Genomic DNA, 56196 nt, shown 5'->3' with positions numbered 1-56196 from the left:
AGCCGCTCGACCATCGCAACGAACGGCTCGAGGAGTTGCTGCGGCATCCCGACTGGCACTTCCACGGTCCAGAGTTCCCACCGCTGGAGCGGCTGATGGACGCATTCGAGGCCGTCGTCGCGGCGCATCCCCAGGTGCGCTTCATCGGCGCCCACGTCGGCTGCCTGGCGGAGAACCTCGACTGGGTGGAGGGAATGCTCGACCGCTACCCGAACTACCGCGTCGACCTCGCCGCGCGGATCGCCGAGCTCGGCCGACAGCCGCGGCGGACTCGAGCACTGATCGAGCGCCATCCGGACCGGGTGCTGCTGGGCACCGACTGCGCGCCCCCAGAAGTCGCCGACTACCGGATGTACCTGCGCTTCCTCGCGAGTACGGACGAAGCCTTCGCCTACTCGTCGGAAGAACCACCGCCGACCGGACGCTGGACGATCTCAGGCCTCGGCCTGCCGGACGACCTGGCGGCTCGAGTCGAGGGAGACAACGCCCGCGCGTTCATCCCGGCCCTCGCTGCCGGGAGCGGCGATGCCGGACTTTGACCTGATCGTCATCGGCGGCGGCATCGTCGGAGCGAGTGCCGCGTTGGCCGGTGTGCGGAAGGGCGCGCGGGTCGCGCTGGTCGATGCCGGCCTGGCCGGTCGGGCCACCGATGCCGGGGCCGGGATCGTGTCGCCCGTCGCGCTCGATCGTGGTGAGCAGCGCCCGGACTGGACGGCGCTGATCACCGAGTGCGTCGGCTACTACCACAGCCTGCTGGCCGAGCTGGATGCGGTCGACCCGGCCGGAGCAGGCTCGGCGACGTTCGAGCAGGTCGGTGAGCTGGTCGTGGCCGGCGACGATCCGCACGAACAGGCGGCGCTCGATGCGGTGGCCGCGCGGCTGTCGAATCCAGAGGGCAGGAGGGCGCACGGGGTCGTCAAACCGGTCGAGGTCGTCGACGGTGCGGACCTTCGCGAATACTGGCCGGAACTGCGCGGCGATCTGCGCGGCCTGTACATCGCCGAGGTCGGGCGGGTCGTCGGCTCCCGGCTGCACGACCGGTTGGTGACGGCGGCACGCCGGCGAGCGCAGGCGGGCCGCGACGATGCCGGACTCGAGGTGATCCCCGGTGCGGGAATCCTCGATCCACAAGGTCCGCGGGTCCGCGTCGGACCTCGGGTCCTCGACGGCGGCGCCGTTCTCCTGGCCAGCGGTGCCTGGGCAGGCGCGGACCTCGCCGGGTTCGGTGTGCAGGTCGGTATCCGGCCGATCCGCGGCCAGTTGGTGCACCTGCGGCTCGACGGTCAGCAGACCGGCATGCGACCGGTGGTCAACACGCCTGGTGGCGGCTACCTGCTCGGCTTCGACGACCGCATCGTCGCCGGTGCGACCCACGAGGACGTTGGCTTCGATGCCCGGGTCACAGCCGGCGGCCAGCAAGCGGTCCTGAAAGCAGCACTCGACCTGGCGCCCGGTCTGTCCGCCGCCACTGTTCTGGAGACCAGAGTCGGCCTGCGCCCCGCGACCAGCGACGGCCTGCCTCTGGTCGGGCCAGTGGCACCGGCGATCCACGTCGCCACTGGTCTGGGTGCCTGGGGCCTGACCCTCGGCCCGCTCCTCGGCGAACTGGCCGCCCGGCACGCCCTGGGCGACAACCTCCCCGAACGCCTCGACTTCCTCAGCCCCGGTCGCTCTGTCCCCAAGGAGTCCGCATGAAATCGGTACGACGTACTCAGCCTGTTGCTCGTAGCACCTTTCCTGGCCGCGGCCGCCTGCTCGGGATCCTCCGATTCCGGTGGCGGCGACGACAAGCAGGTCACGCTCACGTACGCGATCTGGGACCAGGCGCAGGTGGCCGCGATGAAGCAGATCATCAGTGAATTCCACAGCCAGCATCCGAATATCGACGTCCAGGTCCAGGTGACGCCGTGGGAGAGCTACTGGACCAAGCTGCAGACCGCGGTTACCGCGGGCACCGGACCCGACGTCTTCTGGATGACGATGGTGTACGCGAAGTACTACGCCACCGGCGGCGGCATCGCCCCGCTCGACGACCAGATCAAGAGCTCGAAGATGGACATGGGTGCGTACGTGCCCGCCGTCACCAAGGCCTACACGATCGATGGCAAGGTGTTCGGCGTACCGAAGGACGTGAACGGGTTCGGGCTGTGCTACAACAAGCAGCTGTTCGACGCGGCCAAGGTGAAGTACCCGGACGAGTCCTGGACGTGGAGCGACGTGATCGCCGCTGCCCAGAAGCTGACCAATCCGCAGAAAGGCGTGTACGGGTTCGTCGCTCCGGAGGCCGACGAGCTGAGCTGGTACCTGACCGTGCCGCAGGTCGGCGGACAGATCATCTCGCCGGACGGCAAGTCCTCGGGCTACGACCAGCCGGCCACGGTGAAGGGCATCCAGTTCTGGACCGACATGATCACCAAGTACCACGTCTCACCCACACTGCAGCAGACTACCGACACCGACCCGCTGGCGATGCTCACGTCGGGAAAGGTTGCGATGCGGTACTGCGGATCCTGGGAGCCCGAGGAGATCGCCGCTGTCCCGTACGGCAAGGCCCACATCGACATCGCGCCGTTGCCGGCCGGCCCCGACGGGAACCGGAACTACTACAGCAACGGGCTGGCCAACAGCATGTCGGCCAAGACCCAGCACCGCGAGCAGGCGTGGGAGTTCCTGCAGTTCCTCGGATCCGAACGCGCGGCCGAGATCCAGGCCAAGACCGGTACGGTCATCCCGGCGTACGAGGGACACGCCGAGGCCTACGCCAAGGCGATGCCGGAGTTCGATCTGCAGGTCTTCGTCGATCAACTGAAGTACGCGCAGCCGTTCCCGGCGTCGACCGACACCGCCGCCTGGCGCGATGACGCGACCAAGCAGTTCGCCGAGGCCTGGACCGGCAAGGCTTCCGTCGACGAAGTCTCCCGCAGCGTCGCGTCGAAGATGAACGACGCGCTGTCGAAGGAAAAGAAGTGACAGCGACACTCGATTCGGTGACCGGACCGACGCGCGCCGATCCGGTACGCCGGCGCCGACCGCGGCCACCGACCCGCGACAGCGGCTGGTGGGCGGCGATGTTGTTGCTGCCCGCCGCCGCAGGCCTGGTCGTCTTCGAGATCTGGCCGACGTTCCAAACGATCTACTACTCGTTCACCAGCTGGGGAGCGTTCGGCGGTCATACCTGGTCAGGGCTGGAGAACTATCGGACGCTGATCGCCGACTCGGACGTAGTCCACGCGGTGATCAACACGGCGATCATCACTGCGATCACCCTGCTCGCGGTGCCGATCTCGGCGGTCGTGGCGGCGCTCCTCAGCCTGCCGGGAATGCGTGGCGTCACGATCTACAGAACCCTGTACTTCCTGCCGGTGGTCACGCTGCCGGCCGCGGTCGCCCTGACCTGGAAGTGGCTGTTCAACGGCGACTACGGCCTGGTCAACTGGCTGCTGTCCAAGGTCGGGATCGACGGGCCGCACTGGCTCTCCGATCCGGCCACGGCGATCTTCGCGATCAGCATCGTCGGAGTCTGGGGATCGATCGGCTACAACATGGTGATCTTCCTGTCCGGCATCCGCGGCATCCCGGTCGACTACTACGAGGCCGCCGAGCTGGACGGTGCCGGGCGGGTGAAGCAGTTCTTCCACGTCACCGTGCCGTTGCTGACACCATCGATCTTCTTCGTCACGGTGATCACGGTGATCAACGCGTTGCAGGCCTTCGATCTGGTCTATCTGATGGTGGGCCAGCAGAGTCCGGCCATCCAGAGGACCGAGACGCTGGTCTATCTGTTCTACCAGCGCGGGTTCGCCGAGCATGACGGCGGTTACGCGGCTGCGATCGGCGTTCTGCTGCTGCTCGCGACGCTGATCCTGACCGCGGCACAGTTCCGGCTGCAGCGGAGGTGGGTGCACTATGGCTGACCCGATCAGGCGGCGGCGAGTGCGGCATCCGGTCGCGCATCTAGTGCTGTGTATCGGTGCGGTCTTCATGGTCGGGCCGTTCCTGTGGCAGCTCTCGACCTCGCTGCAGACGTTCGGTGAGTCGGTGAGTGTGCCGCCGACGTTCTTGCCGCACTCACCGCAGTGGTCGAACGTGACGACCGTCTTCAGCGCCCTGCCGTTCGGCCATCAACTGCTGAACACGACGGCGATGACGATCGCGCGGACGGTTGGGCAGGTGCTGTTCAGTTCGCTGGCCGGCTTCGCGTTCGCGCGGATGCAGTTCCGCGGTCGCGGCGTACTGTTCGGCGTCTTCCTGTCGGTGACGATGGTTCCGTACCAGGTGTTCCTGCTGCCGCAGTACCAGATCATGCAGAAGCTGGGGTTGCTGAACACCCTGGTGGCGTTGTTCCTGCCCGGGATGTTCAGTGCGTTCGGCACCTTCCTGATGCGGCAGTTCTTCCTGCAACTGCCGCAGGAGATCGAGGAGGCGGCCCGGATCGACGGGGCGAACATCCTGCAGATCTACTGGCGGATCATGCTGCCGATGAGTGCGCCGGGCATGATCGCGCTCGGCGTACTGGTGATCATCTGGTCGTGGAATGACCTGCTGTGGCCGCTGGTGGTGAACTCGGATCCTCGGCAGATGCCGGTGTCCGCGGGCCTGGCCAGCCTGCAGGGTCAGTACACGACGAACTTCCCGGTGCTGATGGCGGGATCGCTGCTGGCGAGTCTTCCGGTGATCATCGTGTTCATCGTCTTCCAGCGGCACCTGATGAGCGGGATCGCGTTCTCCGGCGTGAAGGGTTAGTCGTGGGTCACTAGCGGGTCCGGGCGACGTGCACCGTGACGCCGAGGTCGGTCAGTTGGGACAGCTCGTGCGGGTCCGCCGACGCGTCGGTCACCAGAATGTCGATGGCCGACGCGTCGGCGACCTTGGCCACGGTCGCCTGACCGATCTTGGAGCCGTCGGCAACGACCATCAGCCGGTGCGCGTGCGACACCATGGCGTGATTCGTGCGAGCCTCGGTGTGGTCGTGCGTGGTCACGCCGTGGGCCGCGCTGACGCCGTCGGCGCCGAGGATGGCCAGGTTGACGCTGATCCCGTTGAAGGCGCTCTCGGCCAGGCTGCCGACCAGCTCGAACGAGTTCGCCCGGATCACGCCGCCGGTCATGATCACCTGCAGGTTCGGCCGGGCCGCCACGGCTGCCGCGGTGGTGAGCGCGTTCGTGACGATGGTCAGCCGGCGGCGGGAGCCGAGCTCGCGGGCGACCTCCGCGGTGGTCGATCCGCCGCCGATCGCTATGGCCAGCGGCCGGTCGGACGGCAGGAGCGCGGCCGCTGTGACGGCAATCGCGTGCTTGGCGAGCGGGGATCTCGTGTCCCGGAGCCGAACCGGGAGCTCGGGGCCGGTGTTCGCCCTGGCGCCGCCGCGTGTCCGGGAGACCAGGCCCTGCTCCTCGAGGTGCGTCATGTCCCGCCGCAGCGTCGCCGGCGACACCTGCAGCTCGCGGCACAGCGTGACGACCGACAGTGCGCCACGCTCGGTGAGGAGGTCGAGGATCTCGACCAGCCGCTGCGTCCGCCGTGGCGAAGTCGCCGACGGTTGCCAGGAGCGCACGGGTGGGAGGGCTGCCGTACTCATGACGATCACCTCGTTCCGGCTTGCGCGACGAGTGGATCGCCCAGTCTAAGCACCTCAGATGACCCGTCGAGCTTCCGCGCAATCGACATGAGCGCATGCACCCGAAACCTGGGACGGTCATCGGGGGAGCCGTTCTGATGGACGCAGGAGAAGCGGGGTGAAGAGGGTACGAGCAGGGTCGCTGTTGCTGTCCGGCGATGACAGAGTCCTGCTCCGAGCACGACGTACGGCACGGTGTCACCCTGCGTAGTTGCCGCCAGCAACGATTCTCGCTCGCTGCCGTCTCGGTCGACCTGACGACCTCGTAACCCTCCCGTAGCTGTACATCCCCGACGTACCGCTCGACCTGGAGACCTTTCGGTTCATCGCGCCGTACACCGTCCCGTTCGCTCCAGGCCGATCTGGTCGGGGAGCGCGCTCAGTCTCTCCGGCTTCCGCATGATCGGCATGGAGCGATGTGCGCAGAGTTGCGCATTTGCTCATCTGACTGCCCATGTATTCGTATCCCTTGACCAGAAATGGGCAATACGGCTACGTTCACACCAAATTCGCGCGAAACATGCGCAGCTCTGCGCAGTGTGCTCACTTGATCGGCCCGCGGCCGCAACCCAAGGGAGAAATGGTGCTGAGGACCACACAGTGGGCCGGCGGCGCGCGCCGGTGCGGCGGGCTGACAGCCGCGGGGCTGAGCCTCTGAGGCTGTCCCGCGCGGAGGGGTTTCCGCCGTGCGACACCCCGTTCACATTCACAAAGGAGTCGAACCGATGGGCTTCAACTCATCAGGCACACGTCGTCGGCGGCGTCGGATCGCCGGCCTCGTCACGCTCGGGACCATCGCGATGTCGCTCGCCGCCTGCGGAGATGGGGGATCCGATGACGCAGCCGGGGGCAAGGTCACGATCACTTTCATGAACGACCAGGTCGTGGCAGGCATGCCGCTGGAACAGGCAATTCACAAGTTCGAGCAGGAGAACCCCGACATCAAGGTCGACGTACTCCCGGTTCCCTCGGAATCAGACTACGAGGCAAAGATGCGCACCTCGTTGGCCAGCAGCAAGCCGCCGGACGTCTTCCGGATCAACGACGACTACGTGCAGCTGTTCACACAGAACGGCACGCTCTTCGACCTCGCGCCGTACGTGAAGTCTGCGGGGCTCAAGGATTCCGACTACGCCGCTCAGGTGTTCAACTTCGGTAAGCAGTCGGACGGTCGGATGACCTCATGGCAGCTCGGCTACCAGTCCACGATCGTCTTCTACAACGTCAATGCCTTCAAGAAGGCCGGACTGCCGCTCCCGCCGGGTACGTGGAGCGGCAAGGGGTGGACGACGGCGAACTTCTTGGCAGACGCGCAGAAGATGACCGATGGCACCAAGATGTACGGCGCGACCGTGAGCGCGGCAACGAACTACGAGCAAACCTTCACGCACAACAACGGCAGCCAGGACGGCGTCTACAGTGCCGACGGCAAGAAGTTCACGCTGGCCGATCCGATCGGGGTTCAGACCGTCCAGTGGGTCGCGGATCTGACGTGCAAGTATCACGTCCAGCCGGCGTGGGCGGATCTGCTGCAGGACAACGCAGACATCCAGCTGTTCGCCCAAGGCAAGACTGCGATGTTGTTCGAACAGTCCGGCTCAGTGCCCTATCTGCGGCAGACCATCAAGAGCTTCGACTGGGACATCGCGCCACCGCCCGCCGGGACCGCGGACCAGGCCAACGAGGCCAGCGTGGTGAGCTACGCCGTACCGGCCAAGGCGAAGCACCACGATGCCGCCTTCAAACTGCTCAACTATCTCGCCGGTCCCGAGGCGGGCCAGATCCTCGGCAAGGGCGGCGCATTCACCCCCGTCAACAACCAAGCGGCCGAGGCAATCTCCAAGGCGAGCTCCGGCGCGCCGAAGCACGCCGACCTGTTGGCCGAGGCGGCCCACCATCTCACGGCTGGAAACAAGACCAACAACACGCTTGGCGCTCGTGCGATCTACCGCCCGGCGCTTGACCAGGTCTACAACTGCAAGAGCAGTGCTCAGGACGTGCTGTCGCGAGCCAGGCCGCAGGTCGAGCAGGCTCTTGGCCAGGGCTGAGGCCAGACCCATGGCGATTCACTCTGCGGTGCGGCGCGCTGAGGTTCCGCCGGAGGTCCGCCGCAACCGGCGACGACGCACCCTTGAAGGCTGGCTGTTTGCACTGCCGCTCGTGTTCGGCATCGTGGCCTTCCAGGCTGCGCCGATCGTCGTGTCGATGTACACCTCGTTCACGAGGTGGGACGGGTTCAACTCGCCCCGGCTCGTAGGCGGCCGCAACTACGTCGATCTGATCGTGAACGACCCCATCTTCCTTCAGGTGGTCCGCAACACAATCGTCTTCACGGTTCTGGGTGTGCCGGCGACGGTCGTTCTGGCTCTCGTTCTCGCGCTGCTCGGAAACCTGAAGGTCCCAGGTACGGCGTTCCTGCGGATGGCGTTCTTCACTCCATACGTCATGAATGTCGTCGCGATCGGGTTCGTTTGGTACTACATCTTTGGCCCGACCGACGGATTGATCAATCAGTTCCTACGGAATTTCGACATCCACGGCCCGGCGTGGCTCGCCGACTCCTCCTGGGTGATCCCAGCAGTGGTGGTGGTCAGCGCCTGGCAGGGCGTCGGATATCCGATGATGATCCTGCTCGCCGGCCTGCAGGGTATCCCGGAGGAGATGTATGAGGCTGCGCGGATCGACGGAGCCTCCGCCTGGTCACGGCTGTGGCGCATCACCCTGCCATTGCTGACGCCGCAGATCTTCTTCGTCACCATCTCTCAGTTCATCGCGTCGTTCCAGGTGTTCGGACTGATCTACGTCTTGACCAAAGGCGGGCCTGGCTATTCGAGCAGCGTCTACATCTTCTATCTGTGGCAGGTCGCCTTCCAGCAAGGCAAGTTCGGCTACGCGGCGGCAATGGCATGGCTGATCGTCGCGCTCATCGCGGTACTGACGTGGGTCCAGTGGAAGCTGCAGAAGAAGTGGGTGTTCTATGACTGACCTGGCGATCGACGACAGACCAGTCCTGGCGGGTGGCGGAGACCGCCAACTTCCCGCACCTGGCAAGCGCAAGTTCCAAGGGCGGCGGATCATCTTGATGATCTTCCTGATCTTGCTCGCGTTGTCCTTCCTGACCCCGGCGTTGTGGATGCTCAACGCGTCGCTGCGCCCGGAAGAGCACGTGATGGACTTCCCGCCGGGATTCGCACTGTCTCATCCGCAATGGGGCAACTACGCGACCGTGCTCCGCAACATGCCGGTCTACTTCCTCAACAGTGTGAAGTTGGCGGTCCTCAATGTTGTCGGTGGCTTGATCGTTTCGTCCTTGGCCGGCTATGCGTTTGCCCGGCTGACCTGGAAAGGCCGCGACGCCCTGTTCGGCATCGTGCTGGTGACAGCGATCGTGCCGAACATCATCTATCTGTTGCCGCAATACATCTTGTTCCAGAAAATCGGTTGGATCGACACACTGTTTCCGCTGTGGGTGCCGAGAGTGCTGACTCCGGTCTTCGGGACCTTTCTGATGCGCCAGGCGTTCAAGAGCCTGCCGGCCGGTTTGGAGGAGGCTGCGCAGGTGGATGGTGCTTCGACCTTCCGGACCTTCTTGACGATCATGGTGCCCCAGACCAAGCCGGCGTTGGCCGCGGTCGCGATGTTCACGTTCCTCGACTCATGGAACGACCTGTTCGGACCGCTGATCTTCCTCACCTCGCCCGAGAAGCAGACATTGCCCATCGGACTGGCTCAGTTCCAGAACGAGTTCTACACCCAGGTCGGACCGCTGATGGCGGGCGCGACGGTGACCGTCATACCTGTCTTCGTCGTCTTCCTTCTTGCTCAACGCTATTTCATCCAAGGAGTTACTGGCAGCGGCTTCAAGGGCTGACTGTTCAGGACCCTTTCGATCATCCAATTGCCACCCGACAAGGAGCATGCATCCAGATGTCAGACAAGTTCGTGGCCATCCAGATCGGTGCCGCGTCATTCATTGACGAAGGAACCGACAAGGTGCTGGACATCCTCGCCGAACGGGGCGGGGTGAACCAACTCTTTCTGGCCACACCGACCTGGACGAGAGGCACCGGCGGACGCCAGTTGCCCGGGCACCCGATTCCTGATCACGGCGTCCAGGAGTACGACCTCGACTGGGTCGGTGGAAACTACGCCACGGTTCACCCCGAGTTCTACGGGAACACCGTCCTCGGATCGATCGGCCGGGCGCCGGAGCACCCCGGTTACGACATGCTCGAGGACGTGATCCCCAAGGCGAAGGCGCGCGGGATGGGCTCGTACGCCTGGATCGAGGAGTCGAACTATTCCCAGGCGCTTCGCGACTACCCGAACTTCCCGAAGCTTCTCGAGGTCGATCTGTGGGGTCGGCCGACCCTGCACACCTGTTTCAACAACCCCGACTACAAGAACTGGCACCTGAGCATCGTCGAGGACTACGCGAAGTCCTACGACCTCGACGGCATCGCGTGGTGCTCGGAGCGGCCGGGTCCGCTCAACCTCGCAATCCAGAAGCCGGTCGAGGCGGGCGAACTCGGTTGCTTCTGCGCGCACTGCCAGCAGCTCGGCCGGAATCTGGGGATCAACGTCGAGCGGGCCCGGGAAGGAATGGCGGCGGTCCTCGCCTGGAACAACAAGACGTCATCGGGGGAGAAGGATCCTGACGGTGCGTTCACATCGTTCTGGCGAATTCTCCTGCGCTATCCCGAGGTGCTGGCGTGGCAGAACCTCTGGACGCACAGCCAGCGCCAGATGTACGCCGACATCTACGGCGTCGCCAAGGCGTGCAAGCAGGATCTCCAGGTGGGATGGCACGTTTACCACAACATCTCCTTCAGCCCTTTCTACCGAGCCGATCAGGACTACGGAGAACTCGCCAAGGTCTCCGACTTCCTCAAGATCGTGATCTACAACAACTGCGCCGGACCGAGGTTCTTCACCTGGGTCACCTCGATCTGCCGCACGTTGTTCGCCGACGCCACCCCGGCCGAGGTCTATCCGCTGATGCTGAAACTCCTGAACCTGGACGAAGGCCAGTTCGACGACCTGTCCCAGATCGGCTTCAGCGCCGATTACGTGAAGCGCGAAACGGCCCGGGCGAAGGCCGGAGTCGAGGGGACTACCACCAAGATCTACTCAGGCATCGACATCGACATCCCGGTCGGGATGAAGGAGGACTACGACCTCACCTCAGGCGACAACCTGACCCGGTGCTCTCGCGACGGTGTCCGCGACGCCGTCACCGCCGCCTTCAGCGGCGGCGCCGATGGCGTCGTGCTCAGCCGCAAGTACTCGGAAATGTTCCTGGACAACCTGTCCGGAGCGGGTGACGCGATCCGGAAGGTCTAGTCAACTGGACCGCTAGAGCGCGCCGGCGCGGCGGTCTGACGGCCGCCGCGCTGAGCCTGATCTTCCTGCTCGCCGTCATGGGCGCTCGGGGCGAGGCGGCCGGTGCAGACGTTGCCTTCCGACCGCTGTCGCCGGCCCGAACGCACCGAACTGGCATGGCGACGACAAACACCAGGCGCCGGACGGTCGGCAGCTACTCTCCTGGCCCTCGTCATCGCCTCTTGCGGCCTCCTGGCCTTCTTGGTCGTGACCAACCTGACCTATGCGCTTGCGGAGCATGGCCAGACATCCAGCCAGGCGGCGAGTCGGCGGGTGGGCTGCCCAGCGCATGCAAGTCGTGGAAGCTCATGCCGACGAGTTTGGTGACGTTGTTGATCCGGGGCCGTTCTGCGACGCAGCCCACCTGTTCCGCCGATTGCCTGCATCGTCGGCTCGTACTGTCCTGCTCCACGGCGACTTCCATTGCCGAAGTCTCCTCCTGTCGGGACGAGCCCGGCTCGCCATCGACCTTCCTCGACGGCCGGCGATCCGTCGTACGACGTGCCGATGTTCCTCCAGCACGACATGCACAAGTACGACGCATACAGCTGCGCTGCGTCCAACTGCTGTGATATCGACCCGCTGGAGTGGCCACGGCTGGGAGCTCGCGGCGAGGCCCGCATCGCGTTGCCGGTCATGACGTGCTGGCCCGCGCAGCTGTTCGACGGCCCGGCCAGCTCCAACCCGACCGGCCCGAGGAGATCGGGCGCTAGCTTACCTATCGCTTCAGTGTTGCTCTAGGCAAGCTCCTGGTCCAGCCAGGCGCTTACGGGCAGGCCGTCCCGCTGACGGAACGGACCGACCGGCAACTTCGCGCTGGCCGGGGTGGGCATCAGCCAGTCTCGGAGGGCCAGCCGACTGCCCGGTCAGGGTGTACAGGCTCTACCTGTCGGTTACCAGCACCGTGTTGCCATCGGGATCCTGGACGGTAAAGAACAGACAGATCTCCGGAGCACGTTCGATGGCGCTCGGCGAGCAGCCGTTTCCTTCCAGATCCGATCGAGCCCCGGCGAGGTCGGTCACGGCGAAGTTGCAAGTCGCCCAGTCCAAACCTGGCTTGACCTGGCTGCGTGGGCCTCACCGGCTTCGCTTACCTCACGACGTCGCGGTGAGCGATCGCTACGGCTGCTCGATTTCCGAGAACAGGCCCTGGAACGGGACGCCGGTGCCGATGAGCGTGCCGAACAGTTCGCCGGCTGCCGGTGTCGCGACGGCTGCGGACGCGTCCTCGTAGCTGTCGAAGTACAGGTCGAGCGTTCGGTACGACGGGGTGGCGGTGCCGTCCTCCTTCGGCCAGACCTTGGCCGACTCGAGCCGCTGCAGCTTCGGGAACGTGGCGGCGGCCTGCTTCACGTCGGCGTACACGCGCTCGAAGGCGTCGGGGTCGGTCGGGTTGTCGATGATCAGCGTGATCTTGGTGGGCATAGGTGTTCTCCTCGCTCCGTCGTTCGGACCACCCGGATTGGTAGAACGAACGTTCTGTCACAGTTGACCGTAGTCGGCCGCGGCGGGCGAGTCAAGACCGATCGTTCTACCTGGTCGCTTCGTTCGCCTGGCGTTCGGTGTTCACCCGGAGCAGTCCCTCGATTCCGTGCTGAAAGGTCTCCGACACCAGGACCGGGTCGAACAGGCAGCCGGCTGCCATCGCGCCGTCGCGCAGCATGACGAAATGGCGGGCTGCGGGCTCAGCGGTCCGGGCATGGACCTGCGCCATCAACGTGGTGAGCGTCTCCAGGAACCATTGCCGATGGGCGATGACCTCCTCGTGCGCCGGCTGCCCGGCGGGGTACTCCGCTGCGGCGTTCAGGAAGGCGCAGCCGCGGAACCCGGGGGACTGGATGGCCTGCGAGATCCAGTCGGCGATGGCCAGCAAGGCGTCGACCGGCGACGGGTTGGCGGCGATCGCGGCGTCGACCGCGCCGCGTTCCAGCTCGTGGACCTCGCGCAGGTAGCCGACGACAAGGTCCTCCTTGCTGGGGAAGTGCCGGTAGAAGGTGGCCCGGGTCACCTTCGCCTCCGCGACCAGGCGGTCGACGCCGACCGCGTGGATTCCCTCGGCGTAAAAGATCTGCGTCGCCGTGGCGAGCAGTCGCTGTCGTGCCTCCGAGGTCCGGGTCTCTGGCTGGCTGGTGGTCATGTGACCAGGGTAGCGAATAGAACGTTCCGTCTACAGGTCCAGGAGGTAGAACGTTCTGTCTTGACAACGACGGTGCTGCGCGAGATGGTGAGTGAACGGAACGTTCGGTCTACTTCACAGGGCCGGACATCATCTCGAGAGGATCATCGTGAGCACCGTTGAATCACCAATCGCCACTGCGGGCGTCGCGGGGGCGCTGCGCCGGCTGTACTTCGTCCGGTTCGCGTTCGCCATCGTCTGGGCGATCCTGCTGTTCACCACCAAGGCGGACCTCGGCGCGCTCGGCGTGACGCTGGTCGTCATCTACCCGCTGTTCGACCTCGCCGCGGCGGTCGTCGACGCCCGCTCGTCCCATCCTCACGGCTCGGCCCGCGGCCTGTACGTGAACATGGCGATCAGCGCGATCGCCACCATCGGCTTGGCGATCGCCGCCGCCTCCGGTGTGCCGGCGGTCCTGCGCGTGTGGGGCGCCTGGGCCATCGTTGCCGGGCTCATTCAGCTGATCGTCGCTCTCGGCCGCCGAGGTATGGGTGGTCAGTGGCCGATGATCCTGAGCGGCGGCCTGTCGGTGCTGGCCGGTGCGTCGTTCGTTGCAGGAGCCTCTGCGGACAACCCGAAGCTGACCAACATCGCCGGGTACGCCGTCCTCGGCGGCATCTTCTTCCTGGTCTCGGCGCTCCGCCTCGGCCGCGCCGCGAAGGGGAACTGACATGACCACGCCGTACGACGTCGTCGTGATCGGCGCGGGCCCGGTCGGGGAGAACGTTGCCGACCGCATCGTGCAGGGCGGCCTGACCGTCGCCATCGTCGAGCGTGAACTGGTCGGCGGGGAGTGCTCGTACTGGGCCTGCATGCCGACGAAGGCGTTGCTACGCAGCGGCGCCGCGCTTCGGGCCGCCCGTCAGGTTCCTGGCGCCCGTGAGGCGGTGACGGGTGATCTGGATGTCGCGGCGGTGCTCGCCCGCCGGGACGCGTTCGCCTCCAACTGGCAGGACGACGGGCAGGTGTCGTGGCTCGAGTCGGCCGGCATCCCGCTGTACCGCGGCCACGGCCGCCTCAGTGCCGACCGGGTCGTCGAGGTAACCGCGGAGGACGGTACGACGACCACGTTGACCGCCCGGCACGCGGTTGTCGTCGCGACCGGAAGTGGCGCGCTGGTCCCGGATATCGAGGGGCTTCGGGATGCGGCGCCGTGGACCAGCCGGGAGGCTGTCGCGGCGAAGCAGGTTCCAGGCCGGCTGGCGATCATCGGTGGCGGGGTGGTGGCCTCGGAGATGGCGACCGCGTTCAGCGAGTTCGGGTCCTCGGTCACGATGCTGGCGCGGGACGGCGTACTGCACCTGGCGGAGCCGTTCGTCGGTGAGCGGGTCGCGGAATCGCTGCGTGCCAAGGGTGTTTCGGTCCGGATCGGAGCTGAGGCCGGATCGGTGAAGCGCAACGACGACGGTACCGTCTCGATCACGCTGGCCGACGGTGAACAGGTCGACGCCGACGAACTGCTCGTCGCGATCGGCCGTACGCCGAACACCCGCGACCTCGGACTCGACACGGTCGGACTGACGCCGGGGGAGTGGCTCACGGTCGACGACACCCTGCGTGTCCTTGGCGCGGATGGCGCGCCGCTCGGCGACGGCTGGCTCTACGCGGCGGGTGACGTGAACCGGCGGGTGCTGCTGACCCATCAGGGCAAGTACCAGGCCCGCGCCGTGGGTGACGTCATCGTGGCGCGGGCGAAGGGCGAGGCGGTGGACGACGACCGTTGGGGCCGGCACGTCGCCACGGCGGACGAGCGCGCCGTACCGCAGGTCGTCTTCACCGATCCGGAGGTCGCGTCCGTCGGACTGACCGCGGCCGCTGCCGAAGCCGCCGGGTTGCGGATCCGGGTCGTCGACTACGACCTGGCCGCCACCGCGGGCTCGTCCCTGCACGCCGAGGGCTACCAGGGCCACGCCCGGATGGTGGTCGACGAGGACCGGAAGGTGATCGCCGGTTTCACCCTGGTCGGCCCGGACGTCGCGGAAATGTTGCATGCAGCAACGATCGCGGTGGTCGGCGAAGTCCCACTGGACCGCCTCTGGCATGCAGTACCGGCCTTCCCCACCGTCAGCGAGGTCTGGCTACGCCTCCTGGAAACCTACGGCCGGTAAGAGTTGCTCGGCCGCGGCGCATCAGTCGACAGCTGTCTGTCCCGCGGCCTCGCGGCCTGCCCAGGTGGTGAAGTCGGTGGCGGGCCGGCCGAGGATCCGGGCGACGCCGTCGCTCAGGTAGGCGTCCTCGCCGCGGCGGATGCCGCCCAGCATCGCCAGCCGCCATCGGATGTACTCCTCCGGAGTGCCGGCCGACCGCAGTTGCGCGGCGTGCTCCTCGGCGTTCTGGTCCTGAAACTCGACCGACTGACGAGTGGTCTCGGCGAGGATCCGCGCGGCCGCGTCGAACGTGATCGCCCGCGGACCGGACAGCTCGATCGTCTCGCCCTTGCCCGCGCGGGTCGCGAGCAACCGACCCGCGACCTCGGCGATGTCCTCGACGTCGACGAACGGCTGCGCACCTCCGCCGACCGGTGCGACGATGCGCCCGTCGACCGGTGTGAACATCGCCTCGGTGAAGTTCTGCGCGAAGTGTGTCGGCCGCAGGATCGTCCACGGGACCGGCCCTTCGCGCAGCGCCCGCTCGGCCCGCGCCACGTTGCCGTCGGGCCGGAACTCGACACCCCGGGCGGACAGCAGTACGACGTGGCTGACCGTCGACGCGGTCTCGAGGAGCTTGCTTAGCTGCGGACTCCAGTCCCTCGCGGAGCCGGGCCCGACGACGAAGATGCCGTCGGCACCCGCGGTCGCGGCGTCCCAGGTCGCGGGGGAGTTCCAGTCGAACCGGATCGGGCTCGTCGAGCGGCCGACGGGTCGGGTGGTGTGGCCGTCCTGGTCGAGGACGCGGGTGAGACGGCGGCCGACCTTGCCGGTACCGCCGAGGATGAGAAACGTAGCCATGTCGTCGACGGTATGGCGCGACGCCTGGACGAACAATCGGTGTTTGTCTCTCTTTCCTTCGCGATCGTCTACGCTTCGAGAGTGGACATCCTGGCCGACGAGCTGGCGCAGGCGCGGGCCCGCGGGGCGGTGTTCTCGGTCCTGGGTCGGCAGGCGCCGTGGGGTCTGCAGTTCAGCGGGACGCGGCCGCTCACGGCTCACCTGTTGCTGAAGGGGAATGGCTGGATCGAGTTGCCTGATGCCGACCCGGTGCCGCTGCGCGCCCACGACGTCGTGCTCGTGACCGCGGGTACGCCGTACCGACTGGTGAGTGCTGTCGGTGTCCCGGCCGAGCCGATCGCAGAGGCGCGCTCGGTGGGTTCGGAGACTGACGCGGACGCGGTGATCCTGTGCGGCGCGTACGTCCTGGAGGGCAGCATCGGCGATTCGTTGCTCCGCGCACTGCCGCGGATCGCCGTCGTCGAATCCGATCAGCTCGCGCCGCGCCACGCGGCGGCGATCTCGTTGCTGGCCGCCGAGGCGTCATCCGAGGGCCCTGGCCAGCAAGCGCTTCTGGACCGGCTGCTCGATCTCAACCTCGTCTACACCCTGCGCGCCTGGTGGTCCCGTCCCGACGCCGAACCACCCGGCTGGTACCGCGCCGGCGCCGACTCCAACCTCTCGCGCGTCCTCCAGGCGGTGCACGCCGACCCGGCCAAGCCCTGGAGCGTCACCACGATGGCCGAGCTGGCCGGCATGTCCCGCGCCGCGTTCTCCGCGCATTTCACCGCGGTTGTCGGCCAGCCCCCGGCTCGCTATCTCACCGCGTTACGCATGCGCCGCGCCGAAGACGCACTGACCCGCACGAACGCACCCCTGTCCCGCATCGCCACCGCCGTCGGCTACCGCAACGAATACGCCTTCGCCACCGCGTTCCGCCGGCACCACAACACACCCCCCGCCCGCTGGCGCCGCGAGGCCCTCCGCCGGACCTGACCTCACTCCTTCTGTAGCGGGCCGACGACTTCTCAAGTCCGGCAGCGTCTTGTTGTGGCCGGCTAGGTCAACTGACTGTGCGAATGACCCGGCCGGTGGCAGATCTGCGCACACACCAAACCTGACGAACGACTGTCCGCAGCGACGCGACGGCGCCGGATCTCAGTGGCCATCCGACGGAAGCGCGCGGGCCTTGCCGCACCGAATCCTGGGAGCCTGCGTGCTCCGGTGAACACCGCGTGCTCTTTCAAGGGAAGGTCCGCATGAACAATTCCTCCGCCGACAAGGGCGCCACGATCGTGCTCGTTCACGGCCTCTGGCTGAATCCGCGCAGTTGGGAGGGGTGGAAACACCACTTCGAGGCGCGGGGACACCGCGTACTCACGCCGGCCTGGCCAGGGCTCGACCGCGAGGTGGAGGAGATTCGGCGCGACCCCACGGGGATCGCCGGAGTCGGTCTTCGCGAGGTCGTCGACCACTACGAGAACGTCATCCGCGCGCTGGATCGACCGCCGATCATTATGGGCCACTCGTTCGGCGGCACCGTCGTACAGCTCCTGCTCGACCGCGGGCTGGGCAGCGTCGGCGTCGCGATCGACTCGGCGGCCGTCAAGGGCGTCCTTCCGCTGCCGCTCTCGACGCTCAAGTCGACCTTCCCGATTCTCGGGAACCCGGCCAACAAGAACAAAGCGGTCTCGCTGACGCCGGAGCAGTTCCACTACGCCGTCACCAACACGCTCACCGAGAGCGACTCCGCTGCCCGCTACGAGCGGTATGCCGTCCCCGGCTCGGCCCGTGTCCTCTTCCAGGGCGCGCTCGCCAACTTCAACCCTCGCGCCGCGTCCCGGGTCGACTTCCGCAAGCGCCAGGCCCCGCTCCTGTTCATCGCGGGGGAGGCCGACCACCTCGTGCCGCCGAAGGTCAACCAGGCCAACTGGCGGCTCGCCGCCAAGTCCGCGGCCGTCACCGAGTACCAGGAATTCCCCGGGCGCTCGCACTTCATCATCGGCCAGGACGGCTGGCAGGACGTCGCCGACTACGCGCTGAACTGGGCCGAGGAGCACCTCCCCACCCGCGTGTGACGTCCACGCCGTCACGAACTCCCGCGGGCAGACATGTCCACGGACCACAGTGAAAACCGTTCGAAACAAGGAGAAACCATGCGCAAACGTCGGGTTGTCCAATCCGCCGTCCTCGCCGTGACCGGGATCGCCCTGGTCGCCGGCGTGACCACGCTGGCATCGGCCGCACCGTCCGCCCAGACCGCGCCGGTCGCGCTGTCGAACCAGACCACGGCTCCGAAACCGACGATCGTCCTCGTCAACGGAGCCTGGTCGGACTCGGCCAGCTGGAGCAGGGTGGTCAAGCCCTTGCAGGCCGCCGGCTACCCGGTCGTCGCTCCGCCGACGGCCCTCCGCAGCCTGTCCGGCGACTCCGCCTACCTGGCTGCCTACCTCAAGACCATCCAGGGCCCGATCGTCCTGGTCGGGCAGTCGTACGGCGGATCCGTCATCACCAGTGCCGCCACGGGCAACCCCAACGTCAAGGCCCTGGTCTACGTCTCGGCCTTCGCACCGGACACTGGTGAAAGCGCCGGTGCCCTGACTGCCCGATTCCCGGGCAGCCACATCAGCAACGATCCCAACGCGCCCGTTCCCACTGCCCTCAGCCCCGTCCCCGTTCCCTTCCCGAAGCCCGACGGCACTCCAGAGGTCGTGCTCTACGCCAAGGCCGCGCAGTACCGGGACCTGTTCCTCAGCGACCGCCTCTCCGTGGCCGCCGCCGCGGAGCTCGCCGCGACGCAGAATCCCGTCGCCTCGGCGGCCCTGGGCGAGAACACCGCCGGCGAGCCGGCCTGGAAGAAGATCCCCTCGTGGTACCTCGTGTCCGACGCGGACCACCTGATCCCGCCGGCCGCCGAGCGCTTCATGGCCACCCGCGCCCACTCGCACATCGTGGAGGCAGACACTCCCCACGCAGCACAGGTGACCAACCCGGGGATCGTCGTCAACCTGATCGAACGGGCCGTCGCCGGCACCCGGTGACATGACCCGAGGGCACCGCCGGCCGACCCGGCGGTGCCGTCCGGCGCTCGTTCTATTCCGGCGGTCGTTCGAAGGAGTCGGCACCGGTCCCGCCCCGCCAGACCCGTGGCGGACTGCCGTACGCGCGGGAGAAGGCCCGGCTGAAGGCGGCTTCGGAGATGTAGCCCACACGGGCCGCGATCCGGCCGACCGGGTCGGACGTGCCGCGCAGCAGGTACGCCGCGTGACCCAGCCGGCACCGCAACACGTACGAGCCCGGTGTTTCCCCGACAGACTCGGCGAACCGCGTCGCGAACGCCGAACGCGACAGCGAGGTGAGCCGGGCCAGTTCGTCGACGGACCAGTCGCGACCGGGGTCTCGGTGGATCGCGGTGAGGATCGGTGCGAGCACCGGGTCCATCGCTGCCGTCAGCCAGCCGGCGCGGCGTACGTCGTCGGATGCCGCCCACGATCGCAGCGTCCAGATGAAGAGCAGGTCGAGCGCTCGCGACACCATGACGCGGGCGCCGGGTGCCCCGCGAGTCACCTCCCACATGAGCAGTTCCTTGATCGGCCGGAGCCATGCCTCGGATCCCGCGTCGCCGCGGACCACGATCGCCGGTGGCAACACACCGAGCAGCGGCGCCGCGACCACCGTCTCGACGAGGAACTCCCCGGTCACCCAGCTGGCCGGCGACGTCGCCCTGACGCTGTGGGCATCACCTCGCGCCAGCAGCACCAGGTCCCCGGCGTCCAGTTTCACGGTGTCTTCGCCCGCGACCTCGACGCTGAGCCCGCCCTCCTCGACGACGTGCAAGACCCTGGCCCCGGCCGGGTGTCGCTCATGTGGGCCCGAGTGGCGTCGTACGACGCCACCCTGCAGGTGAATCGCCTGCAGTACGTCCGAGAGCGCGTCGTGCTCGCCGTACGCCGGCGGCTGTGGAGAATCGGCAAAGTCTTCCGGATCATGAGCCATGTTTTCGCTCGGACCTCCTTCTAGGCTGCAAGGGCAAACGCGCCAGTACTCCGGCTGAACAGATCCAGCGCTCCCGACCTAGGAGGTAAACCACGTGATGACCGCCACGTAGATCATACGACACCGGATCATCTCGTCGAATCCAATTCAGGCTCGGACGATCCGGCTCCGGATGGTACGGTCGCACGGTGCCTCCGCAGAACAAGCGCCGCGACGCCTCGCCTCCGCCTGACGCCGGCTCGGCGGTCGGCGACCTGACCTGGCTGGCTCACCGTGCGGCGGCTGCGCTCGGCGACGCGTTCAACGAGGTCTCGCGTGATGCGGGGCTGGCCGATCTGCGTGACTGGCTCGTCCTCGAGCTGATCAGCAACGGTCCGGAGCGGACGCAGCTGGAGATCGCCACCGAGCTCGGTGTCGACAAGACCACGCTGGTGTCGATCCTCGACCGGATGGAGCGCGACGGGCTCGTCGTCCGGGAGCTCTCCGCCCGTGACCGGCGGGTGCGCATTCCGCGGGCGACCGCGAAAGGCGTCGAGGTGAAGGACCAGGTCGCCATTGCTCGCGAAACCGCGATCATGCGGCGCCTGTCGTCGATCCCCGCCCGTGACCACGCGAAGTTCCACGCGATGCTGTGGAGCATCGTCCAAGATCAGTGAACACCGAACGCGGAACCACTGCTTCAACGCCACCTCTGCCCAACGGCTGACGTCAGCACTCCGCGCGGCAGGAGTGAAGGATCCGTACGTTGGCAGCAACAGGTGCACATCGGCGAGGCTCGACGGGCCACGCAAGCGGGAGAGCGTGATCCAGGTGAGCGACACCGGCCTCTTCGAACACGGCCTTTTCGACCGCGGTGGTGTCGATTCCCTGGTGGGACGCGGCGTGGCGCTCGAGCGGATCCGCGGCTTCCTCGACGCCACCGATCGTGGTGGAGCGCTGCTGTTGTCGGGGGCGGCGGGGGTGGGCAAGACCGTACTGCTCGACGCCGTGGCGGAAGCGGCGGTCGCGAGTGGCTCGCGGGTCGTGCGTGCCGCCGGTGTCGAGTTCGAGGCCGACGTGAGCTACTCGGGACTGAACCAGGTCCTCTTCCCCTTCTACGAGGCGTTCGGGGAACTCGAGACCTCGCAGGCCGATGCGCTGCAGGTCGCCCTGGGCTTCGGGAGCGGAGCACCGCCGGAACGGCTCGTCGTGTCGAACGCGACCCTCATGCTCCTGCGTCACGTGGCCAAGACCGCCCCACTGCTCCTGATCGTCGACGACCTGCCGTGGCTGGATCGGGCCAGCGCCGCCGTACTGGGCTTCGTCGCCCGCAGGCTCAACGGCTCCCGAGTCACCTTCCTCGGGGCCCTGCGCTCGGGAAGCGAGACCTTCTTCAACCGCGGCGGCCTGCCCGAGTACGAGGTACCGCCGTTGGACCGAGAGTCCTCGCAGTTGCTGCTCACCACGCGGTTCCCGGCGCTGGCCGCTCGGGTGCGTGAGCGACTGCTGTCGGTCGCCCAGGGGAACCCGCTGGCCCTGCTCGAGTTGCCCAGGGCACTCAGCGGGGAGCAGCGCGTCGCCCTGGAGGACCTTCCCGCAGTACTCCCGCTCAGCGAACGGCTCCAGGCGCTGTTCGCCTCCCGGGTGTCTGTTCTCTCTCTCGCCGCGCGGCGGCTGTTACTGCTCGCGACGCTGGAGGGAACCGGCAACATCGCGATCCTGCAGGCGTCGGCACGGCAGGCCGGCTACGAGTCCGACCTCGAAGACCTCGCCGCGGCCGAGCAGGATCGACTGGTGGCTTTCGACGAGGGCACGCGCAGGCTTGTGTTCCGGCACCCCCTGATCCGCTCGGCGGTCGTGGACGCATGTCCGAGTGCGGAGCGCCGAGCGGCTCATCGAGCCTTGGCCGAGGTACTGGTGAACCACCCAGAGCGACGGGCCTGGCACCTCGGCGAAGCGTCCGCCGAGCCGGACGAGCAGGTCGCCGTCCTGCTGGAGCAAGCGGCGCGTCGAATTGCGGCCCGCGGAGACGCCGTCGGTGCGGTGGCTGCGCTGGTAAGGGCGGCCGATCTCAGCCCCCACGACTCGCATCGCGCTCGCCGACTCGCCGAGGCCGCATACATCGGCGCCGACGCGACCGGGCAGTTCCGAAGCGCCTCGGAACTGCTCGAAGGCGCCCGCTTGGCCGACCCGGAGCTGATGGGCTCACTCCACTTCGCGGCCGCCGCTGTCTTCCTAATTATCAACGGCGACGGGGACATCGATACCGCCCATCGGCTGCTGGTCGGCGCCGTCGAGGCGGGCACCCACGGCTACGACGCCCAGGACGGCGCCCTCATCGATGCGCTCCACCTGCTGCTGCTTCTTTGCTTCTTCAGCGGCCGTGCGGAGCTCTGGGATCCTTTGTACGCGACGCTTCGACGCCTGCGACCGGAGCCGCCCGCCCTGCTGTCGGTGGCCGCCAAGACCTTCTCCGATCCGGTCCGTTCCGCGGCCGGCGCACTGGACCAGCTGGAGTCCGTGCTCAGCGACGTACAGCAGGAATCCGACCCCGGCCGGATCGTTCGCGCCGGCACCGGCGCGCTCTACGTCGACCGCCTGGCAGACGTCCGCGAGCCGTCGTGGCGAGTCGTTCTCCAAGGGCGTGACGGCGGTCCGCCGCGTCGGCACATCGGCGGCCTGATGCACCTGTGCCTCGACGACTACCTCACCGGCAGGTGGGACGAGTGTCTGGACCTGGCCGACGAGGGAATCCAGGTCTGCCAGGAGTCCGGGTACCACTTCTTCACCTGGTACTTCTGGTACTGCCAAGCTGTCGTCGTTGCGGCTCGCGGCGACGACAAGACGGTCGACCGCTTGACCGACCAGATCATTCGCTGGGCCACACCCCGTGGAGTGGGTGCGGCGCTGCACTACGCCCAGCACGTCCGCACCGTCGCCGAATCCGGCCGCGGTGACTTCGAAAGCGCTTATCGAAGCGCGACGGCACTGGGTCCGGCGGGTGCGTTCGCCTCCCACGTGCCGCATGCGTTGTGGGTGGCGATGGACGTCGTCGAAGCCGCAGTACGGCTCGACCGGCACAGCGATGCCGCCGCTCACGTACGCGCCATGCAAGAGGCCGACATCGGTGCGCTGTCTCCGCGGCTCGGCCTGCTTGCCGCCGGTTCGGCGGCCTTGTGCGCCGCCGATGACAACGAGGCGGTGCGCCTGTTCGAGGAGGCGCTGGGGATACCGGGCGTCGACAGGTGGCCGTTCGATCTGGCCCGGGTGCGACTGGCGTACGGCGAACGGCTGCGGCGCGCCCGGGCCAACGCCGACTCTCGAGAGCCGCTGCGGCTGGCGTACGACGCCTTCACGCAGCTCGGCGCCGGACCCTGGGCGGACCGTGCCGCCAAGGAGCTCCGGGCCACCGGCTGGGGGGCGTCGAGAACCACGGCGAGCGGAGATGTGCTCACGCCCCAGGAACGGGAGATCGCGGATCTCGCGGCTTCCGGCTTGAGCAACAAACAGATCGCCGAGCGCTTGTACCTCTCGCACCGGACCATCGGCGCACACCTGTACCAGATCTTTCCGAAGCTCGGGATCACCTCCAGAGCTGCACTGCGCGACGCGCTCGCGGCCTTGGAGAGCAGCTAATACCTGGGGGCGGCGCCGGGAGTGAACCTCAACGGGCGGGTGCCTTTCGGGCTGCTGACGACGGCGGCGATGGCCTGCGCCGCGCGGGCGACCTCCGCGCTCCTGAGCTCGTGCTCGACCAGCTTCGAGTCCACCGCGTGGATCAGGCCGGGGGATCGGCCTTCGTAGGCTTGAACCGTCTCGGCGTCGTCCGGATAGACGGCGCGAACGCGAGGTCCGGCCTCAGGGACCAGGAATTCGAGTACGACGATCGTGGTCTCGATACCGAACTCGGTCAGCTCCTGGGCGTAGCTCGCGGCGAGGTGTTCGATCATCGTGACCGCTTCGGAGTACAGCGCGAGGTAGGGCTCGCCCACGGCGTCGTGGTTCGCCGGCACCACCCACACCAGCAGGCCTTCGCGCCGCTCGCGCATCTGTGGCAGCACGGAACGGTTGACGCGCTGAGTGGACAGCACATGCGCGTCGTAGATCTGCGCCAGCTGATAAGGCGTGAAGGATTCGAGTGGTCCGCGCGGCACCGGGCCGACGCCGTGGACCACCGCGTCGATCCTTCCGCACTCCGCCAAGATGTGGTCGACCGCGGTCGAGACCGAGCGCTGGTCGGCCATGTCCAACTGGACGGGGCGTGGGCCGTCGCCGCTCGGCTCGGCAAATCGGCCGGCGAGTGGACCGATCCCGGCGTACGTGGTGTGGCCTGAGTCGGCCAACGCGGTGGCGGTGGCAGCGCCGAGGTCACTGGAAGCCCCGGTAACAAGGACGATCTGTGACATGTGCTCCCCGTTGCTGTTCGGCTGTTCCATCAGTGTCGGCAGGATGGAATCCGACCGCATCGGTCGAACGACTGTCAGCGAGACCATGGTTCGTTGACCGCGCCAACGACCCTGTGCACGACGCGGTGGTACGGAGGAATGACTGCCGGTGTGGAGTTTCGCGCCGCCCGGCGGTGGTCTTCCGACGGAAGCGGTTCCCGGTGATCCCGGCGAGGCTGTCCAGGAGCGCCACGAGGCGAATTCCCTAGACGAGCGCGGAGTCATCGCGCAAGAAGGGCGAGACATGACAGCGAGTTTTGTGCAAGCACCTGGCGAGACGGTGGACGTCGCCGGAACGCCGTTCGCGTATCGCGAGTTGGGTCCGGCCGGCGGCGTACCGCTGGTGTTGCTGAACCACATCACTGCGGTGCTGGACGAATGGGATCCCGCTGTGGTCGACGGCCTCGCGGCCGAGCGACGCGTCATCGTGGTGGATCTCCGGGGCGTCGGCGGTTCCGGTGGCACGACCCCCGACAGCATCGAGGCGATGGCCGCCGACACGGCGGCCTTCCTGGAGGCACGCGGGCTCGACCTCGTCGATCTGCTGGGCTTCTCCCTGGGTGGCATGGTGGCCCAGGCGGTCGTCCAGCAGCGGCCCGACCTGGTCCGGCGGATCGTCCTGGCCGGTACGTCGCCCGCCGGTGACGAAGGGCCTGCCGGCTGGGGCTCGACGCTGCAAAATGCGTTCGGGAAGTCGGCCGCTGAAGGCAAGCACCCCAAGCACTACCTCTTCTTCTCGCCGACGTCGCGCAGCCAGGCCGCCGCGGACGCGTTTCTCGCTCGCCTGGACGAGCGTACGGAGGACCGCGACGCGCCCGTGACGGACGAGACGATCGGTGCCCAGTTGATCGCGGCAACGAAATGGGAGCAGGGCACCTCGCCCGCCGGTCTGACCGACGTGGACAAGCCCGTCCTGGTCGTCAACGGCGACAACGACCTTCTGGTGCCGACGATCAGCTCGTTCAACCTCGCGCAACTGCTCCCCAACGCTACGTTGAGCATCTACCCGGACGCGGGCCACGGCGCGATCTTCCAGTACCACCAGCTGTTCGTTCAGCAGACCCTGGAGTTCCTCCGCGACTGACGGGTCGCCAGGGTGCCGTCCGCGATCGGCACCGTGGCCGCTTCACCGGTTCTCCGGACCCTGATCGAGCAACAGCCATGACCATCGAAGGACGGAAATTCCATGCCCGCCAGCGATTCCCACTCCATCCAGCGTTTCCCGCACGAGGTGGTCCGCCTGACCATCCCCGTCACGACGACCTTCCCGGAATTCCGGGACAGCTACGAGCGCGCCGTACCGGAGCTTCAGGCACACCGCTACGAGCAGTTCAAGAAGGAACAGGCCAGTTGGGACCTCGTCCGGCAGGCAACTGAGGAAAACGCCCCGCACAGTTTCATCAGGTACTGGAGCACCGATGTCGGCTCCCTGATGGAACTGGCCGCCGAATCGCATGCGTGTGTGGAATACCTGATGGGCAATCACGTCTTCGCCCAACGCATGTTCCAGCACGACCCCTCGGTAATGCTCTACGCGCCATTGCGCACCGCGATCTACGTGGACCACGACAATCGCACGTGGTTCACGATCGACCAGCCCAGCACCCTGTTCGACAGCTTTGGCGACTCGCGTATCGCGCAGGTCGGGCGAGAACTCGACGCCAAGCTGGCCGACCTCCTCGACCACCTCGGCCTACCGGTGCCGGCCGAACTGACCGCTGACACCTCCCACAACTGACGATCAGCGAGCAATCCGGAAACCTGCACAGGCTCAGCCACCCCGAAAATGCCGAACCCCTGGCCGATGGTTCGGCTCAGGGGTCGGCAGGTTCGAAGGTGCGGATCAGTTCGCGGCGACGCAGGTCACGAACGGCTGGACCGTGATCTGGCCCTTGGGGTCGTTGTTGGTCAGGGCGATCGTCCAGGAAGTGGCCGTCGCGACACCGTCGACCTCAGTGAGATCGGTCGGGTAGGAGCCGTTCATCACCACGTCGGCCGCAGTACCGGATCCGGTGTCCCACTTGAGTCCGCCGCCGATCGCCTTCTTACCGTCGGCGCAATCGAGCTTCAGGGTGCTGAAGCCCTTCGGCACGTCCTTGGTCGGGCCGGTCACCGCGAGACCGGAGACGCCGTCCTTGCCTGCCGTACCGGCCGCACCTGCGGGGCCCTCCGGACCTGCGGGTCCGGCCTCGCCAGTGCCGACCTTGTTGAGCTTTTCCCGCACGGCGGGGCTCAGGTCAGCCTCCGCCAGCGAGTTGTCCACGACCTGGAGCGACGCGACCGAGCGCGCGCACAGCGGGTACGTCAGGTACTGGCATCCCGTACCACCCGCGGCGTTCGCGGCGATCGCACCTCCACCGATGATGCTGACCGCCGCGATGGTCGCGGCGACCAACTTCTTCTTCTTGGTGTTGAAGAGCCTCACACTGCTTCCCTTCTTGAGCCCCCGGAAGCTCTGACGGCCCGAGGGACGGCACACGGTATCAGGTCTGGACCGGTTCGAGCAGCCGGTCCGGCCCGAGAGTTCAAGCAGGTCCGGAAGGTCCGGTCCGCACCGCACCGAGCGCGCGTGCCGCCTGCTCCGGCGCTGCTGGGAGATCTTTGCTGTCAGCAACTACGGCTGGGGCCTGTGCGAGTGGGTCTTCCGGTTCTCGGCGATCAGCGACCCTCTCTCGGATTTCCGCCTTTGAGGATGCAACCGCAAGGAATTGGCTTTCCGTCTTGAGGGGGACATGGAGAGTGGAGGCGCGGATGACGGAGCGGGACAGGGCGTTCGTCGAGTTCGTGGAGGCGGCGATTCCGTCGCTACGGAGAACGGCGTACCTGATCGGTGGCGACTGGCACAAGGCGGAGGACGTCGTCCAGGAGACGCTCTACAAGCTGTACCTGGCCTGGCCGAAGGTGCAACGGGCCGGCAACCCGTTCGCGTACGTCCGCCGGATGCTGGTCAACGTTGCGTACGACGCTGGTCGGCGTCCCTGGCGCCGGGAGGTCAACAGCGCCGAGGTTACGGAGTACGCCGTCCATGGCGACTTCGCGGCCGGGCACGCTGACCGTGACGAGGTGCTCGAAGCGCTGCGAGCACTCGGGCCACGCCAGCGTGCCTGCGTGGTCCTTCGGTACTACGAAGACCTCTCGGTCGAGCAGACCGCGGAGATCCTCGGATGCTCGGAGGGCACGGTGAAAAGCCAGGCCGCCCGCGGCCTCGACACTCTCCGCAAGGCCATCGACCGGCGACGGAGTCCGGCGCTGTGAAGGAGAACGAGATGGAAGACACCCGCGAGGTCAGCGCTGAGCTGCAGCGCCTGGCCGACGCCACACCACTGGATCAATTCGACACGGCAACGGTCCTCGCCCGAGGCCGCCGCGGCCTCCGGCGCCGACGCTTCCTGAAGGCGGGCGGCGTCATCTCCGGCGTCGCTGCGGCAGCCCTCGTGGTCACCCTCATTCCCCACTTCACCGCTACCGGCAACGACCCCGGCGTGGCCGGCACCCAACCCGACAACTCCCAGTTCAGTTCGGTCGCGGGCGTCCCCCGCGGCGAGGAAGGCGCCGGCCAGCGGATCTCGGCGCAGGAGGCCGCACGCCGCTGCGCGCTGCGGTACCCCAGTACGAATGGCTCGATGAAGGGCAGCACCGGCTTCCGGTCCGTGAGCTCGCAGATCTACATCTCGAAGTCCCGTGCCAGGACCCAGCTGAGTCCGTTCTGCACGATCCCCGGTGGGGACAAACCCTCCGCCGCACTGGTCGCCGCCGCGAAGGCGGATCCGCTCCCGAAGGACGCCGCCGGCCAGCTTCGCAACTGCTCGGTGAGCGCCTGGGTCGACATGACCAAGTGGCACATCCTGGTCTCGGACCGGCTCAGTCTGGATGAGAAGAACTACCGTGGATTCAGCCGGGAACTGCTGATCGCGGCTTCACCGTCCGGCAAAACGGTGATCGCCTGCCAGTTGCCTGCGGACCAGATTCAGGGCGCCGGCTACGGCTGGGGGGTGACCGCCGTGCGCCTCGACGACCTCGGAACGGACTACCCGCGGATCGAGTGGCCTGACGGGACCTTCGGCAAGGAGATCGCCACGATCCTTCCCGAAGGCACAGACTGCAACGGTGCTGTCTGTGGCCGGTCGCTGCCCACCGGTTGGGGGCAAGCGCCGGCCAACACCGCCAAGGTCGTCGTACAGATCGGCTCCGGCCCGGGGTACGAAGCACCACTCAAGGACGGCTGGTACGCCTTCACCGCTCTCGACAAGACCCCGCACTCCAACAAAGATCCACTGAAGGTCAGGGCCTACGACAAGAACGGAAACCTCCTCAGCAAGCTCTACCCCGAGAAGTGACCGAAGCGTCGGCCCGGCAATCCCGGGCCGACGCTCTCTCAGCGGATCACCCGGCTTAGCGCTCGCTGTCCAGGTCTGCCATGTACGGCGCGGGGTAGCGCTCGCCCTTGGCCGCATCCTGCGGGAAGAGCTCGTCGAGGCGGGCCAGGTCGGCGGCGTCCAGGGGCACGGCGGTGCTTGCGAGCATCGACGAGACCTGTTCCGGTCGACGTGCCCCGACGATGGGGACGATGTGTTCGTCCTGGGCCGCCACCCAGGCGATCGCGACCTGGGCGATGGCGGCGCCCTTGGCTACGGCGACCTCGCGGACCCGGGCAGCGAGCGCCGCGTTGTGATCGAGGTTCGCCCCCTGGAACCGTGGGTGGTGCGCGCGAGCGCCTTCGACCTTGCCGCTGCCGCCGATCAGGCCCCTGGCGAGGACACCGTAGGCGGTGAGGCCGATGCCGAGCTCACGGCAGGCGTCGAGGATGCCGTTGCGCTCGATTCCGCGGCTGAGCAGGGAGTACTCGATCTGCAGGTCGCTGATCGGGGCCGTCGCAGCGGCGCGGCGAATCGTCTCGGCGCCGACCTCGCTGAGACCGACGTACCGGACGAACCCCTGCTCGACCAGCTCGGCGATGGCGCCGACGGTCTCCTCGATCGGTACGTCGGGGTCCAGCCGCGCCAACCGGTAGATATCGACATGGTCGGTACCGAGCCGCTGCAGGGAGTAGGTGAGCGACCTTCGCACCGTCTCAGGGCGGCCGTCGAAGCCGTCAGGCGCTCGGCCGGGGGAGAGACGGGCGCCGAACTTGGCCGACAGCACCACCTGGTCGCGGTGTCGGTCGCGCAGCGCGCGACCGATGAGCATCTCGTTGTGACCGGCCGCGTAGTAGTCGGCGGTGTCCAGCAGCATGCCGCCGGCGTCGAGATAGGCGTGGATCACGCGGATGCTCTCGGCATCGTCGGTCTGGCCGTAGGCGCCGGAAAGCCCCATGGCCCCCAGCCCGGGTGAAGTGACGGTCGGGCCGGTGCGACCGAGCTGGCGGGTGTCGAGTTGTGTGGTCATGCCAGCCAGCGTGTGCCGGTTCGCCGGCCCGCGGCAGGCCCGGCATATCGGGGGACAGGCTCTCCCTGCCTGGCCGACAGGAGGTGCACCAGAATGGACCCATGATCGACCGAGCCGGCCTCGCCGACTTCCTGCGCCGCAGGCGTGAACTGGTGCGTCCGGCCGACGTCGGGCTCCCGGACGGCTTCCGGCGTCGTACGCCGGGCCTTCGCCGCGAGGAGGTCGCCCGGCTCGCCGGGGTCTCGATCGACCACTACACCAGGCTCGAGCAGGCCCGCGGGTCGGCGCCGTCCGTGGCAGTCGTCGGCGCGATCGCCCGCGCGCTGCTGTGCGACCTCGACCAGCGCGACCACCTCTACCACCTGGCCGGGCTTACGCCGCCTCCACGCCGCGGTGGCCGGCACGTGCGGCCCGGCCTGCTCAGCCTCGCCGGCCGGATCACCGACGTACCCGTGGTCATCTGCACCGATATCGGCGAGGTGGTCTGGCTCAACCCGCTCGCCACGGCGCTGTTGAGGATGATTCCCGCGGGACCGGGCCGGGAGAGGAACACGATCTGGCGCTGGTTCACCGAGCCCGGTGAGCGCCCGACGCCGGAGGAGGACTGGGCGCGCCTGTCGGCAAGCCACGTCTCCGACCTACGAGCGACGTACTCCCGCCGCTCCGGCGACGCCGACGTCACCGAGCTCGTGGACGCCTTGCTGCGCACGAGCGCCGAGTTCCGCGAGCTCTGGGACCGGCACGAGGTCGCCGTACGACGGGCGGACCGCAAGACGTTCCTGCACCCGGAGGTCGGCCCGGTCACCGTTCGCTGCGAGGTGCTGCTAACCGAGGAACAGGACATCCAGCTGCTGGCGTACTTCCCGGCCGAGGGCACCGACGCCGCAGAGAAACTTGAGCTGCTGCGCGTGATCGGCACCCAGAACTTCCACACGATGCAGTGACCCAGCGTTGCCGGTCGGCGCCGGATCAGGTGGTGGCGGCGCGCTTCTTCTCGAGGCGTGCTGGGTCTGGCCATCTGACGTCGTACGCCCAGCCGAGCCGTTCGAATCGCTTGATGAGCCAGGCGTTGATGTCGATCTGGCCCTTGAGTACGCCGTGGCGTGCGCACGTGGGATCGGCGTGGTGGAGGTTGTGCCATGACTCGCCCTGGCTGAGGATGGCGAGCCACCAGACGTTGCCTGATCTGTCGCGCGCTGTGAAGGGTTTCTTGCCGGTGACGTGACAGATCGAGTTGATGGAGAACGTGACGTGGTGCATGAGGGCGATACGGACCAGAGTGCCCCAGAAGAAGCCGGTAGCGGCACCGTGCCACGACCCGGCCCACAGTCCACCGATGAGCGCAGGCGCCAGCAATGAGGTCACCGCGAGCACGCGGAACTGTCGCGACGCCATCGCCAGATCGCGGTCGTTGAGGAGGTCTGGCGCGTAATGCTTGGGCTCGGCGCGTTCGTCTCCCCATAGCACCCATCCGGCGTGGGCGAAGAGGAATCCCTTGGTAACGGCCCAAGCCGTGGTGCCGTACCGCCAGGGTGAGTGTGGATCTCCGTCTCGATCCGAGAACTTGTGGTGTTTGCGGTGGTCGGCAACCCAGCGGATCACAGGTCCTTCGAGCGCCATGCTGCCGGCGATCGCGAGCGCGATCTTTAGGCCGCGCCGGCATTTGAACGAGCCGTGCGTGAAGCATCGGTGGTAGCCGGCGCCGATACCGGTGGTAGTGATCGCGTAAAAGGCGATCAGTATGACGATGTCGCGCCAGCCGATCCAACCGCCCCAGGCGAAGAAGATCCCTGGCAGCAGGGCGACTGTGGGTACGACGATGAACACCCAGATGAGCGCACGCTCGAGCGTGCCGCCGACCGATTGGAACTCTTCCGGAGGCGCATCGTCCGTGCCGACTGCTGAAGTCACATCCACTCCTAGAGGTTGGCCCCAGCCAAGCGATCAGCCGCGTGTAGACAAGCAGCCCGGACGAGATTTCTCCGCGAGGGTTCTGAACAGATGATCAGGTACGAACGCAACCACGCACAACGGGCCGAGGTTCGTTCTTCACGTTCGCTGGCCTATCGGGCATCAGTACCTCCCACGGGTTCGTGCCGTGCCGCACCCGGTACCCGGATCCGTGCCAGTGAATGCACCTATCGAGGCTGGTGTCTGACGGGATGGGGTCGCCTGACGGCCAGACCGCCGACACCGACGTACGACGGTCGCAGCAAGATCCTCGACATGTTCAGCTGGTGAAGCTTTCGAAGAATTGCTGGATGTCGGCTGCCAGTAGCTCCGGCTCTTGATGTCCGGCCCAGTGGCCGCCGGTGTCGTAGACATTCCACGACACGAGATTGTGGTGATCCCGCTCGACGAACCGCCGGATCGGACTGGTGTCGTTGGCGAACTGCGCGAGTCCGAGCGGAACGGTGGATGGGCCTGCCGCAGACGGTCCATGCTCGTACTCGTAGTAGATGCGCATTCCGGACGCGACGGTGCCGGTAAGCCAGTACAGCATGAGATTGTCGAGGATGAAGTCGGCGTCTACTTGGCCCCGGTAGAGCTGGCAGACCCAGCCCAGAAATCCCACCGGCGAGTCGTTGAGCGCGTGCGCGAGCGTCTGGGGCTGTTGACCTTGCAAGACGCTGTAGCCGCCGACATTTGCCTCGAACCAGGCTGCGCCGGCGAGGGCAGCCTGCTCGGCCTCGGTCAGGCCCTCCAAATCTGCGGGATCGCTCGACGGCCCGGAGAAGATTTGAGTCACGTGTACGCCGACCACGGCCTGCGGCGCGATCCGGCCCAGGTCCAGGGACACGAACGTACCCCAGTCGTTACCGACGGCGCCGTACTTTCCGTACCCGAGGCGTCGCATCAACTCCGCCCAGGCCACCGCGATCCGCTGTGGACCCCAGCCTCGTTCCCGGGTCGGACCGGACAGACCGAAGCCGGGGAGGGACGGAATGACAAGGTGGTACCGCTCGCGGAGCGTTTCGATCATCGGCAGGAACTCGACAATCGAACCCGGCCAGCCGTGGGTGAGGATCAGCGGAAGGGCGTCCGACCGGACCGACTTCACCTGCAGGAAGTGCACATTCTGCCGGTCGATCGTCGTGACGAACTGCGGGTACGCGTTGAGCCTCGCCTCGATTCGCCGCCAGTCATAGCGGGTTCCCCAGTACGTCGCGAGCCTCCGCACTTCTGTCGCTGGTACGCCGTAATCCCAGCCCGCGTCCGGCAGGTCTTCGATGAATCGGGCCCGCGACAGCCGGTCCTGCAAAGCGTCAAGGTCAGCCTGGGGTACGTCGATCCGGAACGGCCGGATCTCTTCTCCGCTCGTCATCGTTCCTCCATCCACATCCGAGTGAGTCGTCCCCGGTGGACGACTCACGCCAATAGGTCGGGACGGCGTCGTGGGTTTCGACATCGTCCACCGGATGAAGGAGCCGACAGATAGGTGCAGCGTGGGGTGGTGGTAAGCCAGAGTGATCAGGTCGTCATCTGGACGGTCTGCTGCGCTGCCCACTGCTTGGCCGCGTCCGCGACCGGGATCGTGGGATCCACCAACCAAGCGGCCTCGACCCCGTAGCAGAAGGCGATGATCTCCATCGCCTTCAGCTGCGGGTTGATGTCGCCGCGCATCTCGCCGCGCTGTTGCGCCGACCGCAACGTCGCGGAGACGCGCTCGATCGTGGTCTGGTAGCCCTCCACCAGACGCGGGTGCAACTCGGTCTCCGGGCTGACGTTCTCGCCGAGTACGACGGTATTCATGCCGAGCAGGCTGTAGACCTTGTCGTCGTGCTGACTCGGCCAGCTGGCCATGTGCCGAGCGATGATGTCCACGATCTTGACCCCGGGGTCCGGCCCGTCACCCCACAGCCACTCCTCGGTGAAGACGAGGTGGCGATCCATGACCGCGTTGAGCAGCGCCTCCTTGGTGCGGAAGTGGTACAGCAGCCCGGTCTGTGACACGCCCGCCTCGGCGGCAATGTCCGCGAGGCTGGTCCCGCGGGCCCCGTTGCGTGCGATGAAGCGCACGGCGACATCGACAATGCGCTCGCGCGTCTCGAGGCCTTTGGCGGAGGTCTTGGGCTTCTGGGCAGCGGGCACAGTCGAGCTCCTCGCGGGTAGTGGTGGACCAGTTCGCGGCCAAGCATAGACAACCGACTGAGTACTCGGTAGCTTTTCGAAACAGACTGAGTACTCGGTCTGGAATTCTGGCAACGAGAGGACTGACCGATGGGTGGAGCGTTCGTGACCGGTCCGCCACAGCCGAGTGCGGAGATCCTGAGGTTTCTGCAGAACGCCGGCGCCTCGCCCGACCCCTGGAGCGCCGACATAGCGGCCGTGCGCGCGGACGCGCGAGCGAAGGTACTGGCGGTGACCGGCGAGCCCGCGTCGGTGGCTTCCGTTGCACCGGTCGACGCGGATGGCGTACCGGCCCGGCTGTACCGGCCCGCCGGCGTGGAACGCGGCGTACTGGTCTGGGCGCACGGCGGTGGCTGGATCCACGGTGACCTCGACACCGCTGATGGCGTTGCCCGAGCGCTGGCGAACCGGGCGGCCTGCGCCGTGCTGTCCGTCGACTACCGGCTCGCTCCCGAACATCCCTTCCCGGCCGGCTTTGACGACGTGTGGGCCGCGGCCGGGTGGGCGAGGCGCGAGTTCGAGCGAGTCGCGGTCGGTGGCGACAGTTCCGGCGGCAATCTCGCTGCCGCGGTAGCCCTTAAAGCGCGCGACCTGGGTGTCGAGCTCGCAGCTCAGTTGCTGATCTACCCGGCGGTCGACAGCACCGAGGACACCGACTACAAGCTCGCGTTTCGGCGGCGGTACGAGAGCTTCGCGGGGCGGACCGGCTTCGGCACCAACAGCTATCAACGGCTCCAGCACATCTGGGCGGCCTACGTTTCCGACCCAGCCGCTCGCAGTACGCCGTATGCCTCGCCGCTGCACGCGAAGTCCGTGGAAGGCGTTGCGCCGGCAACGATCATCACCGCCGAACATGACTTTCTCCGCGGTGAGGGGGAGGACTACGCCCGGCGCTTGAAGGGGGCCGGTGTCCCGGTCGAGCTCATCGAGTACGCCGGTCAGATCCATGGCTTCTTCGAGATGTTCACCGTTACTCCCGATGCACAGCATGCCGTCAACGCGGCCGGTGACGCCCTTCGTCGTGCCTTGCACTCCACTCAACCCTGCGAACCTTCGAAGGAGTTCTCGTGCGATCGCTGAACCTGTATCGAACCGCCGTCGGCGCGGTTGCCGCGCTGCTTCTTGCGGCCTGCGCACCAGGCGGGAACTCCGAGGCCGGACCGGCGCCGTCCAAGCCGGTGTCGACCGGAGTCGGCAGCGAGCCCGCGACCTTGAGGCTGCTGGTCAACAGCGGCGTCGACGTGCCGTTCTACACCGCCCTCGGTGAGCTCTTCCACGCGAAGTACGGCAACGTGACGGTCAAGGTGGACAACCAGGACTACGCCACCTTGACCACGAACGTTGCGCACATCCTGGCGGGAAGTACGGCGCCCGACATCGTGCGGGTCTCGCAGCTCGGCAATCTGATCGAGGACCACCTGCTGACCAATCTTGATCCGTACGCGAAGGCCTATGGCTGGGACAAATGGCCGCAGTCACAGTTTGCTTCGACGCGTGTCGGACCGGATGGAAAGCAGCGGGGGACAGGCTCGCTCTATGCGGTCGGTCCCGGGTTCGGCCTGACCGGTGTCTACTACAACAAGGCACTCGCACAGCGCATCGGCATGTCGAGGCCACCTGCAACCGCAGCCGAGTTCGACGAACTCCTCGGCAAAGCGAAGAACGCCGGATTGCAGCCGATCATGATCAACGGTAAGGACGGCGGCAGCGTGTATCCGCTGCAGAACCTCGTGATGTCGTCAGCAGCCGCCGCCCAGGCGGTCCAGGACTGGAACTACGCCAAGCCGGGCGCGACCATCAACACTCCGGCGACGGTCAACGGCGCGACAGTCCTACAGCGCTGGGGCCGGTCGGGTTACCTGCCGGCCGACGTCAACGACATCGATCAAACCCGGGCGCCTCGCGAGTTCCTCGACGGAAACGGTGTCTTCTTCCCTAGCGGCAACTGGCAGGCGCCCGGGCTGGACAAGTCCGGTGCGGGCAAGTTCGGCTTCTTCCTGTTCCCTCCGGGCCAGGCCGGTGGTCCGTCGTACGCGATGACTGCTGCCGCCAATCTGGGGATCGCGGCCAAGTCGTCGCACGCCGACGTCGCGGCTGCCTTCCTGGACTTCATCCAGACCAATATTCAGGCACGCCAGGACACAGTGACTCTCGGCGGCCTCGTGCCTGCCGGTCCAGCGGACGCTCCGCCTCCGACTGCCGCTGCTGGGTCAGCTGTCGCGGCGACCGTCGGTGCCTTCCAGGAGTTGCTGAAGTCCAACGGACTGGTCGGCTTCATGGCCGACGCGACGGCATCCATCCACGTGAACAGCCTCATCCCGCAGACCCAGCTCCTCCTGGCCGGCAAGACGACTCCTGCGGCGTACGCCGCCAAGGTGCAGTCCGACTACGAACGCGATCTCAGGCGATGACCGACGTACTGCTCCGGCAACGATCGGAGGATCCAGTCGCACCACGAGACGTCGTACGCCGGTCTGCGCGACGCACGCGGAACTGGGCGGCGTTGGTCTGGGTCGCGCCGGCGTTCGGGATGTACGCGTTGTTCGTGCTGTATCCGATGCTCCAGTCGATTCAGTACTCGTTCTACGACTGGGACGGCATCGGGCCGGCGAAGCCTGCTGGGCTGGACAACTGGAAGGCGATCTTCACCCAGCCTGAGCTGCTGCATTCGGTCGAGCACGCGTTCATCCTGATCGTCTTCTACTCGGTCCTACCGGTGGGGCTCGGACTGGTTGCGGCCGCGCTGATCCGTGAGCTCCGGCCCGGAGCGTTCAGCACGACAGCTCGGGTGATGCTGTTCATCCCGCAGGTGCTTCCGTTGGTCGCGGCGGGCATCGCGTGGACCTGGATGTACTCGTCGGACGGCCTTGTGAACCAGGTACTTCGAGCTGTCGGGCTCGAACGGCACACCCGCGCATGGCTCGGTGACTTCACGTTCGCGCTGCCGGCGGTCGGCGTCATCGGAGTGTGGGTCATGCTCGGCTTCTGCACCGTGCTGTTGCTCGCGGGCATCGGCAAGATCGAGCCCGAGCTGTACGAGGCGGCTCGGCTGGACGGAGCCGGGCGCGTCCACGAGTTCCTCGCCGTGACATTGCCGGGACTGAGGCGAGAGCTCGTCGTGTGTACGACGTTCACCGTCATCGCCGCGTTGGCGAGCTTCGACGTCATCCAGATCTCCACGCAGGGCGGCCCGGGCTATCAGACGATGGTGCCCGGAGTGGAGATCTACCGCTTGACGTTCCTTCAGCAACATGTCGGTCAGGCGTCGGCGCTCGCCGTCTTTCTGGCGGCGCTTGTCCTCGTGATCATCTGGCCGATCCAGCGGCTCGGGAGGGAGAGATGACGGAATCCACCGTCGCTCAGCGCGTCACCCGCACCGGCATTCTGCTGGCGCTGATGCTGTTCGCGATCGTGCCGCTGTTGAGTATGTTCACCACAGCCCTCGCCGAGCCCGGCAGCACTCCTCGCGGGCTGACCTGGCCGGGCGACCCGCACTGGCACAACTTCGTGGACGCCTGGAGTTCGGCGAACTTCCTCGCCCTGTTCCGCTCGAGCATTCTCATCGTGGTGGGCGTCGTGCCGGCCACGGTCGTGATGGCTACCGCCGCCGGTTATGCACTGGCGCAACTGAATGTGCCGTTCGGCAAGGTCATCTACGGTCTGCTCGTCGTCGGGCTGACTTTGCCGTTCGAGGCGCTGATCACCCCGCTGTACTACGACTTGCAGAGCATGGGTCTGCTCGGGTCCCGGTTCGCAATCGTGCTCCCGCTGATCGGGTTGCTCATGCCGTTCGGTGTCTTCTGGATGCGCGCGCACTTCCTCGGCATCGAGCCGGCGCTCACCGAGGCGGCGAAGGTCGACGGTGCGACCGGGTGGCAGACGTTCCGGCGAATTCATTTGCCACTGGCAACGTCCGCGTGGTCCGCACTGGCGGTGCTCTTCTTCCTGGCCAGCTGGAATCAGTACCTGTTGCCGCTCGTCCTCGTCGACGACCCGTCGAAGCGAACAGTGGCCGGCGGACTCGGCGCCTTCCAGGGGCAGCACGGCACCGACGTCGTGCTGCTCTGTGCCGGATCTCTGCTGATCATGCTGCCGTCGCTGGTGATCTTCTTGATCTTTCAACGCAACTTTGTGAGGGCGCTGATGCAGGGAGCCGTGAAATGACCAGCACAGGCCGACGGAGCGTGCTCATCGCACCGAGGACGTCGTGTTTGGAGGACTGCCGCAGTGGTCTCGCGGTCCGACCAACGGTGCCCGGACAACGCTCGGACACGAGCCCGTCGGTCGTACCCGAGCTAGGTTCGGACTAGCTGCATTAGCGGGAGAGCTTTTGGTGGGCCGGCCAGGCGTGGAGGGCGTTCTTGGCGATGTGCTCGAGGTCGGTGCGGGTCGCGCGGTCGCGGGCTTGGGCTGACATGCCCTGGAGTACGGCGGAGTAGAACCGCGCCAGCGCACGGGTGTCGGTCTGCTCGGGGAGTTGTCCGGCTCGGGCTGCGATCGAGAGCTTCGACTCGAGGGCGCGTAGGCCGGCGGCACGCAGTTTGCGCAGATGCTCTGCGAGCTCGGCCGACTGTGGGGAGCAGTTGGTTGTCGCGGTGATCAGCAGACAACCGTGCGGATGATCGGGTCTCGTGTACGCCGCAGCCGCCTCTCGGAGCAGGCGTTCGACGGCCTGCCGGGCCTGCGGTTCCTCGGCCAGCGCTCGTTTGGTGAAAGCCCCGTAGCTGCTCAGGTAGCGGTCGAGGGCCTCGAGGAAGAGAGTCTGCTTGTCGCCGAACGCGGCGTACAGGCTGGGGGCTGCGATGCCGAGCGCTTTCGTGAGCATCGCGATCGATGTCGCGTCGTACCCGTGCTCCCAGAAGACGTCGACGGCGGCCTCGAGTGCTTGCTCGCGGTCGAAGGATCGAGGTCTTCCCGTTCTCATCCGCCAATTGTATAGCGATCGCTCAGAAAGTCGACTACGGTACTTTCTGAGCGATCGATACAGAAGTCGGTCGGTAGAGATCAGGAGGTGACGCCATGGTGACCGTCGGGTTGTTCATCCGCGTCGAGGCCAAGCCGGACCGAGTCGCCGACGTCGAGGCGAAGTTCAAGGAGGTCGTGGACATCGTCCGGGCGGAGGGCCGGGCGGTGGTCTGGTTCGCGCTGCGGTTGGGGCCGACGTCGTTCGCGATCTATGACGCGTTCACGAACGAATCCGATCGGCAGGCGCATCTGGACACCATGGGCCCGGCGCTGCGTGCGTCGGGGGCCGAGTTGTTCGTGGCGGAGCCGGACGTTCAGTACATCGAGGTCGTCGCAAGCCTGCTTCCGGGCGAGTAGTCCGAACCGCGGGTGCGGACGGCTGCGATCCGCACCCGCCATCCTCTGAGAAGGGCCCATGAACACAACGCACGTGAACGGTGTCGACATCGAATACGAACAGGTCGGGCACGGCGAGCCGATGCTGCTCATCCACGGATCGAACCTCGCGGACGGACTCCGGCCGCTCACAACCGCACTGAGCCGGCGCGCGGCATCGCTGTCCTTCATCCGCTACCACCGCCGCGGGTTGGGCGGCAGCGCTGGTGGGCGACGACCGGTCAGCACTGAAGAACAGGCGGCGGACGCGCTTGGTCTCCTCGATGCGCTCGACCTGCCGTCCGCCCACATCCTCGGTTATTCGTACGGCGCAACAGTTGCGCTCGAAGCTGCGCTCTCGGCGCCGCAGCGGGTGCGCAGCCTTGTTCTCCTCGAGCCGATCCTGACGGAGGTTCCGAGCTGGGCCGAGTTCTCCCGCGGCATGGAGCCGGTGATGAAGCTGTACCAAGCCGGGGACATGGAAGGCGCGGTGACCGCCACCTTCGCCGCACTCGGCGGTCCGACGTGGCCGGACTTGATCCGGTCGGTCGGTACCGAGGCGCTCGCGATGGCCATCCGCGACACCGAGACGTACTACCGGGTTGAGGCACCTGCGCTACATCGGTGGACTCTCGATCCACAACGAGCCGCAGCACTCCGAGCTCCGGTCCTCTCCGTCCGGGGTATGAACAGCGGCCAGTTCTTCGCCGAAGGCAGGCAACTACTCCACCGGCACTTCCCGGACTGCGCGGACGCGGACATCCCCGACGCCAGCCACCTGCTGTTCCTGCAACAACCAGAAGCAATAGCAACCGCGGTCGTCAGCTTCATCGACCGCAACCGTGAGTCCGGCTGAACGAGGGAATCCACATCAGTTGCGCCCGCTCGTCTCGGAGCTCTGTTGCGTTATGCAGGTAGATACCTGCATAATTCAGAGGTGACCACGCAACAGGACGCCCTCGATCCGGTGTTCAAAGCGATGGCCGACGCGACGCGGCGCACGCTTCTGGACCGGCTCCGCCGGCAGAGCGGGCAGACGCTGACTGAGCTCTGCGCGAGTCTGAACATGGCGCGCCAGTCAGCGACCCAGCACCTCGATCTGTTGGTGCAGGCGGGCCTCGTCGTCGTCGTACGGCGGGGGAGGGAGCGCTTGCACTACCTCAATCCCGCACCGATCCACGAGATCGGGGAGCGCTGGATCTCGGCGTACGACGCGCCGCGGCTGGCGGCCCTGAGTGCCATCAGAGACCGAGCAGAGGAATACATGGTGACCGACACCGCCACAACCATCCCGACGTACGTGTACGTCACGTACATCCGGGCGAGCGCCGAACAAGTATGGAAGGCGCTCACTGACGCCGACGTGACCGCACAGTACTGGCATCACTCCAATGTGTCCGACTGGCAGGTCGGCTCAGCTTGGGAGCACCGCCGCATCGACGGGTCCGGCGTCGTCGACGTCGTCGGCACCGTGCTCGAGGAGAAGCCGCCCACGCGGCTCACTGTCACTTTCGAGACCGCTCCGGATAAGGAGCGGGTCAACGGGCCGTCGGTCGTTACCTTTCTCATCGAGCCGAGCGGTGACGTCGTGCGCCTGACCGTGACGCACGAGAACCTTCCCGACAGGGCGATGTTCGACCGTATGTCGAGCGGGTGGCCGGCGGTGCTTGCCAACCTCAAGTCGCTGTTGGAAACAGGCTCGGTTCTTCCCGCGGCCATCTGGGACATGCCGAAGGACGAGACCGCATGAGCCGCCCGATGCTGGAGGGCAAGAGCGCTGTGATCTACGGCGGCGGGGGCGCCATTGGTGGTGCCACTGCCCGGGTGTTCGCCCGCGAGGGAGCGAGACTGTTCCTCGCCGGGCGGACGCAGAGCAAGCTCGACGCTGTGGCGCGCGACATCACCGCGTTGGGTGGAACGGTCGAGACTGCGCAAGTCGACGTTTTCGATCAGCGCGCGGTCGAACGGCACGCCGCCGCAATTGCGGCCGCGGCCGGCGGCATCGACGTCGCCCTGAACGCAGTCAGTGTCATGCACGACCAGGGGACGTTGCTGGCGGACCTCTCGCTGGAGGAGTTCATGGTGCCGATCGACGGGTTCCTGCGGAGTTTGTTCATCACAAGCAAGGCAGTGGCACCCCACATGGGCCATGAGCGTCCGGGCGTCATCCTGACCTTGTCGGAGCCGGGTGCCAAGCTGGCCGCCGGCGGCATCCTGGGCCATGGTGTGAGCGCGGCCGGCAAGGAGGCGTTCTCCCGGCTCCTGGCTGCGGAGCTGGCGCAGAGCAATGTACGGGTCGTTTGCATCCGTCCACACGCCATCGTCGATGCGCCTGCATCGGACTCGTACACCAAGGATCTCTTCAAGCAAATGGCGTCCGCGGGCGATCAGTCGGTGCAGGAATTCCTCGAAGACGGGTTGGCCCAAGGGGCACTGCTCAAGCGTCTGCCCACACTCGCCGAGGTCGCCGAAACGGCTGCATTCCTGGCTTCAGACCGCGGCGGAGCCATCACCGCCACAGTCGCCAACCTTTCCGGCGGCGCCCTCGTGGATTGAGGCTTGGGGCGGTGACGCACCGCTGCGGGCGGTGCGTCACGGCGTCCGGTCATGAATAGGAGAGCTCGTGTCCAACTTCGACGTGTTTCTGTCTGACTGCCCGGCGCGGACGACTCTCGGGCTGATCGGCAATACCTGGGTGGCAGTTGTCCTGGTCGCTCTCGGGGAGCAGCCTCGGCGCTACACGGCGCTGCAAGCACGGATCGGTGGCATCAGTAAGAAGATGCTCACCCAGACCCTGCGCGACCTCGAGCGCCACGGCTTGGTTGCCCGGCCCGCGGACCACCGCTACCACCTCACGGAGCTGGGGCGCAGCCTCCTCGACCCCATCGGAGCGCTCGTCCGCTGGGCCGAGGAGCACACCGACGAGTTGCTGGACGCGCAGTCCGTCGCTCGGTGAGGCTGCTGCACGTCGTCGTGCAGAGTCAGGCGTCGGACGGGATGAGATTCAGCGCCGAGCGGACCGGAAGTCCGTTGCGTAGGGCCCTGATCATGACGATCGCCATCGCCTCCAGATGCCTGGCCTGGCTGAGATCGCCGATGTCGAACGGCTCCACTCCGACTGCTTCGATGAGCGGCGCCACGATCTGCTTCGCGCCCTGCTCGCCGCAGAACGGGACCTTCAGCCGATGGCCGCCGTACGTCGTCGGAGTCCGCCACACATCGGCGTGGCACAGATTGAAGGCTTTGACCACGCGACTACCCGGAGCCTGGAACTCGAACTGTTCGGCAAGGGATCGACCGTCCCAGCGGACCTGAGAGAAGTCCGGCAGGTAGACAGCGTTGCCGCAATCGATGACGACCTTGCCTTCCAGCAGGCCTGAGGACGCGCCGGAATCCGCGATCACTTCGGCAAGACCTTCGCTCCGCACGGCCAGGAGGGCGACTTCGCCGAACGCAGCTGCGTCGGCCAGCGAGCCGGCCTTCACATCGAGCCGACGGGCCAGAGAGCGGGCATGCTCGATGCTTCGGCCACCGATCAGCACGTCGTGTCCGGCCGCGATCCAGTGTGGTACCAAGGCTGCGGTCATCAGCCCGGATCCAAGAGTTGCGATTCTCATGTCACCGAAGCTAGCCATCCTCAGTGCACCAGATGGTTCCCTCGTCAGCTGCCGAGGACTTGGGGCGTCGGCTTGTTCAGGATGCGGCGGATTGCTCGGCGGCCTCGGTCGGCGGCCGATGGGTCGCGGTTCAGCAGGATGGCTTGCTGTACCGCTAGTGCGATGCCGCCGAGTTCGAAAACGAGTTGAGGGATGTCGGTGTCGTGGGGGAGTTCGCCTGCCGTGACGGCCTCGTCCAGTTCGGCTGTCACATAGTCGGTCCAGCGCGCGAGGGCGGTCAGGATCACGTCGCGGATCGGGCCCGGTCGTTCGTCGTACTCCATGGCGACGGAGGTCAGGAAGCAGCCGCGGTGCTCTTCGTCTTCCGTCATGTAAGCGATCCACTCCTCGAATGCGCGCGACAACCGCTCGAGGCCGGGACGCGCGCCGAGGGCGTGGCCCGGCACTCGGGCTCGGAAGCGCTCCACTGCCTCGTCGACGACTGCCAGTTGGAGCGCCTCCTTGGTGCCGAAATGACCGATCACACCGGCTTTGCTCATTCCGAGGTCGGTCGCGAGGTGACCGATGGTGAGTCCCTCGAGGCCGTTGACAGCTCCGAGAGTCAGAGCGCGCTCGATGATCCGGGTGCGAGTGGCGGCTGCTTCGACGACGGACTTGCGAGGGCTCATACAGCAGATCCTAACCTGACGATCGTTCGCCTATCACTAACGAACGATCGGTTGCCAAGAACACAACAACAGTCTTAAGCTAACAATCGTTCTCTAAAAGTGAACGGACGTAAGCTAAGGAGTAGGTTGTGAAGGTTCATCACCTCAACTGCGGTTCGATGCGCGAGGTCAATCCCCCGGAGAGTGCTGGGCTGGCGCCGGCGCGGGTCGTCAATCATTGCCTTCTCATCGAGACGGACACCGCGGGTCTGGTGCTCGTCGATGCGGGCTTCGGTACGGCGGACATCGCCCGCAGCGAGGAAACTCTCGGGCAGACGTTCCTGCAACGGGCCGAACCCGTGCTCGACCCGTCGGAGATCGCCGTACGCCAGGTCGAGAGGCTCGGTTACCGTGCCGACGACGTACGACACATCGTGCTCACGCACCTCGACCTTGACCACACCGGCGGGTTGGTCGACTTCCCGGAGGCGAAGGTCCACCTGCACGACGTGGAGTTTCGGGTGGGGATGGCGGCCACCAATCTGCACCCGGAACACACCGTTCGTCGCCGGCCGGCGCACTGGGCCCACCGGCCGCACTGGGTCACGTACAACGACCAGAAGGGCGATTCCTGGTTCGGGTTTGACGCACTGGAGTTGGACGGTCTGCCGGAGGAGATCAAGTTGATCCCGCTCGCTGGGCACACCGAGGGGCATTGCGCCGTAGCGGTCCGCGATACCGGCAGGTGGCTGCTGCATGCCGGCGATGCCTTCTACCATCACGGCGAGATTGACCCGGAGAACCGATGGAACCTGCCGGGCTGGGAGGCGCTGGAGGAGCTCACGGAGACCGACCGCCCGCTGCGGCTCGCCAACCATGCAAGGCTTCGTGAACTGATCCGCGACCACCGCGACGAGGTCGATGTGTTCTCGGCCCACGACCCCTGGCCGTTCGATCGCTACGCCCGGCAGGCGTAGTCAGGCTTCGGTGGGGTCGTGCTGTTGATCGTCCACGACGGTAGCGCTCATTTCCTGATCGGTTCGGTGTCTGCTCCACCAACGCAAACCGAACCAAGGAGATAGCTGCAATGGGAAAGATCGTGGTTTCGACGAACGTCTCGCTCGATGGTGTCGTTCAGGATCCGGACGGTCAGGAAGGCTTCAAGCTGGGCGGCTGGTTCGACCAGTTCACCGGCGAGGACCGTGATGCATGGGCGGAGATCCTTACCGATGAGGCCCTTCGCGCCGAGGCGCTGCTTCTCGGCCGGCGCAGCGACGAGTGGTTCGCCTCGCGGTGGCTCGACCGTTCCGGCGAATGGGCCGACAAGCTGAACACCATGCCCAAGTACGTCGTGTCGACGACTCTCGAACAGCCTCGCTGGGGTGCGGGCGCAGTACTGAGCGGTGACGTCGTGGCGGAGGTCGCCAAGGTCAAGCAGGAGGTCGAGGGGGAGATTGTCGTGTACGCCAGCTATCAGTTGGTGCGCACTCTCATCGAGCACGGCCTGGTCGACGAGCTACGTCTGTTCGTCTTCCCTGTCGTGCTCGGACGCGGTGAGCGCCTGTTCGACGGCATCGACGACAAGCTGCCGCTTCGCCTCGTCGGCGTACGGAATATCGGCGTGGGACTCACGTTCCTCAACTACGAGATCGCCGCGTAGACCGACCGAGATTCACCTCGCGCGGGGCGTCGCGTCAAGCGGCGCCTCGTGCGTTCCGGGTCATCGAATGCGGAGGACGATCTTGCCGGTGTTGCCTCCTCGTTCGCCGCGACGGTGTGCCTCTGCGGCTTGCTCCAGTGGGAAGACGGCGTCGATCTCGGGCCGGAGTTTGCCTGTTCGCACGAGGTCGGCGATCGCCGACATACCCGCGTAGTCCGGTTCGACCAGGGTGAAGCCTGACGAGACTCCGCGCGCTCCCGCTTCCTCGACCGAAGGTACGTCGTCCGCCCCAGCGAGCGAGATGAGAGTTCCGCCGCGACGGATCACGTGGAGCGATCGACGCGAATTGTCGCCACCGATCGGATCGAGTACGACGTCGATATCGCGAAGCACTTCGGTGAAGTCAACCGCGGTGTAGTCGACAACCTCGTCGATGCCCAGTTTCCGCAGGAACGGGTGCTTTGATGCCCGGGCTGTGCCGATCACGAAGGCGCCGAGCGCTTTGGCGACCTGAACGGCCACGTGTCCGAAACCGCCGGCCGCGCCGTGGACGAGAACTCGCTGGCCAGGTCGTAGCTTGGCCGTTTCCGTCAATGATTGCCAGGCAGTCAGACCCGTCAGCGGCAGAGCGGCGGCTTCGACGTGGCTGAGCGAGCTCGGCTTGCGAGCGAACTGCCGGGCGGGTGCCGTGACGTACTCCGCGTACGCGCCTGCCTGGCGGGGGAATCGCGGCATTCCGAAGACTTCGTCTCCTGGCTTGTAGAGCGTCACACCCAGGCCCACAGCCTCGACGACGCCCGACACGTCATGGCCGAGTATCGGTGGGTCTTCCCACAGCCTCAGGCCGCCGTGCGCGCGAGCCTTCCAGTCCGTGGCGTTCACCCCTGCGGCGTGGACGCGAACCAGGATCTCCGTCGGTCCGGGCTCAGGGCGCGCCACCTCGACTTCGACCAGGACTTCCGGCGGTCCCCATGCCTGTGGGCTGATCGCCCGCATCGAGGCACTCATCAGTCTTCTCTCCCTTTCCGTCGTTCCAAGTCACAGCCTGCGGGTGCGCCGGTCCCCGAGGCCATGGCCTTCTGGTCACCATGTGACAGAATCGGGCCATGGCCCCAGGTCGTCCGCATCGTGTGGTGGTGCTGGCTCTGGACGGCGTACTGACCTTCGAATTGGGCATTCCCTCGCGAATCTTCGGCAGTGCTACGGACGAGAACGGGCGGGCGTTGTACGAGGTGGTGATCTGCAGCGTCGACGGCGGCCCGATAACCACGGAGTCGGAGCTGACGGTGCAGCCGGCCAGCGGTCCAGAAGCGCTCGCGACCGCCGACACGGTGGTTGTCCCGCCGACCCAGCGTCTTGGGAACCTGCGCAGCGGTGAACCGCTGACGCCCGAGGTTTCGGCTGCCTTGGAGCTGATTCGGCCGCAGGCAAGGATCGCCTCGTTATGCACCGCGGCCTACGTCTTGGCAGCTGCGGGGATCCTCGACGGGCGCTCGGCTACCACGCACTGGAGCGAGGTGGAGAACCTGCAGCAGGTGTTCCCGCGGGTTCACGTCGACCCGAAGGTTCTGTTCGTCGACGACGGAGACGTGCTGACGTCGGCAGGTGTTGCCGCGGGCATCGATCTGTGCTTGCACCTTGTGCGCCGCGACCATGGGTCGACGGTTGCCAATCGGGTTGCGCGTCTGTGTGTTGTACCGCCGTGGCGCGAGGGTGGACAGGCGCAGTACATCGAGCATCCCGTGCCGGGACCGACGCAGGCTTCGACGAGCGGCACGCGGATGTGGGCCGTCGAGAACCTTCAGGAATCTCTGTCCCTGAAGCAATTGGCCTCCCACGCCCAGATGAGCCTGCGGACCTTCACCCGCAGATTTCGCGAGGAAGTGGGCATGGCACCTCTGCAATGGTTGACCATGCAGCGCCTTCGGCTGGCGCAGGAGCTGCTCGAGTCCACCGACCTGCCCGTCGATGTCGTGGCTCATCGCGCCGGCTTCGCCACCGGGAACTCCCTGCGCCAACACATGCGCGCAACCCTCGGCATCTCACCGACGCTGTACCGACGGGCTTTCTCCCATCCTTATGAAGGAGAGTTCGTATGCCGGACCCGTTGATAGCCGTGCCGGATTCGGAGTTGGACGAGTTGCGGCGCCGGATCCGGGCCACTAGGTGGCCGCGGCCCTGGCCGATGACGGGCTGGGGAGCGGGGACGGAGCCGGGGGAGCTTCGCAGGCTCGCTGAGTTCTGGGCGGACGGGTTCGACTGGCGTGCTCAGGAGGCAGCGATCAACGCGCTGCCTTCGCATCGGGCAATGGTCACCGGCGTGCCCGTGCACTATCTGCGTTTCGACGGGGAGACGGCCGACGCGGTGCCGATCGTTCTGACCCATGGATGGCCGAGTACGTTTCTCGAAGAGGTGGAGCTGGCCAAGCGGCTGGCGCGTCCGAGCGAGTACGGCGACGCTGGTGCCCGCGCGTTCACCGTCGTGGTGCCGTCTCTGCCGGGGTTTCCGTTCACGCCGGAGCAGGCGACGTTACCTGGCACCCCGACGCATGAACTCTGGCACGGGCTGATGACCGGGCTCGGCTTCACCCGGTATCTCGCACACGGCGGCGATCTCGGGGCTGGTATCAGCGCACGGCTCGGCCAGGCGCACCCGGAGGCTGTCGCCGGCATTCATGTGCTGGCCGTGGCCGACCCCGGCGACCAGTCCCGACCGACCGAGGACGAGGCGGCGTACGTCGCTCAGGGCGAGCAGTGGTACGCCGAGGAAGGCGGCTACGAACACCTGCAGCGCACCCGCCCGCTCACACCGGCCTATGCGCTCAACGATTCCCCGGTGGGGCTGCTCGCCTGGCTGCTGGAGAAGTACCGCGCCTGGACCGATCACGGCGACCAGCTCTCCGGTCTCGGGGAGGACCTGATCCTCACCCAGGCGAGCCTGTACTGGTTCACCGGGGCGATCGCGGCGAGCTTCAGGCCGTACTGGGAACACAAGCACTACCCGCCCGGCCCCGTGCAGGTATCGGTGCCGACCGGACTGGCCGTGTTTCCCGCCGATCTCGTCCAGCCGCCGCGGAAATGGGCCGAGCGCAACTACAACGTCGTGCACTACACGCGGATGCCTCGCGGCGGTCACTTCGCCGCGACCGAGGAACCCGATCTCCTCGCCGCCGACATCCGGGCCTTCGCAGTACTCACCTGAGCACCGCTTCGTAACGGCAAAGGGCTGAGTCTCATAGGAGACTCAGGACCGCAGCGGCGAAGCGGTCGGGTGCCTCCTGCGGGGGATTGTGTCCCACATCCTCGAGGATGAGATGTTCGTAGGGGCCGGTGAAGTGGTCCCGGTCGGCTGCGGGACCCGGTCCGAGCAGCCCGTCGGCACCGCTCTCCACCATCACGGTCGGGACGGTGATCGGTGGTTGCTCCGCGAGCAGCTCCTCGGTCCGCTGGTAGCGAGAGTCGCCGTCGGCCAGGCCGAACCGGTGACGGTAGGAGTGGATGACCACGTCCACGAAGTCTGGGTTGTGCACGCTCGATGCGCTTGCGGCAAAGGCTTCGCCTGCTTCCGTCCAGGTCGGTGACCACGTGCGCCACAGCAGCGAGCAAAGCTCTTCGCGATGCTGCTCGAGACCATGCCGTCCGCGCTCGGAGTGGAAGTAGTACTGGTACCAGAGCATGCTCTCCCACTCGGGGAGAGTGGGCTCGTTCGCAGCCGCGATGTTCTGGATGTTGTATCCGTCGACGGTCACGAGTCCCCTGACCCGCTGGGGAAGCAGGGCCGCAGTGATGCACGCGGCTCTGCCGCCCCAGTCGTAACCTGCCAGCACGGCGGACTCGAGGCCGAGCACGTCCATGAAGTCGACGAGATCCTGCCCCAGCGCGGCCTGCTGCCCCGAGCGCGGCGTGGCCGGATCGCGGAAGGTGGTCGGCCCGAAGCCGCGGAGGTACGGCGCCAGTACGCGCGCGCCCTGCGCTACCAGTGGCGCCACGACCTCGTCGTACGAACGGACGTCGTACGGGAACCCGTGCAACAGGATGACCGGTACGCCGTCAGCCGGTCCGGCCTGCTCGAAGGTGATGTCCAGGATGGGCGTGCCGGCAACCGCCGTGGAAGTGAATCCCATGCACCGATGGTCGCACTGTCAGGTCCGGGCCGGATGGGTCAAATGCCGCGACGTCGCGGAATTGTTAACGCGACCATTAGCTGCTGAAGTCTTGACCGATGGGTTTGGCGACGCCAACATGTGAGCGCTAACAGTCCGATGTGGGGCCACTAAATGGGGACGGACATCGGGGCCGGAAGGGGCGAGTCCTGTGAAGAAGAGGTTTATTGCCACCCTGAGTGGCGCTCTGCTGGTGCTCGGCCTCGCGGCCTGCGGCGGACAGGGAGCAGGCGGGACCACTGACACCGCAAGTCAGCAGCCGGGTGACCTGACCATCGGCGTCTCGATGCCGACGCAGACGTCGGAGCGCTGGATCGCGGACGGTAAGGCGGTGAAGGAGAAGCTCGAAGCCAAGGGATACAAGGTCGATCTGCAGTACGCGAACGACGACATCCCGACCCAGTCCCAGCAGGTCGACCAGATGATCACCCAGGGCGCCGACGTACTCATCATCGCGGCCATCGACGGCACCGCGCTCAGCAGTCAGCTGCAGGCCGCGGCCGACAAGAAGATCCCGGTGATCGCCTACGACCGGTTGATCCGCGGCAGCCAGAATGTCGACTTCTACGTCAGCTTCGACAATTACAAAGTCGGGGTGGCCCAGGCCAAGGCACTCCTGCGCGGCCTCGGTCTGGAGAATGCGGACGGCTCGAAGGGAACCAAGACCGGACCGTTCAACATCGAGGTCTTCGCCGGCTCGCTGGACGACAACAACACCCATTTCTTCTTCAACGGCGCCATGGACACGTTGAAGCCGTACTTCGACAACGGCTCGCTGGTCGTCAAGTCGAAGCAGACCAAGATGGAGCAGGTCGCGATCCTGCGGTGGCAGCAGGAAGCGGCGCAGAAGCGCATGGAGGACCTGCTGACCTCGAGCTACAACGACGGCGCCAAGGTCAACGGCGTGCTCTCGCCGTACGACGGAATCTCGCGCGGCATCATCACCGCCCTGCAGAACGTGGGCTACGGCACGGCGGCGAACCCGATCCCGGCGATCACCGGCCAGGACGCCGAGATCGCGTCGGTCAAGCTCATCAACACCGGCGTACAGAGCTCGACGATCTTCAAGGACACCCGGTTGCTGGCCGAGCAGGCCGGCAACGCGTCGGTGGCGTTCCTGCAGAAGAAGCAGCCGGAGGCGAACGACACCAAGTCGTACGACAACGGCGTGAAGGTGGTCCCGGCGTACCTGCTGCCGATCCAGACCGTCTTCAAGCCGGACATCCAGAAGGAACTCGTTGCTTCTGGCTACTACACGGCCGCCGAGGTCGCTGCCGGCCAGGCGAAGTGACGGGCGGTCCCGGCCGGTGGACGACGTACTGCTCGAGATGCGAGGGATCACGAAGAGGTTCCCTGGCGTCACGGCGCTCGAGGATGTGTCGCTGGTGGTCCGGCGCGGGGAGATCCATGCGATCTGCGGTGAGAACGGCGCCGGCAAATCAACGCTGATGAAGGTGCTGTCCGGCGTCTACCCGGCCGGCGCCTACGACGGCGAGATCAGGTTCGACGGGCGGCCGGTGCACTTTGCCGGCATCCGCGACAGCGAGGCCGTCGGCATCGTGATCATCCACCAGGAGCTGGCGCTGGTGCCGTACCTGTCGGTCGCGGAGAACATCTTCCTCGGGAACGAGCGCCGGGGCCGCGGTGGCCTGATCGACTGGAACCGGACCAACGCCGACGCCCGCGGCCTGCTGGCCTCGGTCGGGCTGGACGAGAACCCGGTCGCCCCGGTCATCCAGCTCGGGGTCGGCAAGCAGCAGTTGGTGGAGATCGCGAAGGCGTTGTCGAAGGACGTCCGGCTGCTGATTCTCGACGAACCGACGGCCGCCCTGAACGACGTCGACTCGGCGCACCTGCTCGATCTGCTCCGACGGCTGCGCGACCGCGGGATCACCTGCATCATGATCTCGCACAAGCTGAGCGAGATCACCGCGATCGCCGACTCGACGACGGTGATCCGCGACGGCCGTACCGTCGAGACGCTCGACATGGCGTCCGGGGACGTCACGCAGGAGCGGATCATCCGCGGCATGGTCGGCCGGGACCTCGAGAGCTTCTACCCGGACCGGGATTCCGCGCCGGGTGCGGAGGTACTGCGGATCGAGGACTGGACGGTGTGGCACCCGGTCCAGCCGCGCAAGGTCGTCGACGGCGCGTCGCTCACGGTGCGGGCCGGTGAGGTGGTCGGCATCGCCGGTCTGATGGGCGCCGGACGGACCGAGCTTGCGATGAGCGTCTTCGGGCGTTCGTACGGACGCAATATCAGCGGCCGGCTGTATCTGCACGGCCGCGAGGTCCGGGCCCGGACGGTGGCCGAGGCGATCCAGCATGGCATCGCCTACGCCACCGAGGATCGCAAGCGGTACGGACTGAACCTGATCGCCGACGTACGGGCCAACATCTCGGCCGCGGGGCTCGGCAAGCTGGCCCGGGCCGGGTGGGTCAACGGCAACGAGGAGATCAAGGTCGCCGAGCAGGGCCGGCGCGACCTGAACATCAAGACCCGCACGGTCCTGGACGTCGTCGGCACGCTGTCCGGCGGCAACCAGCAGAAGGTTGTGCTGTCCAAGTGGCTGTTCACCGACCCGGACGTGCTGATCCTGGACGAGCCCACCCGCGGTATCGACGTGGGCGCCAAGTTCGAGATCTACACGATCATCAACCGGCTGGTGGCGCAGGGAAAGGCGGTCGTCGTGATCTCCTCCGAACTTCCCGAGTTGTTGGGGATGTGCGACCGGATCTACACCTTGTCGGCCGGCCGGATCACCGGCGAGCTGCCGGTGGGCCAGGCCACTCAGGAGAGCCTGATGGCGCTGATGACGATGGAGAAGGAGCTCGCCGGATGACCAGCACCAAACCTTCCGCTCCGGCAGAACAGACCGAGAGCACGTCCTCGGCCGCACTGCACATCGGCACCAGCGATCCGCTGACCCTGGTCATGCGCAACCTCCGGCAGAGCGGCATCTACATCGCGTTCATCGTGATCGTCGCGCTCTTCGCCTCGCTCACCCACGGTGTCCTGCTCAGCCCGGGCAACATCACCAACATCGTGCTCCAGTACTCGTACATCCTGGTGCTGGCGATCGGCATGGTGATCCTGATCATTGCCGGTCACATCGACCTGTCGGTCGGGTCGATCGTCGCGTTGACCGGCGCGGTCTCCGCCGTACTGGTCATTCAGCACGACCAGCCGTGGTGGATCGGCATCGTGGCGGCCGTGGCGGTCGGTACGGCGGTCGGCGCGTGGCAGGGCTTCTGGGTGGCGTACGTCGGCATGCCGGCCTTCATCGTGACGCTGGCCGGCATGTTGCTGTTCAGGGGCCTGACCCTGGAGGTCCTGGACAACGTCTCGCTGTCGCCGTTCCCGGCGCAGTACCAGAAGGTTGCCAGCGGCTTCCTGAACGGGCTGATGGGCGGGCAGGGCTACGACGCGTTCACGCTGCTGATCGCGGCGATCGCGGTCGCCGGGTACGCGGTCGGCGTGTTCCGCACCCGGCTGGCGCGAATCCGCTACGAGCAGCCGGTCGAGTCGTTCCCGCTGTTCGTCGCCCGGGTGCTGGTCGTTGCCGCTGTCGTCATGTACTTCGCCTGGCAGCTTGCCCACGCCCGCGGCCTGCCGATCGTGCTGATCGTGCTCGGGGTGCTGGTGGCGGCGTACGGGTTGATGACCAAGAACACCGTGTTCGGCCGCCAGATCTACGCGATCGGCGGCAACCTGCCGGCCGCGATGCTGTCCGGCGTGAAGGTGCGAAAGGTCAACTTCTGGATCTTCGTCAACATGGGATTCCTGGCCGGCATCGCCGGCGTCATCTACTCGTCCCGCTCCAACGGCGCACAACCCGCCGCCGGCAACATGTTCGAGCTGGACGCGATCGCGGCAGCATTCATCGGCGGCGCGGCCGTCGCGGGCGGTGTCGGCACGGTGGTCGGTGCGATGGTCGGCGGCTTGATCATGGCGGTAATGAGCAACGGCATGCAGCTGATGGGCGTCGACCAGTCAACCCAGTCCGTCGTCAAGGGCCTGGTGCTCCTACTGGCCGTCGCCTTCGACATCTACAACAAACGCCGCGCCGGCACGACCCGCTGACAGGTCGAACGACGTTCGGCCGCCGTGTCGGATCTGAGCTGGGGTGGGTCAGGTGAGGCTGTCGCCCACGAAGTTGAGATTGAGGGACTCGATGCGGCGGAGTTGGGCGGCGGGGACGTCGCGGAGTGGGCCTTGTCCGGTGAGGACGGCGGTGCCGTGGACGAGCGCCCAGATGGGGTATTCGATGCCGACGCGTCGTTGTGGGTCCAGGGCGCCGGCTTCGACAAGTTCGTCGAGGGCGTCGCGCAGTAGTCCGAGTGGGCTGCGGTCCGGTTCGTCGCGGGCCGCGTACGTGTGCTGCTGTGGTAGGGCGAATGCGGTTGCGAACAGGCCGGGCTCGTCTTGGGCGAACCGCAGGTAGGCGGTGCCGATCGCGCCCAGTCGACGCTGGGCTGCGGCGGGGTTGCCGCGTTTGCCGCGGACGCGCGCGATGCCGGCGGCCATGCGGTCAGCGAGTTCCTTCATCGCGGCGGTGCAGACCGCGGCGAGTAGTTCGTCGCGATCGGCGAAGTGTCGGTAGGCGGCATTGGGTACGACGCCGACGATCCGCGTGGCTTCTCGCAGTACGACGGCATCGGGGCCACCAGCACGTGCGAGCTCAACTCCAGCCGCGACGAGTCCCGCGCGAACGTCGCCCCGCCGACGCTGCCGTCGTGGTGTTTGCTCTGTCGCCCCTTCGTCCATGCCGACAGCATAACGGCGTGGACATCGTCCACTAAGCTGACGAACGTGGACGGCGTCCACCAAACTTGGAGAGAGTTCGGACGCTCGGGCTGATCGACGGCTGCGACAGCTTCCGGTCACCGAAACAGACCTGAAAGTTCTGAGTCAGCTCGGCCGGTCAATCACCCCTCGGCGTGGAACATCAGCAGTACGGCGTGATTGTCCTGGTCGTGCCCTTGGTACACGTGCGTGCGTGAGGCGTCGAAGAGGATGGAATCGCCCTCGGACAGCTCTGGAGGCGCATCGGCTGGTCCCACGCTGATCCGCCCGCGAGTGAGCACCAGGCACTCCTGTACGCCCGGCAGGTGCGGTGCTGACTCCTGCTGTGACTGTGACACGTCAATGTCATAGACCTCGACAGTTCCGCGCAGTTTCACGCGGTGGAGCAGGCGAGCGCTGACTGCGTCGCCCTCGACGCGCGGTCGCTGGTGGTCGTCGGCGCGGACGACTTCTGGACCGCGGGCCGGCGCTTCCAGGAGTTCACCGAGCGGAACCTGCAGGGCGGTCGCGAGGGACCACAACGTACTCAACGTCGGATTGCCTCGGCCCTGCTCGATGCCGTGCAGCGTTGTCTTGCTGACACCGCAGGCTTGCGCGAGCGTGGCCAAGGAAATCCCGGCCTCGGTACGCAATCGGTGCACGGCATCGCCGACCACTTGCGTCGAGTTCATGTGTATCAGGATACTGCTATCGACGTACCAGTAGATAGAACACGATGGGGGAGTGCCATGACGGTGAGCAGACTTCGGGAGATCCCTGGGATCGGGGTCGACGTGGTGGGCGACTCAGCCGACGCCACCGGCGATCCATCGTTCCTGCGTCTGGAGAATCTCGACACCGACCTCCGGCCGCCTGAGGTTGCGCTCGCCGCCACCCGGGCCGCGATCGACGACGATGCAGCCAACAGCTACCTGCCATTCCAGGGCCATCGCTCGTTGCGCACGGCCGCTGCGGCACACGTCGGCCGGATCGCCCGACGTAACTACGACCCTGATACCGAATGCGTCAGCGTCGCCGGCGGGCTGAACGGGATCCTCAACACCTTGCTCGCCACTGTGGAGCCCGGCCAGGAGGTCGTGTTGTGTGACCCGATTTACGCCGGTCTGGTCAACCGCGTACGCCTGGTTGGCGGCGTACCCCACTTCGTCCCGGCAGAGGTGACGGAGAACGGCTGGACGGTGGATCCCGAGCGACTTGCCGACGCGGTCGGACCGCAGACGGCGGCTGTTTTGATGATGGGCCCGGCCATGCCTACAGGCCTGGTGCTGGACGACACTCACTGGTCCGCTCTTGCGGCTGCTTGCGAGCGGTACGACGCCTGGTTGATCTACGACGCCGCCATGGAGCGGCTGCGGTTCGACGGCCTCGGGCCCAGTCATCCCGCCACACATGAGGCTCTGGTACCGCGGACCATCACCGTCGGCTCAGCTTCGAAAGAGTTGCGACTGATCGGTTGGCGCGTCGGCTGGGTCGTCGGTCCCGCCGACATCATCGGGGACATCCGGCTGGTCGGGATGACGAACGTCGTCTGCCAGGTCGGCTTGGCCCAGAACGCCGTCGCAGCTGCCCTCAACGCTGTCGACGCGGATGCCGACGTAGCGACGGCAACCGCTGAATGGCGACGCCGCAGCGACACAGTGCTGACCCAACTGGCCTCATACCCGGTCATCCGTCCCCAAGGCGGCTGGTCGATGCTTCTGGACACCAGACCACTCGGACTCAGTCCGTCCGAGCTGAGCCACGCGCTCTTCCACCGGGCGCAGGTGGCGGCCACGCCCATGGACGGCTGGGGACCCAGCGGACAGCACTTCCTCAGGATCGTTTTCGCGAACGAATCGGTCGACCGCCTCGAGCAGCTCGGCGACCGATTCCAGCTAGCCCTGCGGTGACTTGTTCACTGCGACGATTGATCTGGCGTCGT

Annotated in this window: 56 protein-coding genes (1 of these 56 only partly in view); 38 read left to right on the top strand and 18 right to left on the bottom strand. The window is 66.6% G+C overall.

The features are described from left to right. The 5 genes in view from EV653_RS15185 to EV653_RS15165 are tightly spaced (at most 24 nt apart) and all read left to right on the top strand, a layout consistent with a single transcriptional unit that may run on beyond the window. Positions 1-539, top strand: partial view of an amidohydrolase family protein gene (locus EV653_RS15185; protein ID WP_134103250.1) — the 3' portion only. It extends 538 nt beyond the left edge of the window; 539 of the gene's 1077 nt are visible here — the last part of the coding sequence; the start codon falls outside the window, past its left edge; the stop codon is at positions 537-539. Next, positions 526-1695: an NAD(P)/FAD-dependent oxidoreductase gene (locus EV653_RS15180; protein WP_134103247.1), complete on the top strand. Its 1170-nt coding sequence runs from the start codon at positions 526-528 to the stop codon at positions 1693-1695. Before EV653_RS15185 ends, EV653_RS15180 begins: the two co-directional genes overlap by 14 nt. Positions 1696-1719: 24 nt before the next feature. Further along, positions 1720-2970: an ABC transporter substrate-binding protein gene (locus EV653_RS15175; protein WP_134103244.1), complete on the top strand. Its 1251-nt coding sequence runs from the start codon at positions 1720-1722 to the stop codon at positions 2968-2970. Then, positions 2967-3914 (top strand): carbohydrate ABC transporter permease, encoded by a 948-nt coding sequence (locus tag EV653_RS15170; protein ID WP_238159740.1) that lies wholly within the window; start codon positions 2967-2969, stop codon positions 3912-3914. Before EV653_RS15175 ends, EV653_RS15170 begins: the two co-directional genes overlap by 4 nt. Then, positions 3907-4743: a carbohydrate ABC transporter permease gene (locus EV653_RS15165; protein ID WP_134103241.1), complete on the top strand. Its 837-nt coding sequence runs from the start codon at positions 3907-3909 to the stop codon at positions 4741-4743. The genes EV653_RS15170 and EV653_RS15165 overlap by 8 nt, the downstream gene beginning before the upstream one ends. Positions 4744-4753: 10 nt before the next feature. On the opposite strand, the gene EV653_RS15160 is transcribed toward EV653_RS15165, so the two are convergent. Beyond that, positions 4754-5578 carry a DeoR/GlpR family DNA-binding transcription regulator gene (locus EV653_RS15160; protein WP_134103238.1) on the bottom strand — a complete coding sequence of 275 codons (825 nt, stop codon included), beginning with the start codon at positions 5576-5578 and terminating at the stop codon, positions 4754-4756. A 764-nt stretch (positions 5579-6342) separates the two neighbouring features. Between EV653_RS15160 and EV653_RS15155 the strand changes: the two genes are divergently transcribed. Genes EV653_RS15155 through EV653_RS15140 form a run of 4 tightly spaced genes read left to right on the top strand, consistent with a single transcriptional unit; the run spans position 6343 to position 10960 of the window. Next, complete coding sequence (locus EV653_RS15155; RefSeq protein ID WP_134103235.1) at positions 6343-7665, top strand: ABC transporter substrate-binding protein; 1323 nt, start codon at positions 6343-6345, stop codon at positions 7663-7665. Positions 7666-7675: 10 nt separating this feature from the next. Then, entirely contained in the window at positions 7676-8602 is a 927-nt protein-coding gene (locus EV653_RS15150) for a carbohydrate ABC transporter permease (protein WP_134103232.1), read from the top strand. Next, the gene (locus EV653_RS15145; RefSeq protein WP_134103229.1) at positions 8595-9488 is read left to right on the top strand and encodes a carbohydrate ABC transporter permease; all 894 of its coding nucleotides are present in this window, start codon (positions 8595-8597) and stop codon (positions 9486-9488) included. Before EV653_RS15150 ends, EV653_RS15145 begins: the two co-directional genes overlap by 8 nt. 56 nt (positions 9489-9544) lie before the next feature. Beyond that, complete coding sequence (locus EV653_RS15140) at positions 9545-10960, top strand: hypothetical protein (RefSeq protein ID WP_134103226.1); 1416 nt, start codon at positions 9545-9547, stop codon at positions 10958-10960. A 1158-nt stretch (positions 10961-12118) separates the two neighbouring features. Here EV653_RS15140 and EV653_RS15135 read toward each other — a convergent pair. Further along, the gene (locus tag EV653_RS15135; protein WP_134103223.1) at positions 12119-12424 is read right to left on the bottom strand and encodes an EthD family reductase; all 306 of its coding nucleotides are present in this window, start codon (positions 12422-12424) and stop codon (positions 12119-12121) included. A gap of 106 nt (positions 12425-12530) precedes the next feature. Then, complete coding sequence (locus EV653_RS15130) at positions 12531-13136, bottom strand: TetR/AcrR family transcriptional regulator (protein WP_134103220.1); 606 nt, start codon at positions 13134-13136, stop codon at positions 12531-12533. Between the two features lie 148 nt (positions 13137-13284). On the opposite strand from EV653_RS15130, the gene EV653_RS15125 reads away from it, so the two are divergent. Then, on the top strand, positions 13285-13845 hold the full coding sequence (locus tag EV653_RS15125) for a hypothetical protein (RefSeq protein ID WP_134103216.1): 561 nt from the start codon (positions 13285-13287) through the stop codon (positions 13843-13845). 1 nt (position 13846) lies between these two features. After that, positions 13847-15283 (top strand): dihydrolipoyl dehydrogenase family protein, encoded by a 1437-nt coding sequence (locus EV653_RS15120; RefSeq protein ID WP_134103214.1) that lies wholly within the window; start codon positions 13847-13849, stop codon positions 15281-15283. A 21-nt stretch (positions 15284-15304) separates the two neighbouring features. On the opposite strand, the gene EV653_RS15115 is transcribed toward EV653_RS15120, so the two are convergent. Further along, positions 15305-16123 carry an NAD(P)H-binding protein gene (locus EV653_RS15115; protein ID WP_134103211.1) on the bottom strand — a complete coding sequence of 273 codons (819 nt, stop codon included), beginning with the start codon at positions 16121-16123 and terminating at the stop codon, positions 15305-15307. Between the two features lie 81 nt (positions 16124-16204). Between EV653_RS15115 and EV653_RS15110 the strand changes: the two genes are divergently transcribed. The 3 genes from EV653_RS15110 to EV653_RS15100 all read left to right on the top strand — a co-directional run bounded on the left by EV653_RS15110 (position 16205) and on the right by EV653_RS15100 (position 19143). After that, the gene (locus EV653_RS15110; RefSeq protein ID WP_134103208.1) at positions 16205-17098 is read left to right on the top strand and encodes an AraC family transcriptional regulator; all 894 of its coding nucleotides are present in this window, start codon (positions 16205-16207) and stop codon (positions 17096-17098) included. 263 nt (positions 17099-17361) lie between these two features. Continuing rightward, positions 17362-18180, top strand: a complete 819-nt coding sequence (locus EV653_RS15105) for an alpha/beta hydrolase (protein ID WP_134103205.1) — start codon at positions 17362-17364, stop codon at positions 18178-18180. Positions 18181-18258: 78 nt separating this feature from the next. Beyond that, a complete protein-coding gene (locus EV653_RS15100) occupies positions 18259-19143 on the top strand; it encodes an alpha/beta fold hydrolase (RefSeq protein ID WP_134103202.1) in 885 nt (294 codons plus the stop codon). A gap of 52 nt (positions 19144-19195) precedes the next feature. Here EV653_RS15100 and EV653_RS15095 read toward each other — a convergent pair whose 3' ends face one another. Beyond that, on the bottom strand, positions 19196-20098 hold the full coding sequence (locus tag EV653_RS15095; RefSeq protein ID WP_134103199.1) for an AraC family transcriptional regulator: 903 nt from the start codon (positions 20096-20098) through the stop codon (positions 19196-19198). A gap of 188 nt (positions 20099-20286) precedes the next feature. On the opposite strand from EV653_RS15095, the gene EV653_RS15090 reads away from it, so the two are divergent. Continuing rightward, positions 20287-20754: a MarR family winged helix-turn-helix transcriptional regulator gene (locus tag EV653_RS15090; protein WP_166679405.1), complete on the top strand. Its 468-nt coding sequence runs from the start codon at positions 20287-20289 to the stop codon at positions 20752-20754. 154 nt (positions 20755-20908) lie between these two features. After that, the gene (locus EV653_RS15085) at positions 20909-23713 is read left to right on the top strand and encodes an AAA family ATPase (RefSeq protein ID WP_202871603.1); all 2805 of its coding nucleotides are present in this window, start codon (positions 20909-20911) and stop codon (positions 23711-23713) included. Here the strand turns inward: EV653_RS15085 and EV653_RS15080 are convergent. Then, positions 23710-24543, bottom strand: a complete 834-nt coding sequence (locus EV653_RS15080) for an SDR family NAD(P)-dependent oxidoreductase (RefSeq protein ID WP_166679404.1) — start codon at positions 24541-24543, stop codon at positions 23710-23712. The two genes, EV653_RS15085 and EV653_RS15080, sit on opposite strands and share 4 nt — an antisense overlap. 223 nt (positions 24544-24766) lie before the next feature. Here EV653_RS15080 and EV653_RS15075 point away from each other — a divergent pair, with 223 nt between their 5' ends. Together EV653_RS15075 and EV653_RS15070 are read left to right on the top strand one after the other, a co-directional pair. Next, the gene (locus EV653_RS15075; protein ID WP_134103190.1) at positions 24767-25606 is read left to right on the top strand and encodes an alpha/beta fold hydrolase; all 840 of its coding nucleotides are present in this window, start codon (positions 24767-24769) and stop codon (positions 25604-25606) included. 102 nt (positions 25607-25708) lie between these two features. After that, on the top strand, positions 25709-26260 hold the full coding sequence (locus tag EV653_RS15070) for a DUF302 domain-containing protein (protein ID WP_134103187.1): 552 nt from the start codon (positions 25709-25711) through the stop codon (positions 26258-26260). A gap of 105 nt (positions 26261-26365) precedes the next feature. On the opposite strand, the gene EV653_RS15065 is transcribed toward EV653_RS15070, so the two are convergent. Beyond that, on the bottom strand, positions 26366-26947 hold the full coding sequence (locus EV653_RS15065) for a hypothetical protein (RefSeq protein ID WP_134103184.1): 582 nt from the start codon (positions 26945-26947) through the stop codon (positions 26366-26368). Positions 26948-27273: 326 nt separating this feature from the next. Between EV653_RS15065 and EV653_RS15060 the strand changes: the two genes are divergently transcribed. Continuing rightward, a complete protein-coding gene (locus EV653_RS15060) occupies positions 27274-27777 on the top strand; it encodes a SigE family RNA polymerase sigma factor (protein ID WP_134103181.1) in 504 nt (167 codons plus the stop codon). 11 nt (positions 27778-27788) lie between these two features. After that, the gene (locus tag EV653_RS15055; RefSeq protein ID WP_134103178.1) at positions 27789-28859 is read left to right on the top strand and encodes a hypothetical protein; all 1071 of its coding nucleotides are present in this window, start codon (positions 27789-27791) and stop codon (positions 28857-28859) included. A 55-nt stretch (positions 28860-28914) separates the two neighbouring features. Here EV653_RS15055 and EV653_RS15050 read toward each other — a convergent pair whose 3' ends face one another. Continuing rightward, a complete protein-coding gene (locus EV653_RS15050; RefSeq protein WP_134103175.1) occupies positions 28915-29907 on the bottom strand; it encodes an aldo/keto reductase in 993 nt (330 codons plus the stop codon). 101 nt (positions 29908-30008) lie between these two features. Between EV653_RS15050 and EV653_RS15045 the strand changes: the two genes are divergently transcribed. Then, the gene (locus EV653_RS15045) at positions 30009-30851 is read left to right on the top strand and encodes a helix-turn-helix transcriptional regulator (protein WP_202871602.1); all 843 of its coding nucleotides are present in this window, start codon (positions 30009-30011) and stop codon (positions 30849-30851) included. Between the two features lie 25 nt (positions 30852-30876). Here the strand turns inward: EV653_RS15045 and EV653_RS15040 are convergent, their stop codons facing one another. The 3 genes from EV653_RS15040 to EV653_RS41145 form a co-directional block, all read right to left on the bottom strand. Next, a complete protein-coding gene (locus EV653_RS15040; RefSeq protein WP_134103172.1) occupies positions 30877-31818 on the bottom strand; it encodes an acyl-CoA desaturase in 942 nt (313 codons plus the stop codon). Between the two features lie 319 nt (positions 31819-32137). Next, positions 32138-33232: an epoxide hydrolase family protein gene (locus tag EV653_RS15035; protein WP_134103169.1), complete on the bottom strand. Its 1095-nt coding sequence runs from the start codon at positions 33230-33232 to the stop codon at positions 32138-32140. A gap of 146 nt (positions 33233-33378) precedes the next feature. Beyond that, entirely contained in the window at positions 33379-33999 is a 621-nt protein-coding gene (locus tag EV653_RS41145) for a TetR/AcrR family transcriptional regulator (protein ID WP_166679403.1), read from the bottom strand. 129 nt (positions 34000-34128) lie between these two features. Between EV653_RS41145 and EV653_RS41140 the strand changes: the two genes are divergently transcribed. From EV653_RS41140 to EV653_RS15015, 4 genes are read left to right on the top strand one after another with little or no spacing between them, the layout of a single operon-like run. Next, on the top strand, positions 34129-35118 hold the full coding sequence (locus EV653_RS41140) for an alpha/beta hydrolase (RefSeq protein ID WP_166679402.1): 990 nt from the start codon (positions 34129-34131) through the stop codon (positions 35116-35118). Continuing rightward, complete coding sequence (locus tag EV653_RS15025; RefSeq protein ID WP_166679401.1) at positions 35106-36449, top strand: ABC transporter substrate-binding protein; 1344 nt, start codon at positions 35106-35108, stop codon at positions 36447-36449. The genes EV653_RS41140 and EV653_RS15025 overlap by 13 nt, the downstream gene beginning before the upstream one ends. Beyond that, entirely contained in the window at positions 36446-37381 is a 936-nt protein-coding gene (locus EV653_RS15020) for a carbohydrate ABC transporter permease (RefSeq protein ID WP_134103159.1), read from the top strand. The genes EV653_RS15025 and EV653_RS15020 overlap by 4 nt, the downstream gene beginning before the upstream one ends. After that, positions 37378-38202, top strand: a complete 825-nt coding sequence (locus tag EV653_RS15015) for a carbohydrate ABC transporter permease (protein ID WP_134103156.1) — start codon at positions 37378-37380, stop codon at positions 38200-38202. The genes EV653_RS15020 and EV653_RS15015 overlap by 4 nt, the downstream gene beginning before the upstream one ends. A 151-nt stretch (positions 38203-38353) precedes the next feature. Here EV653_RS15015 and EV653_RS15010 read toward each other — a convergent pair whose 3' ends face one another. Then, on the bottom strand, positions 38354-38962 hold the full coding sequence (locus EV653_RS15010; RefSeq protein ID WP_134103153.1) for a TetR/AcrR family transcriptional regulator: 609 nt from the start codon (positions 38960-38962) through the stop codon (positions 38354-38356). A gap of 95 nt (positions 38963-39057) precedes the next feature. On the opposite strand from EV653_RS15010, the gene EV653_RS15005 reads away from it, so the two are divergent. From EV653_RS15005 to EV653_RS14985, 5 genes are all read left to right on the top strand, one after another. Then, positions 39058-39360, top strand: coding sequence for a putative quinol monooxygenase (locus EV653_RS15005; RefSeq protein WP_134103150.1), 303 nt, complete (start codon positions 39058-39060; stop codon positions 39358-39360). Positions 39361-39418: 58 nt separating this feature from the next. Continuing rightward, positions 39419-40234: an alpha/beta fold hydrolase gene (locus tag EV653_RS15000; protein WP_134103147.1), complete on the top strand. Its 816-nt coding sequence runs from the start codon at positions 39419-39421 to the stop codon at positions 40232-40234. 45 nt (positions 40235-40279) lie between these two features. Then, entirely contained in the window at positions 40280-41128 is an 849-nt protein-coding gene (locus EV653_RS14995) for an SRPBCC family protein (RefSeq protein ID WP_238159739.1), read from the top strand. Next, complete coding sequence (locus tag EV653_RS14990) at positions 41125-41934, top strand: SDR family NAD(P)-dependent oxidoreductase (protein WP_134103144.1); 810 nt, start codon at positions 41125-41127, stop codon at positions 41932-41934. The genes EV653_RS14995 and EV653_RS14990 overlap by 4 nt, the downstream gene beginning before the upstream one ends. A gap of 67 nt (positions 41935-42001) precedes the next feature. After that, positions 42002-42334: a winged helix-turn-helix transcriptional regulator gene (locus tag EV653_RS14985; protein ID WP_134103141.1), complete on the top strand. Its 333-nt coding sequence runs from the start codon at positions 42002-42004 to the stop codon at positions 42332-42334. 25 nt (positions 42335-42359) lie between these two features. On the opposite strand, the gene EV653_RS14980 is transcribed toward EV653_RS14985, so the two are convergent. Beyond that, positions 42360-42995, bottom strand: coding sequence for an NADPH-dependent F420 reductase (locus EV653_RS14980; RefSeq protein WP_166679400.1), 636 nt, complete (start codon positions 42993-42995; stop codon positions 42360-42362). 44 nt (positions 42996-43039) lie between these two features. Beyond that, on the bottom strand, positions 43040-43663 hold the full coding sequence (locus EV653_RS14975; RefSeq protein WP_134103135.1) for a TetR/AcrR family transcriptional regulator: 624 nt from the start codon (positions 43661-43663) through the stop codon (positions 43040-43042). Positions 43664-43791: 128 nt separating this feature from the next. Here EV653_RS14975 and EV653_RS14970 point away from each other — a divergent pair, with 128 nt between their 5' ends. Together EV653_RS14970 and EV653_RS14965 are read left to right on the top strand one after the other, a co-directional pair. Beyond that, positions 43792-44619, top strand: coding sequence for an MBL fold metallo-hydrolase (locus tag EV653_RS14970; RefSeq protein ID WP_134103132.1), 828 nt, complete (start codon positions 43792-43794; stop codon positions 44617-44619). A gap of 110 nt (positions 44620-44729) precedes the next feature. Then, entirely contained in the window at positions 44730-45302 is a 573-nt protein-coding gene (locus EV653_RS14965; RefSeq protein WP_134103129.1) for a dihydrofolate reductase family protein, read from the top strand. Between the two features lie 60 nt (positions 45303-45362). Here EV653_RS14965 and EV653_RS14960 read toward each other — a convergent pair whose 3' ends face one another. Next, positions 45363-46310 carry an NADP-dependent oxidoreductase gene (locus tag EV653_RS14960; RefSeq protein WP_134103126.1) on the bottom strand — a complete coding sequence of 316 codons (948 nt, stop codon included), beginning with the start codon at positions 46308-46310 and terminating at the stop codon, positions 45363-45365. A 128-nt stretch (positions 46311-46438) separates the two neighbouring features. On the opposite strand from EV653_RS14960, the gene EV653_RS14955 reads away from it, so the two are divergent. Both EV653_RS14955 and EV653_RS14950 read left to right on the top strand, forming a co-directional pair. Beyond that, positions 46439-47413, top strand: coding sequence for a GlxA family transcriptional regulator (locus tag EV653_RS14955; RefSeq protein WP_238159738.1), 975 nt, complete (start codon positions 46439-46441; stop codon positions 47411-47413). Continuing rightward, positions 47398-48504, top strand: coding sequence for an epoxide hydrolase family protein (locus EV653_RS14950; RefSeq protein WP_134103120.1), 1107 nt, complete (start codon positions 47398-47400; stop codon positions 48502-48504). The genes EV653_RS14955 and EV653_RS14950 overlap by 16 nt, the downstream gene beginning before the upstream one ends. A 31-nt stretch (positions 48505-48535) precedes the next feature. Here the strand turns inward: EV653_RS14950 and EV653_RS14945 are convergent, their stop codons facing one another. Next, positions 48536-49426, bottom strand: a complete 891-nt coding sequence (locus EV653_RS14945; RefSeq protein ID WP_134103117.1) for an alpha/beta fold hydrolase — start codon at positions 49424-49426, stop codon at positions 48536-48538. A 190-nt stretch (positions 49427-49616) separates the two neighbouring features. Between EV653_RS14945 and chvE the strand changes: the two genes are divergently transcribed. The 3 genes from chvE to mmsB are packed head-to-tail and all read left to right on the top strand — an operon-like array spanning position 49617 to position 53552. After that, complete coding sequence (gene chvE / locus EV653_RS14940; RefSeq protein WP_134103114.1) at positions 49617-50756, top strand: multiple monosaccharide ABC transporter substrate-binding protein; 1140 nt, start codon at positions 49617-49619, stop codon at positions 50754-50756. A 16-nt stretch (positions 50757-50772) separates the two neighbouring features. Further along, a complete protein-coding gene (gene mmsA, locus EV653_RS14935; RefSeq protein ID WP_134103111.1) occupies positions 50773-52311 on the top strand; it encodes a multiple monosaccharide ABC transporter ATP-binding protein in 1539 nt (512 codons plus the stop codon). Continuing rightward, entirely contained in the window at positions 52308-53552 is a 1245-nt protein-coding gene (gene mmsB / locus EV653_RS14930; protein ID WP_134103108.1) for a multiple monosaccharide ABC transporter permease, read from the top strand. The genes mmsA and mmsB overlap by 4 nt, the downstream gene beginning before the upstream one ends. Positions 53553-53600: 48 nt before the next feature. Here mmsB and EV653_RS14925 read toward each other — a convergent pair whose 3' ends face one another. Both EV653_RS14925 and EV653_RS14920 read right to left on the bottom strand, forming a co-directional pair. Next, positions 53601-54236 carry a TetR/AcrR family transcriptional regulator gene (locus tag EV653_RS14925; protein ID WP_134103105.1) on the bottom strand — a complete coding sequence of 212 codons (636 nt, stop codon included), beginning with the start codon at positions 54234-54236 and terminating at the stop codon, positions 53601-53603. A 161-nt stretch (positions 54237-54397) separates the two neighbouring features. Next, positions 54398-54946: a helix-turn-helix domain-containing protein gene (locus tag EV653_RS14920; protein WP_134103102.1), complete on the bottom strand. Its 549-nt coding sequence runs from the start codon at positions 54944-54946 to the stop codon at positions 54398-54400. A 63-nt stretch (positions 54947-55009) separates the two neighbouring features. Between EV653_RS14920 and EV653_RS14915 the strand changes: the two genes are divergently transcribed. Then, positions 55010-56164: a pyridoxal phosphate-dependent aminotransferase gene (locus tag EV653_RS14915; protein WP_202871601.1), complete on the top strand. Its 1155-nt coding sequence runs from the start codon at positions 55010-55012 to the stop codon at positions 56162-56164. Positions 56165-56196 lie beyond the last annotated feature (32 nt).

The sequence above is a fragment of the Kribbella pratensis genome (assembly GCF_004365355.1).
GTDB lineage: Bacteria > Actinomycetota > Actinomycetes > Propionibacteriales > Kribbellaceae > Kribbella.
This window is presented reverse-complemented; position numbering and strand designations above follow the sequence as displayed.

Excerpts from the sequence above, each read along its gene's own strand:
- EV653_RS15045 (WP_202871602.1), top strand. The coding sequence starts at position 30,009 with ATGATCGACCGAGCCGGCCTCGCCGACTTCCTGCGCCGCAGGCGTGAA.
- EV653_RS15060 (WP_134103181.1), top strand. The coding sequence starts at position 27,274 with ATGACGGAGCGGGACAGGGCGTTCGTCGAGTTCGTGGAGGCGGCGATT.
- EV653_RS41140 (WP_166679402.1), top strand. The coding sequence starts at position 34,129 with ATGGGTGGAGCGTTCGTGACCGGTCCGCCACAGCCGAGTGCGGAGATC.
- EV653_RS15160 (WP_134103238.1), bottom strand. The coding sequence starts at position 5,578 with ATGAGTACGGCAGCCCTCCCACCCGTGCGCTCCTGGCAACCGTCGGCG.
- EV653_RS14975 (WP_134103135.1), bottom strand. The coding sequence starts at position 43,663 with ATGAGCCCTCGCAAGTCCGTCGTCGAAGCAGCCGCCACTCGCACCCGG.
- EV653_RS15165 (WP_134103241.1), top strand. The coding sequence starts at position 3,907 with ATGGCTGACCCGATCAGGCGGCGGCGAGTGCGGCATCCGGTCGCGCAT.
- EV653_RS14925 (WP_134103105.1), bottom strand. The coding sequence starts at position 54,236 with ATGGACGAAGGGGCGACAGAGCAAACACCACGACGGCAGCGTCGGCGG.
- EV653_RS15055 (WP_134103178.1), top strand. The coding sequence starts at position 27,789 with ATGGAAGACACCCGCGAGGTCAGCGCTGAGCTGCAGCGCCTGGCCGAC.
- EV653_RS14945 (WP_134103117.1), bottom strand. The coding sequence starts at position 49,426 with ATGGGATTCACTTCCACGGCGGTTGCCGGCACGCCCATCCTGGACATC.
- EV653_RS15015 (WP_134103156.1), top strand. The coding sequence starts at position 37,378 with ATGACGGAATCCACCGTCGCTCAGCGCGTCACCCGCACCGGCATTCTG.
- EV653_RS15020 (WP_134103159.1), top strand. The coding sequence starts at position 36,446 with ATGACCGACGTACTGCTCCGGCAACGATCGGAGGATCCAGTCGCACCA.
- EV653_RS15005 (WP_134103150.1), top strand. The coding sequence starts at position 39,058 with ATGGTGACCGTCGGGTTGTTCATCCGCGTCGAGGCCAAGCCGGACCGA.
- EV653_RS14950 (WP_134103120.1), top strand. The coding sequence starts at position 47,398 with ATGCCGGACCCGTTGATAGCCGTGCCGGATTCGGAGTTGGACGAGTTG.
- EV653_RS15140 (WP_134103226.1), top strand. The coding sequence starts at position 9,545 with ATGTCAGACAAGTTCGTGGCCATCCAGATCGGTGCCGCGTCATTCATT.
- EV653_RS14965 (WP_134103129.1), top strand. The coding sequence starts at position 44,730 with ATGGGAAAGATCGTGGTTTCGACGAACGTCTCGCTCGATGGTGTCGTT.
- EV653_RS14920 (WP_134103102.1), bottom strand. The coding sequence starts at position 54,946 with ATGAACTCGACGCAAGTGGTCGGCGATGCCGTGCACCGATTGCGTACC.
- EV653_RS15000 (WP_134103147.1), top strand. The coding sequence starts at position 39,419 with ATGAACACAACGCACGTGAACGGTGTCGACATCGAATACGAACAGGTC.
- EV653_RS15095 (WP_134103199.1), bottom strand. The coding sequence starts at position 20,098 with ATGGCTCATGATCCGGAAGACTTTGCCGATTCTCCACAGCCGCCGGCG.
- EV653_RS15180 (WP_134103247.1), top strand. The coding sequence starts at position 526 with ATGCCGGACTTTGACCTGATCGTCATCGGCGGCGGCATCGTCGGAGCG.
- EV653_RS15080 (WP_166679404.1), bottom strand. The coding sequence starts at position 24,543 with ATGCGGTCGGATTCCATCCTGCCGACACTGATGGAACAGCCGAACAGC.
- EV653_RS15010 (WP_134103153.1), bottom strand. The coding sequence starts at position 38,962 with ATGAGAACGGGAAGACCTCGATCCTTCGACCGCGAGCAAGCACTCGAG.
- EV653_RS15155 (WP_134103235.1), top strand. The coding sequence starts at position 6,343 with ATGGGCTTCAACTCATCAGGCACACGTCGTCGGCGGCGTCGGATCGCC.
- EV653_RS15105 (WP_134103205.1), top strand. The coding sequence starts at position 17,362 with ATGAACAATTCCTCCGCCGACAAGGGCGCCACGATCGTGCTCGTTCAC.
- EV653_RS15070 (WP_134103187.1), top strand. The coding sequence starts at position 25,709 with ATGCCCGCCAGCGATTCCCACTCCATCCAGCGTTTCCCGCACGAGGTG.
- EV653_RS15050 (WP_134103175.1), bottom strand. The coding sequence starts at position 29,907 with ATGACCACACAACTCGACACCCGCCAGCTCGGTCGCACCGGCCCGACC.
- EV653_RS14980 (WP_166679400.1), bottom strand. The coding sequence starts at position 42,995 with ATGAGAATCGCAACTCTTGGATCCGGGCTGATGACCGCAGCCTTGGTA.
- EV653_RS15120 (WP_134103214.1), top strand. The coding sequence starts at position 13,847 with ATGACCACGCCGTACGACGTCGTCGTGATCGGCGCGGGCCCGGTCGGG.
- EV653_RS15075 (WP_134103190.1), top strand. The coding sequence starts at position 24,767 with ATGACAGCGAGTTTTGTGCAAGCACCTGGCGAGACGGTGGACGTCGCC.
- EV653_RS15130 (WP_134103220.1), bottom strand. The coding sequence starts at position 13,136 with ATGACCACCAGCCAGCCAGAGACCCGGACCTCGGAGGCACGACAGCGA.
- EV653_RS15100 (WP_134103202.1), top strand. The coding sequence starts at position 18,259 with ATGCGCAAACGTCGGGTTGTCCAATCCGCCGTCCTCGCCGTGACCGGG.
- EV653_RS15150 (WP_134103232.1), top strand. The coding sequence starts at position 7,676 with ATGGCGATTCACTCTGCGGTGCGGCGCGCTGAGGTTCCGCCGGAGGTC.
- mmsB (WP_134103108.1), top strand. The coding sequence starts at position 52,308 with ATGACCAGCACCAAACCTTCCGCTCCGGCAGAACAGACCGAGAGCACG.
- EV653_RS15135 (WP_134103223.1), bottom strand. The coding sequence starts at position 12,424 with ATGCCCACCAAGATCACGCTGATCATCGACAACCCGACCGACCCCGAC.
- EV653_RS15035 (WP_134103169.1), bottom strand. The coding sequence starts at position 33,232 with ATGACGAGCGGAGAAGAGATCCGGCCGTTCCGGATCGACGTACCCCAG.
- EV653_RS15115 (WP_134103211.1), bottom strand. The coding sequence starts at position 16,123 with ATGGCTACGTTTCTCATCCTCGGCGGTACCGGCAAGGTCGGCCGCCGT.
- EV653_RS14960 (WP_134103126.1), bottom strand. The coding sequence starts at position 46,310 with ATGAGTGCCTCGATGCGGGCGATCAGCCCACAGGCATGGGGACCGCCG.
- EV653_RS14990 (WP_134103144.1), top strand. The coding sequence starts at position 41,125 with ATGAGCCGCCCGATGCTGGAGGGCAAGAGCGCTGTGATCTACGGCGGC.
- EV653_RS15145 (WP_134103229.1), top strand. The coding sequence starts at position 8,595 with ATGACTGACCTGGCGATCGACGACAGACCAGTCCTGGCGGGTGGCGGA.